62 protein-coding genes, 1 tRNA gene and 2 other RNA genes (2 of these 65 running past the window's edge) are annotated in these 54,467 nt (G+C 65.3%); 22 read left to right on the forward strand and 43 right to left on the reverse strand.

Annotated elements, in window-relative coordinates; translation table 11 throughout:
- The 6 genes from H4W01_RS09290 to H4W01_RS09315 all read left to right on the forward strand — a co-directional run.
- A protein-coding gene (locus H4W01_RS09290) for a hypothetical protein (RefSeq protein ID WP_209610789.1) crosses the window boundary here: on the forward strand, positions 1–257 show its 3' portion. It extends 52 nt beyond the left edge of the window; 257 of the gene's 309 nt are visible here — the last part of the coding sequence; its start codon lies beyond the left edge, outside the window; it ends in the stop codon at positions 255–257.
- A 16-nt stretch (positions 258–273) separates the two neighbouring features.
- Positions 274–552 carry a hypothetical protein gene (locus H4W01_RS09295; RefSeq protein WP_010402909.1) on the forward strand — a complete coding sequence of 93 codons (279 nt, stop codon included), beginning with the start codon at positions 274–276 and terminating at the stop codon, positions 550–552.
- Between the two features lie 28 nt (positions 553–580).
- Positions 581–853: a hypothetical protein gene (locus H4W01_RS09300; protein ID WP_209610790.1), complete on the forward strand. Its 273-nt coding sequence runs from the start codon at positions 581–583 to the stop codon at positions 851–853.
- 197 nt (positions 854–1,050) lie between these two features.
- Positions 1,051–1,320: a hypothetical protein gene (locus H4W01_RS09305; protein ID WP_209610791.1), complete on the forward strand. Its 270-nt coding sequence runs from the start codon at positions 1,051–1,053 to the stop codon at positions 1,318–1,320.
- 26 nt (positions 1,321–1,346) lie between these two features.
- Complete coding sequence (locus H4W01_RS09310) at positions 1,347–1,589, forward strand: hypothetical protein (RefSeq protein ID WP_029622352.1); 243 nt, start codon at positions 1,347–1,349, stop codon at positions 1,587–1,589.
- 165 nt (positions 1,590–1,754) lie between these two features.
- The gene (locus H4W01_RS09315; protein ID WP_209613302.1) at positions 1,755–2,165 is read left to right on the forward strand and encodes a SufE family protein; all 411 of its coding nucleotides are present in this window, start codon (positions 1,755–1,757) and stop codon (positions 2,163–2,165) included.
- Here the strand turns inward: H4W01_RS09315 and H4W01_RS09320 are convergent.
- Complete coding sequence (locus tag H4W01_RS09320) at positions 2,150–2,812, reverse strand: TetR/AcrR family transcriptional regulator (RefSeq protein ID WP_334685213.1); 663 nt, start codon at positions 2,810–2,812, stop codon at positions 2,150–2,152. The genes H4W01_RS09315 and H4W01_RS09320 overlap by 16 nt on opposite strands.
- Before the next feature lie 19 nt (positions 2,813–2,831).
- Between H4W01_RS09320 and H4W01_RS09325 the strand changes: the two genes are divergently transcribed.
- Entirely contained in the window at positions 2,832–3,224 is a 393-nt protein-coding gene (locus H4W01_RS09325; protein WP_209610792.1) for a darcynin family protein, read from the forward strand.
- Between the two features lie 69 nt (positions 3,225–3,293).
- On the opposite strand, the gene H4W01_RS09330 is transcribed toward H4W01_RS09325, so the two are convergent.
- From H4W01_RS09330 to H4W01_RS09385, 12 genes are all read right to left on the reverse strand, one after another.
- Positions 3,294–3,923, reverse strand: a complete 630-nt coding sequence (locus H4W01_RS09330) for a LysE family translocator (protein WP_209610793.1) — start codon at positions 3,921–3,923, stop codon at positions 3,294–3,296.
- A 1-nt stretch (position 3,924) separates the two neighbouring features.
- Positions 3,925–4,233, reverse strand: a complete 309-nt coding sequence (locus tag H4W01_RS09335) for a hypothetical protein (RefSeq protein ID WP_209610794.1) — start codon at positions 4,231–4,233, stop codon at positions 3,925–3,927.
- Positions 4,230–4,775: a J domain-containing protein gene (locus H4W01_RS09340; RefSeq protein WP_209610795.1), complete on the reverse strand. Its 546-nt coding sequence runs from the start codon at positions 4,773–4,775 to the stop codon at positions 4,230–4,232. The genes H4W01_RS09335 and H4W01_RS09340 overlap by 4 nt, the downstream gene beginning before the upstream one ends.
- 82 nt (positions 4,776–4,857) lie before the next feature.
- Positions 4,858–5,233: RNase P RNA component class A (gene rnpB, locus H4W01_RS09345), an RNA gene on the reverse strand.
- An 11-nt stretch (positions 5,234–5,244) separates the two neighbouring features.
- A complete protein-coding gene (locus tag H4W01_RS09350; protein WP_209610796.1) occupies positions 5,245–5,934 on the reverse strand; it encodes an N-acetylmuramoyl-L-alanine amidase in 690 nt (229 codons plus the stop codon).
- 68 nt (positions 5,935–6,002) lie between these two features.
- Entirely contained in the window at positions 6,003–6,797 is a 795-nt protein-coding gene (locus H4W01_RS09355; protein WP_010402922.1) for a CheR family methyltransferase, read from the reverse strand.
- Between the two features lie 65 nt (positions 6,798–6,862).
- Positions 6,863–7,942, reverse strand: coding sequence for a chemotaxis protein CheB (locus H4W01_RS09360; protein ID WP_209610797.1), 1,080 nt, complete (start codon positions 7,940–7,942; stop codon positions 6,863–6,865).
- Positions 7,943–7,954: 12 nt separating this feature from the next.
- Positions 7,955–8,320 (reverse strand): response regulator, encoded by a 366-nt coding sequence (locus tag H4W01_RS09365; RefSeq protein ID WP_010402926.1) that lies wholly within the window; start codon positions 8,318–8,320, stop codon positions 7,955–7,957.
- A gap of 74 nt (positions 8,321–8,394) precedes the next feature.
- Positions 8,395–8,823, reverse strand: coding sequence for a chemotaxis protein CheW (locus tag H4W01_RS09370; RefSeq protein WP_209610798.1), 429 nt, complete (start codon positions 8,821–8,823; stop codon positions 8,395–8,397).
- Positions 8,823–11,111, reverse strand: a complete 2,289-nt coding sequence (locus H4W01_RS09375) for a chemotaxis protein CheA (protein WP_209610799.1) — start codon at positions 11,109–11,111, stop codon at positions 8,823–8,825. The genes H4W01_RS09370 and H4W01_RS09375 overlap by 1 nt, the downstream gene beginning before the upstream one ends.
- 54 nt (positions 11,112–11,165) lie before the next feature.
- Positions 11,166–11,810 carry a histidine phosphotransferase family protein gene (locus H4W01_RS09380; protein WP_010402929.1) on the reverse strand — a complete coding sequence of 215 codons (645 nt, stop codon included), beginning with the start codon at positions 11,808–11,810 and terminating at the stop codon, positions 11,166–11,168.
- A gap of 85 nt (positions 11,811–11,895) precedes the next feature.
- Positions 11,896–12,306, reverse strand: a complete 411-nt coding sequence (locus H4W01_RS09385) for a Mov34/MPN/PAD-1 family protein (RefSeq protein WP_209610800.1) — start codon at positions 12,304–12,306, stop codon at positions 11,896–11,898.
- A 16-nt stretch (positions 12,307–12,322) separates the two neighbouring features.
- Here H4W01_RS09385 and H4W01_RS09390 point away from each other — a divergent pair, with 16 nt between their 5' ends.
- From H4W01_RS09390 to mtgA, 3 genes are all read left to right on the forward strand, one after another.
- Complete coding sequence (locus tag H4W01_RS09390; protein ID WP_209610801.1) at positions 12,323–13,273, forward strand: RluA family pseudouridine synthase; 951 nt, start codon at positions 12,323–12,325, stop codon at positions 13,271–13,273.
- 57 nt (positions 13,274–13,330) lie between these two features.
- Positions 13,331–14,236, forward strand: coding sequence for an RNA polymerase sigma factor RpoH (rpoH, locus tag H4W01_RS09395; protein WP_010402933.1), 906 nt, complete (start codon positions 13,331–13,333; stop codon positions 14,234–14,236).
- 61 nt (positions 14,237–14,297) lie between these two features.
- Positions 14,298–15,059, forward strand: a complete 762-nt coding sequence (gene mtgA, locus H4W01_RS09400) for a monofunctional biosynthetic peptidoglycan transglycosylase (RefSeq protein WP_334685214.1) — start codon at positions 14,298–14,300, stop codon at positions 15,057–15,059.
- A 3-nt stretch (positions 15,060–15,062) separates the two neighbouring features.
- Here mtgA and H4W01_RS09405 read toward each other — a convergent pair whose 3' ends face one another.
- The 4 genes from H4W01_RS09405 to H4W01_RS09420 form a co-directional block, all read right to left on the reverse strand.
- Complete coding sequence (locus tag H4W01_RS09405) at positions 15,063–15,308, reverse strand: hypothetical protein (RefSeq protein ID WP_209610802.1); 246 nt, start codon at positions 15,306–15,308, stop codon at positions 15,063–15,065.
- A gap of 70 nt (positions 15,309–15,378) precedes the next feature.
- Positions 15,379–15,702 (reverse strand): YbaB/EbfC family nucleoid-associated protein, encoded by a 324-nt coding sequence (locus tag H4W01_RS09410; RefSeq protein WP_010402936.1) that lies wholly within the window; start codon positions 15,700–15,702, stop codon positions 15,379–15,381.
- Positions 15,699–17,393, reverse strand: a complete 1,695-nt coding sequence (locus tag H4W01_RS09415) for a DNA polymerase III subunit gamma/tau (protein ID WP_209610803.1) — start codon at positions 17,391–17,393, stop codon at positions 15,699–15,701. Before H4W01_RS09415 ends, H4W01_RS09410 begins: the two co-directional genes overlap by 4 nt.
- 51 nt (positions 17,394–17,444) lie before the next feature.
- Positions 17,445–18,341, reverse strand: coding sequence for a hypothetical protein (locus tag H4W01_RS09420; protein WP_209610804.1), 897 nt, complete (start codon positions 18,339–18,341; stop codon positions 17,445–17,447).
- A 257-nt stretch (positions 18,342–18,598) separates the two neighbouring features.
- Between H4W01_RS09420 and H4W01_RS09425 the strand changes: the two genes are divergently transcribed.
- Together H4W01_RS09425 and H4W01_RS09430 are read left to right on the forward strand one after the other, a co-directional pair.
- Positions 18,599–19,288, forward strand: coding sequence for a helix-turn-helix transcriptional regulator (locus H4W01_RS09425; protein ID WP_209610805.1), 690 nt, complete (start codon positions 18,599–18,601; stop codon positions 19,286–19,288).
- Between the two features lie 115 nt (positions 19,289–19,403).
- On the forward strand, positions 19,404–19,775 hold the full coding sequence (locus tag H4W01_RS09430) for a VOC family protein (RefSeq protein ID WP_209610806.1): 372 nt from the start codon (positions 19,404–19,406) through the stop codon (positions 19,773–19,775).
- Between the two features lie 93 nt (positions 19,776–19,868).
- Here the strand turns inward: H4W01_RS09430 and ffs are convergent.
- The 5 genes from ffs to H4W01_RS09455 all read right to left on the reverse strand — a co-directional run bounded on the left by ffs (position 19,869) and on the right by H4W01_RS09455 (position 22,744).
- An RNA gene (ffs, locus tag H4W01_RS09435) (signal recognition particle sRNA small type) lies at positions 19,869–19,966 on the reverse strand.
- Between the two features lie 61 nt (positions 19,967–20,027).
- A complete protein-coding gene (locus tag H4W01_RS09440; protein WP_102673102.1) occupies positions 20,028–20,249 on the reverse strand; it encodes a hypothetical protein in 222 nt (73 codons plus the stop codon).
- A gap of 46 nt (positions 20,250–20,295) precedes the next feature.
- Positions 20,296–20,628 (reverse strand): 2Fe-2S iron-sulfur cluster-binding protein, encoded by a 333-nt coding sequence (locus H4W01_RS09445; RefSeq protein ID WP_209610807.1) that lies wholly within the window; start codon positions 20,626–20,628, stop codon positions 20,296–20,298.
- On the reverse strand, positions 20,625–21,716 hold the full coding sequence (locus H4W01_RS09450) for a cysteine desulfurase family protein (RefSeq protein ID WP_209610808.1): 1,092 nt from the start codon (positions 21,714–21,716) through the stop codon (positions 20,625–20,627). Before H4W01_RS09450 ends, H4W01_RS09445 begins: the two co-directional genes overlap by 4 nt.
- On the reverse strand, positions 21,713–22,744 hold the full coding sequence (locus tag H4W01_RS09455) for a cysteine desulfurase family protein (protein WP_435804099.1): 1,032 nt from the start codon (positions 22,742–22,744) through the stop codon (positions 21,713–21,715). The genes H4W01_RS09450 and H4W01_RS09455 overlap by 4 nt, the downstream gene beginning before the upstream one ends.
- 173 nt (positions 22,745–22,917) lie before the next feature.
- On the opposite strand from H4W01_RS09455, the gene H4W01_RS09460 reads away from it, so the two are divergent.
- Positions 22,918–23,574 (forward strand): alpha/beta hydrolase, encoded by a 657-nt coding sequence (locus H4W01_RS09460; protein ID WP_010402947.1) that lies wholly within the window; start codon positions 22,918–22,920, stop codon positions 23,572–23,574.
- Positions 23,575–23,616: 42 nt separating this feature from the next.
- On the opposite strand, the gene H4W01_RS09465 is transcribed toward H4W01_RS09460, so the two are convergent.
- On the reverse strand, positions 23,617–23,784 hold the full coding sequence (locus tag H4W01_RS09465) for a hypothetical protein (protein ID WP_209613531.1): 168 nt from the start codon (positions 23,782–23,784) through the stop codon (positions 23,617–23,619).
- Positions 23,785–23,886: 102 nt separating this feature from the next.
- Positions 23,887–24,858 (reverse strand): threonine ammonia-lyase, encoded by a 972-nt coding sequence (locus H4W01_RS09470; RefSeq protein ID WP_334685215.1) that lies wholly within the window; start codon positions 24,856–24,858, stop codon positions 23,887–23,889.
- A 138-nt stretch (positions 24,859–24,996) separates the two neighbouring features.
- Here H4W01_RS09470 and H4W01_RS09475 point away from each other — a divergent pair, with 138 nt between their 5' ends.
- From H4W01_RS09475 to H4W01_RS09490, 4 genes are all read left to right on the forward strand, one after another.
- A complete protein-coding gene (locus tag H4W01_RS09475) occupies positions 24,997–26,217 on the forward strand; it encodes a type III PLP-dependent enzyme (protein WP_209610809.1) in 1,221 nt (406 codons plus the stop codon).
- 141 nt (positions 26,218–26,358) lie between these two features.
- Entirely contained in the window at positions 26,359–27,408 is a 1,050-nt protein-coding gene (locus tag H4W01_RS09480; RefSeq protein ID WP_209610810.1) for a 1,9-bis(guanidino)-5-aza-nonane synthase, read from the forward strand.
- A 38-nt stretch (positions 27,409–27,446) separates the two neighbouring features.
- Positions 27,447–28,430 (forward strand): alpha/beta hydrolase, encoded by a 984-nt coding sequence (locus H4W01_RS09485; RefSeq protein WP_209610811.1) that lies wholly within the window; start codon positions 27,447–27,449, stop codon positions 28,428–28,430.
- A gap of 70 nt (positions 28,431–28,500) precedes the next feature.
- Positions 28,501–28,926: an MAPEG family protein gene (locus H4W01_RS09490; protein ID WP_010402952.1), complete on the forward strand. Its 426-nt coding sequence runs from the start codon at positions 28,501–28,503 to the stop codon at positions 28,924–28,926.
- A 50-nt stretch (positions 28,927–28,976) separates the two neighbouring features.
- On the opposite strand, the gene H4W01_RS09495 is transcribed toward H4W01_RS09490, so the two are convergent.
- The 12 genes from H4W01_RS09495 to H4W01_RS09550 form a co-directional block, all read right to left on the reverse strand.
- On the reverse strand, positions 28,977–30,869 hold the full coding sequence (locus tag H4W01_RS09495) for an XrtA/PEP-CTERM system amidotransferase (RefSeq protein WP_209610812.1): 1,893 nt from the start codon (positions 30,867–30,869) through the stop codon (positions 28,977–28,979).
- Positions 30,869–32,407 (reverse strand): exosortase A, encoded by a 1,539-nt coding sequence (gene xrtA / locus H4W01_RS09500; RefSeq protein WP_435804077.1) that lies wholly within the window; start codon positions 32,405–32,407, stop codon positions 30,869–30,871. The genes H4W01_RS09495 and xrtA overlap by 1 nt, the downstream gene beginning before the upstream one ends.
- 22 nt (positions 32,408–32,429) lie before the next feature.
- On the reverse strand, positions 32,430–33,641 hold the full coding sequence (locus H4W01_RS09505; protein ID WP_209610814.1) for a TIGR03087 family PEP-CTERM/XrtA system glycosyltransferase: 1,212 nt from the start codon (positions 33,639–33,641) through the stop codon (positions 32,430–32,432).
- Entirely contained in the window at positions 33,641–34,714 is a 1,074-nt protein-coding gene (locus H4W01_RS09510) for a FemAB family XrtA/PEP-CTERM system-associated protein (RefSeq protein WP_209610815.1), read from the reverse strand. The genes H4W01_RS09505 and H4W01_RS09510 overlap by 1 nt, the downstream gene beginning before the upstream one ends.
- The gene (locus H4W01_RS09515; RefSeq protein ID WP_209610816.1) at positions 34,711–35,565 is read right to left on the reverse strand and encodes an XrtA system polysaccharide deacetylase; all 855 of its coding nucleotides are present in this window, start codon (positions 35,563–35,565) and stop codon (positions 34,711–34,713) included. The genes H4W01_RS09510 and H4W01_RS09515 overlap by 4 nt, the downstream gene beginning before the upstream one ends.
- 4 nt (positions 35,566–35,569) lie before the next feature.
- Positions 35,570–36,862 (reverse strand): ExeA family protein, encoded by a 1,293-nt coding sequence (locus H4W01_RS09520; RefSeq protein WP_209610817.1) that lies wholly within the window; start codon positions 36,860–36,862, stop codon positions 35,570–35,572.
- 38 nt (positions 36,863–36,900) lie between these two features.
- Entirely contained in the window at positions 36,901–38,517 is a 1,617-nt protein-coding gene (locus tag H4W01_RS09525; protein WP_209610818.1) for a hypothetical protein, read from the reverse strand.
- Positions 38,514–39,467: an AAA family ATPase gene (locus H4W01_RS09530; protein WP_209610819.1), complete on the reverse strand. Its 954-nt coding sequence runs from the start codon at positions 39,465–39,467 to the stop codon at positions 38,514–38,516. Before H4W01_RS09530 ends, H4W01_RS09525 begins: the two co-directional genes overlap by 4 nt.
- The gene (locus tag H4W01_RS09535) at positions 39,464–40,978 is read right to left on the reverse strand and encodes an XrtA system polysaccharide chain length determinant (RefSeq protein ID WP_209610820.1); all 1,515 of its coding nucleotides are present in this window, start codon (positions 40,976–40,978) and stop codon (positions 39,464–39,466) included. Before H4W01_RS09535 ends, H4W01_RS09530 begins: the two co-directional genes overlap by 4 nt.
- A 14-nt stretch (positions 40,979–40,992) precedes the next feature.
- Positions 40,993–41,637 (reverse strand): XrtA/PEP-CTERM system exopolysaccharide export protein, encoded by a 645-nt coding sequence (locus H4W01_RS09540; RefSeq protein ID WP_209610821.1) that lies wholly within the window; start codon positions 41,635–41,637, stop codon positions 40,993–40,995.
- 105 nt (positions 41,638–41,742) lie between these two features.
- A complete protein-coding gene (locus tag H4W01_RS09545; protein ID WP_209610822.1) occupies positions 41,743–42,975 on the reverse strand; it encodes a pyridoxal-dependent decarboxylase, exosortase A system-associated in 1,233 nt (410 codons plus the stop codon).
- Positions 42,972–44,471, reverse strand: coding sequence for an AMP-binding protein (locus tag H4W01_RS09550; RefSeq protein WP_209610823.1), 1,500 nt, complete (start codon positions 44,469–44,471; stop codon positions 42,972–42,974). The genes H4W01_RS09545 and H4W01_RS09550 overlap by 4 nt, the downstream gene beginning before the upstream one ends.
- Positions 44,472–44,585: 114 nt before the next feature.
- Between H4W01_RS09550 and H4W01_RS09555 the strand changes: the two genes are divergently transcribed.
- The 3 genes from H4W01_RS09555 to H4W01_RS09565 are packed head-to-tail and all read left to right on the forward strand — an operon-like array spanning position 44,586 to position 46,393.
- Positions 44,586–44,858 carry an acyl carrier protein gene (locus H4W01_RS09555; protein ID WP_209610824.1) on the forward strand — a complete coding sequence of 91 codons (273 nt, stop codon included), beginning with the start codon at positions 44,586–44,588 and terminating at the stop codon, positions 44,856–44,858.
- 18 nt (positions 44,859–44,876) lie between these two features.
- Positions 44,877–45,611 (forward strand): hypothetical protein, encoded by a 735-nt coding sequence (locus tag H4W01_RS09560; protein ID WP_334685216.1) that lies wholly within the window; start codon positions 44,877–44,879, stop codon positions 45,609–45,611.
- Positions 45,599–46,393, forward strand: a complete 795-nt coding sequence (locus H4W01_RS09565) for a hydrolase 1, exosortase A system-associated (protein ID WP_209610825.1) — start codon at positions 45,599–45,601, stop codon at positions 46,391–46,393. The genes H4W01_RS09560 and H4W01_RS09565 overlap by 13 nt, the downstream gene beginning before the upstream one ends.
- 3 nt (positions 46,394–46,396) lie before the next feature.
- On the opposite strand, the gene trxB is transcribed toward H4W01_RS09565, so the two are convergent.
- The 6 genes from trxB to H4W01_RS09595 form a co-directional block, all read right to left on the reverse strand.
- Complete coding sequence (gene trxB / locus H4W01_RS09570) at positions 46,397–47,362, reverse strand: thioredoxin-disulfide reductase (RefSeq protein ID WP_010402973.1); 966 nt, start codon at positions 47,360–47,362, stop codon at positions 46,397–46,399.
- Positions 47,363–47,465: 103 nt separating this feature from the next.
- Complete coding sequence (locus H4W01_RS09575) at positions 47,466–47,846, reverse strand: VOC family protein (protein ID WP_209610826.1); 381 nt, start codon at positions 47,844–47,846, stop codon at positions 47,466–47,468.
- 110 nt (positions 47,847–47,956) lie between these two features.
- Positions 47,957–48,033 (reverse strand) — tRNA-Met (locus H4W01_RS09580).
- A 57-nt stretch (positions 48,034–48,090) separates the two neighbouring features.
- Positions 48,091–48,600 carry a 2'-5' RNA ligase family protein gene (locus H4W01_RS09585; protein WP_209610827.1) on the reverse strand — a complete coding sequence of 170 codons (510 nt, stop codon included), beginning with the start codon at positions 48,598–48,600 and terminating at the stop codon, positions 48,091–48,093.
- Complete coding sequence (locus H4W01_RS09590; protein ID WP_086010578.1) at positions 48,597–50,519, reverse strand: potassium transporter Kup; 1,923 nt, start codon at positions 50,517–50,519, stop codon at positions 48,597–48,599. The genes H4W01_RS09585 and H4W01_RS09590 overlap by 4 nt, the downstream gene beginning before the upstream one ends.
- 146 nt (positions 50,520–50,665) lie before the next feature.
- A complete protein-coding gene (locus H4W01_RS09595; RefSeq protein WP_209610828.1) occupies positions 50,666–51,106 on the reverse strand; it encodes an Lrp/AsnC family transcriptional regulator in 441 nt (146 codons plus the stop codon).
- Positions 51,107–51,233: 127 nt separating this feature from the next.
- Here H4W01_RS09595 and ald point away from each other — a divergent pair, with 127 nt between their 5' ends.
- Both ald and H4W01_RS09605 read left to right on the forward strand, forming a co-directional pair.
- A complete protein-coding gene (ald, locus tag H4W01_RS09600; RefSeq protein ID WP_209610829.1) occupies positions 51,234–52,340 on the forward strand; it encodes an alanine dehydrogenase in 1,107 nt (368 codons plus the stop codon).
- Positions 52,341–52,381: 41 nt separating this feature from the next.
- The gene (locus H4W01_RS09605) at positions 52,382–53,743 is read left to right on the forward strand and encodes a hypothetical protein (protein ID WP_209610830.1); all 1,362 of its coding nucleotides are present in this window, start codon (positions 52,382–52,384) and stop codon (positions 53,741–53,743) included.
- A gap of 33 nt (positions 53,744–53,776) precedes the next feature.
- On the opposite strand, the gene H4W01_RS09610 is transcribed toward H4W01_RS09605, so the two are convergent.
- On the reverse strand, positions 53,777–54,467 hold the 3' portion of the coding sequence (locus H4W01_RS09610) for a hypothetical protein (protein WP_209610831.1). It continues 467 nt past the right edge of the window; the window shows 691 of its 1,158 coding nt (coding positions 468–1,158); the start codon falls outside the window, past its right edge; the stop codon is at positions 53,777–53,779.

Consider the following 54,467-nt stretch of genomic DNA (forward strand, 5'->3'; position numbering starts at 1 on the left):
ACGCCCTCGTCAAAATGTCGATCCGGGCACGCCACGGCTTTGCACCGGAAAGTCGCTCCACCAGTTGGAACCCGCTCTGCACCAACGCGGGTGCCGACGACCGGCTGACCCCCGACCGCAAGACCGAGTTGCTGATTGCCGAAAACGAGAAGCTGCACGGCCAGATCAGCCGGTTGGAGGAGCGCCTCGCCGTCCTCGAACGCATCGCCACCGATCCCGCCGAGCGTGTCTCGCGCGAAATCGACGCGCTGCGCTGAAAGAAGGAGACGAGCGATGATGCCACCCGAACCCGCTTTCATCATGGGCCTGCTGACCGGCTCTTGCGGCCTGCTGACGATCCAGGCATTCGCCCGGCGCAAAGTCCGCCAGGCACTAATCGCCGCCGACCCGGCGCTGCGCCGCGAAGCCACGCTGCGCCGCGAGGAGGATGAGCGCCGGATGATCGAGGTCGACGCCCTGCGGCAGCGCCTCGCGGTGCTCGAACGGATTACGATCGACCCGGCCGTCCGCACCGCGCGCGAAATCGAACAATTGCGGATCGAAACCAACTGATCCCGCTGCTCCAACGGAGGATACCGCTATGGGCTTCCAGTTTGTCTTTCTCATCCCGATCCTCGGGATCTCCGTTGCCCTCGTCGCCGTCATCGGTGGCACCATCGTCCGCCCCTGGCTCGCCCACAAGGAGCGCCGGATGCAGCTTGAAGCCACGATGGTCGCCGAAAAGGCCGCGCAATATGCCGCGCAGACCGAACGGCTCGAACAGCGCGTCCGCGTGCTGGAACGCATCATCACCGATCGCGGTGTCGATCTCTCGCACGAAATCGAACAGCTCCGCGACACACCGCTCAACTGAACGTCACCCCTTTCCTCCCCCAATCTTCTTACTCGAGGCTATCATGATCATCTTCTTCACCGTGCTCGCCGTCATCACGGCGGGATGTTGCTGGGCGACCGAAAGCATCGACCGCCCGCGCCGCCGCCGCCTTCGCGAAACCGCCACAGACGCGGGCTGAGGCTTCCGCCACCCACGAGAAACAGGGAGTTTCTACCATGAACCCGTTTGAAATGGTCGTCGCGATCATTGTCGTCGTTACCATCGGCCGCGTGCTCCAGGCCCGCTATGGCGTGGTCCGCACCAAGCATGGCGAGGATGTCCACTTCCGCGACGATCCCGCCGCCCAAGCCGAGACGCTGCGGCTGCGCGAAGAACTGAAGGCGATGAAGGACCGCCTCGCCGTCCTCGAACGCCTCGCCACCGACAATAATGACAGCGGTGCCCGCCTCGATCGCGAGATCGAGAAGCTCCGCGACCGCCCATAATGTCCGTCTTTCCAGGAGTAGGGATGATGACCGACCCGACCTTCTACATCACCATGGCCACCGCCGGGCTCGCCGGCATCGCCATCCTCAGCGGCACAGCGCTCACCGGCTGGCGCGGGTGGCTCGCCTTCAAGCAGCAGCAGCTCCACGCCTTTGTCGAGCCCAATGCTGGACCGACGCTGCCCAATGCCAGCGCGCGGATCGAGATCGCCGATCTGAAGGAGCGCATCCGCAAGCTGGAAGCGATCGCGGCGGGCGTGGATCTGTAAAGCCGACTTTCTCTTCCCCGGCGAAGGCCGGGGCCCAGAAGCGACGGTGGAGAGGGCCAAGCGCAGCGTAAGATGGCTCCCGCTCAATACTGGGCCCCGGCCTTCGCCGGGGAAGGGAAGAGGCAACAGGTGACGAACCCGATCGCGCGAGACTATAGCGCGCTTATGCAAAGCCTCGCCGACCTCGAATCCGAATATAGCTTCCTCGAAGCCGATGACCGTTACCGTCTGCTGATCGATCTCGGTCGGGAGCTCGAAGCGATGCCAGGTCCGCTAAAAACCGACGCCACGCTGGTGCGGGGGTGTTCAGCCTCGGTCTGGGTCTATCCGATGGCGCAGGAGGATGGGACGCTCCACTTCCTCGCCGATTCGAACGCCGCGATCACCAAGGGCATCATCGCATTGGTGTTATTGACGGTGCAGGATCAGGCCCCTGCCGCCATCCTGGCAACCGATATCCCGCAGGCACTCGCGCCGTTCGACCTGAGCAAGCAACTCAGCTCCAACCGCACCCAGGGCATCCCCAACATGATCGCGCTGATCCGCGAAACGGCGGCACGCTACGCCGGCGGCTGACCCGCAGACTCTCTCGCGCCATCCAGATACCCATAAACCGCCCTGGAAACGCGCTCGACCAGGCTGGATTGGTCCAGTTCGCCACGCTCCCCGGCGGCGTCCACCATCCCCTTGACGATCGCCAGCACGTCCTGCCCGGCAACGGCTTCGTCGAACGGCAGCGACAGATCGGGGCGGATCAGCACTTCGCGCAGGATCTCGCGCAGCCGCAAGGTAACGCGCTGCGTATCTGCGTCGAACGGCAAGCGCGCTTCTTCGACATCGAGCAGACGGGCCAGCACCGGCCGCCGCAGCTGATGCGCTACCGCCGAGCGAATCAAGCCGGAGAGCGCCGCTCGCCCGGTCGGTGCGGCCAGCGCCATCTCGCAGTTGGCGATTAGCAGCGACGTTTCCCGAACGATCAACGCGCCGACGAGCGCATCCTTGCCGGGGAAATATTGATAGAGCGACCCAATGCTGACCCCGGCCCGCTCGGCCACCGCATTGGTGGTGAAGGCCCCGAGTCCGCCCTCTTCCAAAATGCGAGCCGCAGCCTCGATGATGATGCGAACCGTCTCCGCCGAACGCGCCTGTCCGGGGACTTTTCTGAGCGATGGACGCTGTTGGAGCGGCGATGGGGGCATAAGCGAAACGCGAGTACCAATCATGAGGATTTGCTCACATTTTATGCCCGTCGATCAACGACGCAAGGATGAAATGATGTCACAGCAAACACCGTTCGAACCCACCCTGACCGTGTTCATGTTGGTGAAGACCACCGCCGAATGGCTCGGCTTCACCGTGGATCGCCGCTTCCAGCTCTTGGACGAGCACGTCGCGCCCATCATCAGGAAGCACGCCGAATCCGTCTCGCTCCGCTTCTTCGATGTCGAATTCTATTCGGCCCGGGTGACCGATATCTGGATGTGGGACGCCAAGGATCACCACGCCTATCAATTGCTCGTGGAAAACTTGCGGGAAACCCCGTTCTGGGACCGCTATTTTGAGGTCGTGGAAATTCTCACCGGGGTCGAAAACGCCTACGCAAAAAACAACGATCGGGCGCCCATCTCTGCATGACGCATCACGGGAGCGGGCAGGTGCAACCCTGCCCCGCTTCCCCGCGATTTCTGGAGAGCACCGACCCGATTAAGACGGTTTGGTCTTGAGCAGCGCCAGCCCGAACCCAACGAAGATGACGCCCGTCGCGCGATTGAAGGCGCGCTTGATCGCCGGGCGGCTGAGATAGCGCGCCAGCGAACGCCCGCCGAGCGCGTAAACCGCGTACCAGAACGACTCCACCACCGCGAAGGTCGCCACCAGGATCGCGAATTGCGGCGCCTGCGGCTGGGTCGGCGTCACGAATTGCGGCAGGAACGCCGCTGCAAACAGGATCAGCTTGGGATTGCTGATGCCGATCGCAAAGCCACCGCGAAACAGCGCCGCCAGCGAGACCGCAGGCGGAAGCGCGCCATCGCTCACGTCGAGCGGCGCCACCTCGGTCCGCCACGCCTTGATGCCGAGGTAGATCAGATAGGCGACGCCGGCATAACGCAACAACTCGAACGCCCCCGGCAGCGCCAGCAGCAGCGTGGTCAGCCCCGCCGCCGAGGCCGACAGCACGGCCACCACCGCCACCAGACATCCCAGCATCGCCGCGACGCTACGCGTCATCCCCAGTTCGACACTGCGCGACAGGATATGCAGCATGTTAGGCCCTGGCGTGCCGGACAGCAGAAACACCGCGCCTGCGAACAACCACCAAACATGCCAGGTCATCTCATTCCCCCTCGGGCGTCAGTCCCAATTCCTCAACCACCGCCGTAACCGGCACGCCGCCTCGCACCAGCGCCCATTCGCCGGGTGCAGCGCCATTGACCACCGTCACGCTGCCGCGCGGGCAGACGCCGAGGCATTTCACCTCGAGAATCCCAAGCGCCCCTTTGCGCCCCTTGCGTACGCCAAGCTCCGCGCGCAGCGCCTTGGCCAGCGGCGTCTTGCCCTTGGGGCCAAAGCCGCCACCCAGCTTCTTCGAACATTTCTTGCAGACGAGGATGGCGTTCGCCCAGTCCGAACGGACGGTCTTCAAAGACCCGGCTTCCACGTCCGCGCATCCTCGGCGGCCTTCAGCACATCATAGGCCGCCTGAATCGCGAGGAAGCGCGCAGCGGCTTCCGTGTCGCCGGGGCGGACATCGGGGTGGTTCGACTTGGCGAGGCGTCGCCACGCCACGCGCACCATCTCGAAATCGGCGTCGACCTCCAGCTCAAGCACTTCAAGCGCCCGCATCTCATCGCGCGATCGGCTGCCATCGCCCGATCCCGCCCATTGCTGGTGACGCGATGCGGTATAACCCTCGGCGGTCTGCGTCTCGGCGCGCTCGCGCTCGGCCGCTTCCTCGGCGCTCAAGCCTTCGAAATAATTCCAGCCGCGATTATATTCGCCGGCATGCTCCTGGCAGAAATACCAGCGCTCGGGGCTGTTGGGGGATTTCGGCGCGGGGCAATCGCCCTTTTCGGTGCAGCCATGCCGGTCGCACAGCCGCACGGTCGCCGCTTCCATGCTGGCCTCGCCATAGGCGCGCCAGCGCGGAAAGCCCCAGTCGGCTGATCGGGAGGAGGAACGCGCCATAGCGGGCCATCTAAGCATCGAAGCGCGATAGCGCCATGACGCTTTTGTGAAACCACCATGAAAAAACGGCGACCCGCAAAAAAATGCCAGAGGGTCTGTAAGCCGGGTTCTGTCCCCCTCTTGCGAGGTTAGGCGACCATTCCTCTAGGACGACGTTTGCACGCCGCCTCAAGCAATCAACCCGGATGACGAGCCGGAACGAGGCCCATATGCCATCCCTATTCGATCTTGCTCCCGGTGGGGTTTGCCATGCCGCCCCTGTTACCAGGCGCGCGGTGCGCTCTTGCCGCACCCTTTCACCCTTGCCTGTTCCTTCTTGCGAAGGACATCGGCGGTCTGCTCTCTGTGGCACTGTCCCTGGGGTCACCCCCGCCGGGCGTTACCCGGCACCGTCGTTCCGCGGAGCCCGGACTTTCCTCGCGGTGCTTAACACACCCCGCGGCCGCCCGACCCTCTGGCAACACTGGCCTTAGTCGTCTCCGGTCGGCTTTGGCAACAGCAGCGCAAGCAGGATGCTGCGGCACTCGCCGTCAATCACCCCGTCGAGCAATTCGGGACGAAAGCGGCGCTGGAACGCGACGATGGCGGCGAGCTTGTCGCTGACATCATAGCCGAAGCGTTCGAGCGCGATCAGGAAGCCCGCATCGCTCCACAAAGGGTCCATCAGATTCTTGGTCGGGCGCGGCAAAGCGAGCCGCAATTTGGCGAGGCGGTTCCACGGGAACAGCTCGCCCGGATCCTGCTTGCGCGTCGGTGCAATGTCGGAATGGCCGACCACATTGCCGCGCGTAATGCCGTGGCGCGCGGTGATATCGGCGACCAGCGGAATGAGCGCGTCGATCTGCTCCTCCAGGAACGGGCGATAACCGAATTCATGGCCCGGATTGACGATCTCGATCCCGATGCTGGCCGAATTGACGTCCTCGATGCCGCGCCAGCGCGACTTTCCAGCATGCCAGGCGCGCTTTTCTTCGTCCACCATGCGCAAAATCGTGCCGTCTTCGGCGATCAGATAATGTGCAGAGACCTTCGCGTCCGGGTCGCGCAGCCGGTCAATCGCCGCCTGCGCTGTCTGCATGCCGGTGTAATGCAACACAATCATCGAGACGGGCAGCGTGCGTTCGTCGTAATTGGGCGACGGCGTATCGATGATGGTCATGGTCCCTCCCCGCGAGCCGAAACACCGCTTAAGCACGGACGCGGCGCGTTAGGAAGCCTGGTGGGCGATTACCCCTCCCGCACCGCCGGTTCGTACAGGCCACGATAGCGCGCGCTCGGCCGGAAGGCCTCGGTCTGGCCGATCACCGTTTCGCCCGCGCCCAGCACCAGCACGCCGCCCGGACGCAGGACCGTCGCCAACCGGTCAAGAATCTGCCGGCGCAGTTCAATCGTCAGATACAGCAAGACATTGCGGCACAGGATGACATCGAAGCGGCCGACCGGCGGCGGATCGGTGACCAGGTTGAGCCGTCGGTAGTTGATCCGCCGCACCAGCTCGGTCTTGGCGACCCAGTCCACGCCGTCGCCATCGAACCACCGCACCATGCGCCGTATCGGCAAGCCGCGCTGGATCTCGAATTGCGAATAGCGACCGCTGCGGGCGCGCGCCAGCGCCGCCTCCGACACGTCGGATGCGATGATTTCGGGCGGCAAATCGTGCTGATCGGCCCCACGCTCGGCGAACAACATGGCCAGCGAGAGCGGCTCCTGCCCGAACGAACACCCCGCCGACCAAACACGCGGTCGACGGTTGAGTTTGGTCGCGCGGAGACTGTCGACCGCATCGGCCACCATCTCGAACACGGCCGCGTCCCGGAAAAACGAGCTTTCCTGGTTGAGCAACGCGTCGGCGACCCGGTCACCGATCGCAGTCGAGTGCTGCGCCGCAGTTGCGAGCGCGTCGAGGGTTTCAAGACCAAGGTCGCGCAGCACCGGTTTCAACACCGTCTCCACGCGCCATTCGCGATTGGCGGCAAGCTGCTGCCCGGTCCGCGCCTCCAAAATCGCGGTCAGCACGCCCATCGTGCCTTTTGAGGACGCGCGCGGAAGCAAACCGCGCGCCGGGGCCAAATCAAGGCTGGGCGCGCTCATGCCGGACGCCGCCGCGCCGCGATCAAGCGACCGATCTCCCGGGGTGGCAACACCGCGCTGGCCCCGCCCGTATTGGCGATCGCGCCGGGCATCCCCCACACCACCGAGCTCTCGCGGTCCTGCACCACGACGGTTCCGCCATGGCTTTGTACGCTGCGGGCCCCATCGCTTCCATCGCGGCCCATACCGCTCAACACGACGCCAAGCACACGCGACCCATAGACCTCCGCCAAACTCTCAAACATCGGATCGACCGATGGCATACAGCCGCTTTTCGCGGGATCGGCAGTCAAGCGGATCGCGCCGCCATCGCCGGTGCTGACCACCCGGATATGGGCATTTCCCGGCGCAACGATCACGCGCCCGGGGCGGATCCGCATACAATCGGTCGCGACGTCGCACGGCCGATTGGCCAGCACGGCAATCTGCGCCGCGAAATACGGCATGAACGATTCGGGCAAATGCTGCGTAATCAAAATCGGAACGGTAAAATCCTTGGGAATTTCGCGCAGCAACAGGCTGAGCGCGTGAATACCGCCAGTCGATGCCCCGATCGCGACAACGTCAAAGCCAGGGGCCACCCCCGGCTCTCCGACTCCCGCACCCGAGCGCGGGGGCAACGCCTGGGCATCGTCGGTCGTGAGCAAGCGAGTCAATTTCTCGTTGAGCGCGATCGAGAAGCGCCCGGCAAACTCGCCGATATCGGGCTTCACCAGCGTATCCGCCGCGCCCAGGGCGAGCGCCTCGACCGTGGCCGCAGCCCCCTCGCTGGCTGCCGAGGATACGATCAGGACCTTGGCCCCCTGCCCGGCCGCGATCAGCCCCGGCAAGGCCGCCAAGCCCGAGACTCCCGGCATTTCGAGATCGAGCACGATGCCATCGACACGGGTATGCTTGACGAATTCCAGCGCCACTGCCGCACTGGAGACGGCACCGGCGACAAGGAAACGCCCATCGCTTTCAACCGCGCGCGCAATAACGGCGCGCGCGACCGCCGAATCGTCGACGATCAGGACGAGCGGGCGCGGATCACCAATCCTTGCCGGCTTCGGCTTTGGTGCGGGGCGGGTGCGCATGGGACAGACCCGTCAGGCCATGCCCACGATCTGAAGTTTGCTTTCCAGCGTCTCGCGGTCGAACGGCTTCATGACATATTCGTCCGCCCCCGCCTCGATCGCGGCGCGGATATGCGCCATGCCGTTCTCGGTGGTGCAGAACACCACCTTGGGCCGGGTCGGGATGGCGCTGTCGCGCAGCGCGCGCAGAAAATCCATGCCGCTCATCACGGGCATGTTCCAATCGAGCAGGACCACATCGGGTGCCGACACCAGACAGGCGTCCAGCGCCTCGCGACCGTCCCCCGCTTCGCTCACGCGAAAGTTGAGCGTCTCCAGGATGTGGCGCGCGACCTTGCGGATCACCTTCGAATCGTCGACGACGAGGCACGTCTTCATGAATTCACCCTGTTAAAGTCCGCTTGGGGCAACCCTGCCCGAAATGCGTAAGCGTCGCGTTAATCTGGAGGTTTTTACGCGGCCAGCGCGAGCGCGCCCGGGATCAAGCCGTCGAGCGCGATCGCAAGGATCGGCTCGCCATCGCGCTCGACAATGCCGCGCCCGACCTTCAGCCACCCCTTATCCAACAGGATGCCGGCCGATAGCGGCGTAAGGTCGAAGGGGGCGACGTCATCCAGCGCATCGACGAGAATGGCGTAATAATGGCCTTCGACGATGGTGATGATGGCGCGGCTCGCATCGACCTCTGCCGCTTCCAGCCCCAGCGCCGCACGCGTGTCGATGACGGTGACGACGCGGCTGCGCAAGGCGGCAAGGCCGCGCACCTGACGTTCCGCGCGCGGGACCGGGATGATGCTGCCGATGTCCACGACCGACTCGACCTGGCTGGATTCGATCGCCACGGGCCGCCCGGCGATTTGTGCGATCAGGAACAACGCCATTATCGACCTCCCGTCGAGCGCGCGACCGCCGCCAGCAGCGCTGGCCGGTCATAGCGGAAAATGCTGCCGTCATCGCCGTCGGCGTCGCGGCGCAGGCGCACGACGGGAACCGTCGCGGCGCTCCCGGTCGGATCGTCGCTCATCCGCACCACCACGCGCGGCGTCTCGCCCGGTCGCAGCATGGTCGCCACGCGATACCCAGCGCCTTCCAGCACGGGTTTCAGGAAGGTCGTCATCCAGGCGGTTTCGGGGCCATCGAACAGGCACAGCGGCGCATCGCTGACGGTGCCGGCATCGGCGTGGCTCGCAAACAGCCAGTGCAGGTCGATCACTTCAATCTGATCGCCATCGATCGCCACGACACCCGCGATCGGCCCGGCATCGTGCGCCGGGACAACGGTTTCCGGGAGTTCAACGATATCGATCGCTTCGCCAATCGCGTAACCGATCTCGACCGAGCCATCGCGCAGCCGCACGACCGACACCGTCGATTGCGGGGCCCATTCGCCCAAGGCGACGAGCGGGATGATCCCGCCCTCAACCGACAAGCGCAATCGGCCCGCCGAAAAGCGGATTGCGGAAGCGGAAACGGGCTCGACGCGATCGATCACCGACAGTGGCAGCACCCTGCGCACCCCGTCGAGATCGTCGAACAACAGCGCCTGCACGCCGGGGACCACGGCCTCCGCCTCGATCTCTTCAACCATCGCCTCACGCCCGAACACCAGGCCCGCAACATGCGCGATACCGGCGCAATCGAGCATCAGCATTGGCAGCCCGCTATCGGGCAGCGTCTGTCCGGCATAGACCCCCGTCGCCATGATGGCCGGCGCGGCCGGCTTGATGACCAGTTCCTCATGATCGAGCACCGAATCGACCGCCAGCGCGTAGCTGCCGCCCGATGCGCTGACGATCGCCAGCATCACTGGCGACCGCGGCCCGAAGCCGAGCAAATCGCCAAGGTCGATCAACGGCATGCGCCGGTCGCGCACCGTTGCGCTCAACGTGTCGCCGATGCGATCGATGCGGATCATATCGCCACCGACGCGGACGATTTCCTCGATCACCTGGCGCGAGATGGCAAAGCGCTGGTCGCGTACACCAACGCCGATGGTGGACATGATTGAGAGCGTAAGCGGCACATGGATGGAGATTCGCAGGCCCTTGCCGGGCGCATTGTGCAATTCGATCCGCCCGCCAATCTGCTCCACATTGGCGCGCACCACGTCCATCCCGACGCCGCGGCCGGAAATGGCGGTGGCCATGTCCTTGGTCGAAAGGCCGGGTTCGAAAATCAGATCGAGCTTTGCCTGCTCGCTCATGCCGCGCAATTGCGCGTCGCTGCGCAGCCCTGCGCTCGCGACCTTCGCGACGAGCCGATCGGTATCGACCCCCTGACCATCGTCGCTGATCTCGATGACGATCTGGTTGCCCGATTGCCGCGCCGCCACGTTGAGCCAGCCATTCTCACGCTTGCCCAGCGCGCGGCGCAACGCCGGGGCTTCGATGCCGTGGTCAATCGAATTGCGGATGATGTGAACGAGCGGATCGCGCATCATCTCGATCATCTCGCGGTCAAGCTCGACGTCGCTGCCCTCAATATGCAGCGTCACCGATTTGCCGAGTTCGGTCGCGGTATCGCGCACCATGCGCGGCAGCGCGGAGAACAAAGCGTCGATCTTCTGCATGCGCGTCCGCGTGACCGTGTCGCGCATCTCGGCGACGGTCAGCGAGAGCCGCTCGAGCGCGGCCTCGACGACCGGGTCGGCCCCTCCATCGCGCACGCGCCGCGCCAGTTCGTTGCGCGCCAGCACCATGTCGGACATGCCGCTCATCATCCGGTCGAGCAAATCGACGTTGAGGCGGACACTGCGGCTGGGGGAGCGCGGTGCCGACACCGCCTGGGGCACCGCCATTTCGGCACCCGTATCCAGCGCTGCGATCAGCAGGTCTTCGCCCGAATCGTCAAGGGCATGGCCGGCATCGATCGCCTCGACGATCTCGCCAATCCGGTCGACAATCGCCAACACGGCGTTGACAAGCCGGGTATCGGGCGCGCGCTCGCCCGATCGCACCGCCGCCAGGACGTCTTCGGCGGCATGGCTCAGTCGCGCGAGGCGCGGCAGATCGAGAAAACCGCAGCTGCCTTTCACCGTATGGACGAAGCGAAAGATCGCATCGAGCCGGTCGCGATCGTCCGGCGCGGATTCCCATGCGACGATTTCGCCCGAGAGCGCTTCGAGCGTCTCACGCGTCTCGGCGATGAATTCCTGTAAGAGATCGTCCATGGGCCCCCGCGTAGCGCTGCACGCGGTCATGGCCGAACAGTGGTTAAGGCAGAGTTAGCCTGCCTTGAAGGCCGCGCCGAACAACAGCACCGAATCCTCGGGGTCGGAAACCTGGACGATCCCGCCGCCCTCGGCGACCAACGCCTGCACAAGATACGCGGCGGCCGCCCGCGGGGTGATAACGGCTTCGCCCTGCGTTCCGGTCAAGGCCGCGCGCATTTCGGCATCGAGCACGATGCGCGGGCCATCGGCGCGGACTACGATTTCGACCTGACCATCATTGCTTTCCGCGCCGACATCGAGTTGTCCGCCGCGCACCAGCGCATCGCCCGCGATCAGCGCGAGGTTGAGCAATACCTTGATGGCCGGCTTGGGCAGCGTCGCATCCTCGACCAGCCAGCCGAGCTTGACCTTGTGTCCGTCGCCGAACAGCCCCTCGATCGCCGCGCGCGCTTCGCGCGAATCGACCGATTCGCCGAATCCCCCGGCGGCACCAAAAGCGAGCCGGAAGAATTTCAGCTTGTTGGCGGACGCCTTGGCGCTGTCGCTCAGCAGTTCCAGGCAGCGCGCGCGCATTTCCGGGTCATGCTCATCGGCGAGCAGTTCCAGTCCGTTATTGAGTGCGCCCACCGGGCTCAGCAAATCGTGGCACAGGCGCGAGCACAGCAGGCTTGCGAAATCGGCGGCGCTGATCGTCATTGGTTGTTTGGCTTTCGGATCATGACTTGATCGCTCTTCTGGCGATGCACGGCGGAGGAAGCAACCCACTGCATCCCTATTGGTGTCAGACTTCCTCGATCCGATACGGCACGGCGTCGAACCGCCCGGCATGCGCGCCCTCGCAAACGGCGCGATAACAGGCGACGGTCTGCCCCGCGATGATGATCCACAGCGTCCCATCGGGTGCGGCGGCGGCCGCGTCGCGCGCCGAGGGTGTTGCGACCCCATTGGGGTGCGAGTGATAGTATCCGAGCAACGCAGGACCACCGTCGCGCGCCGCGCGATGCGCCGCGATAAGGGCAGCGGGGTCGATCTCGAAGGCGTGGGCGGGCTCCGCCGCGACGTTGCGACAGGCACGCACCGCTTCCAGCCGCTCCGCCGTGCCGAACAGCAGGCCGCACACCTCCACCTCCGGCGTATTTGCGGCTTCGTTTAGCAGTCCCGCCAACAGAGTGCTTGAAATCTCCAACGTCATGCCCAGATTCTAGTCCATGAACCGGGGGGTGGCCACTCTTGAAGCGCGGGTTTCCGCGACCGCGCAGGGGCTGCGCCTCGACCGCGCGCTGGCCGATGCGCTGCCGGATGTCTCGCGCGAACGGCTGAAGGCGTTGATCGCAAGCGGGGCCGTTACCGATCCGCGCGGGCATGTCGCCAATGATCCATCGGGCAAGGCGATTGCCGGGGGCCTGTATCTGGTCGCCGTCCCCGCCCCCACGCCCTCGCATAACGCCGCGCAGGACATCGCGCTCAACGTCGTGTTCGAGGATAACGAACTGATCGTGATCGACAAACAGGCGGGGTTGGTCGTCCATCCGGCGGCGGGGAATGCCGACGGCACCTTGGTCAACGCGCTGCTCCACCACTGCGCGGGCAATCTCTCGGGGATTGGCGGCGTGGCGCGGCCCGGGATCGTCCACCGTATCGACAAGGACACGTCAGGCCTGATGGTCGCGGCCAAGACCGACCGCGCGCATGAGGGCCTGGCCAAGCAATTTCACGACCACAGCATCGACCGGCGCTATAAGGCGATCGTGTCGGGGCAGCCCGCCCCGCCTGCCGGAACCGTCGACGCACCGCTCGCGCGATCACCCTCCAACCGCAAGAAAATCGCGATTGTCCCCGGCGGCAAACGGGCGGTCACGCATTTCACCACGATCGAACGCTTGCGCGACGCCGCGCTGGTCGAATGTCGGCTGGAAACCGGACGGACGCACCAGGTCCGCGTGCATATGGCCTCGCTCGGTCACCCCTTGCTCGGCGACCCGGTTTACGGTAGAACAAAGCAGGCCCACAAAGCCACTTTGGAAACCTTGGGTTTCCGGCGTCAGGCGTTGCACGCCGCCCGTTTGGGGTTCATTCATCCGGTGACAAGTAACGCTTTGGCGTTCGATAGCGAAATGCCTGCCGACATGCAGGAACTGTTCTATAGACTGTTTGTATAGGTTTCGGCTGGCGTGTGCCTCTGGCACGGTCCAGCTTCGATAAAGGGAGACACGATCATGGCAGCCCGCAGCAACGTCCCCGCGACGATCCCCGCCCTTGGCGGCGAGGCGAGCCTCAATCGCTACCTGTCGGAGATCAAGAAATTTCCGATCCTCGCGCCCGAGCAGGAATATATGCTTGCCAAGCGCTTCGAAGAGCATGGCGACACCGACGCCGCCGCGCAATTGGTCACCTCGCATCTGCGCCTCGTGGCGAAGATTGCGATGGGCTATCGCGGTTATGGCCTGCCCGTGTCGGAGCTGATCTCCGAGGGCAATATCGGCCTGATGCAAGGCGTTAAGAAGTTCGAGGCCGATCGCGGCTTCCGCCTGGCGACCTATGCGATGTGGTGGATCCGTGCCTCGATCCAGGAATTCATCCTGCGCTCGTGGAGCCTGGTGAAAATGGGCACCACCGCCGCGCAGAAGAAGCTGTTCTTCAACCTGCGCCGGATGAAGTCCAAGCTCGACGCGTTCGAGGATGGCGATCTGTCGCCTGAGCATCTCGCCAAGATCGCCAAGGATCTGGGGGTCACCGAGGACGAAGTCACCAGCATGAATCGCCGCATGGCGATGGGCGGCGATACCTCGCTCAACGTGCCGATGCGCGAAGATGGCGAAGGCCAGTGGCAGGATTGGCTCGCCGACGACTCACCCTTGCAGGACAGCGTCGTTGCCGAAGCGCAGGAAGCCGATGTCCGCCACGAAATGCTCACTGCGGCGATGGACGACCTCAACGAGCGCGAAAAGTTCATCCTGACCGAACGCCGCCTGACCGACGAGCCCAAGACGCTCGAGGAACTGAGCCAGGTCTATGGCGTGTCGCGCGAGCGCGTCCGCCAGATCGAGGTGCGCGCGTTCGAGAAGCTGCAAAAGGCGATGATGCGCATCGCGGGCGACAACCGGATGCTGGTCTCCGCCTGATCGCATAGCGTTTCTTCCCTCGACACTGCTCCCGCGCTACGCAAAGCGTTGGGAGCATGTCATGGGACCAGGGAACGCCAATGTCGGAACGCATGTGCAACAGTCCGAACTGAACCCGCGTGCGCGCCCTCGTCCGAAACGCGGCCTGCTCGGACGTGTGGTCGGCTGGGCGCTCCGCGCGGTGATCGCTTTCGTGATCGTGTCGATCTTCATGGTGGTGCTCTACCGCTTCGTGCCGCCGCCGATCACGCTGACCATGGTCGGCGATGCGCTGGGCGGGCACGGCATCGACAAATCCTGGCGGCCGCTATCGAAGATCGACCCCGACATGGCGCGTGCGGCGATTGCGGGCGAGGATTCGCGCTTCTGCCTGCATAACGGGTTTGATCTGCACGCGATCGAAACGGCTTATCTGCGCAATGCAAGCGGTGGGCGCATTCGCGGCGGATCGACCATCAGCCAACAAACCGCCAAGAACGTCTTTCTAATTCAGGGCGGCGGCTATGCGCGCAAAGCGTTGGAGGCGTATTTCACCGTCCTGATTGAAAACATCTGGGGCAAGCGCCGGATTATGGAGGTCTATCTCAATGTCGCCGAGACCGGCATTGGGACGTATGGCGTCGACGCTGCGTCACGGCGCTATTTCGGCCATGACGCAAGCCACCTGACGCCTGACGAAGCTGGCCGGATCGCCGCTGTGCTGCCACTCCCAAAGAAGCGCGCGGCGATCGCGCCACGCGGATTCACCCGCCGCCACGGCAACACTATCACCCGCCGGGTGGGCGTCGTCCGTAACGACGGGCTGGACCGCTGCTTGCGCTAAACCTTATTTGGTCGCGTCGTCCGCCGCCTTCGAAGCGCTGTCGCCGACCTTCTTCGCGCTGTCGCCCACATCCTTTGCCGCACCGGCGATCGCGTCGGTACGCACATTGTCATTCTGGCTCTTGTTGAACAGATAGAACGCGCCAACTGCGACCGCGATCAACAGAACAATGCCAATGAAGATTGCGCCGCCGCCGCTGCGACGTTCGATCACAGTGGTGTGCGGGGTCTCGGTTACTTGCTCGCTCATGCTATCCTCCTGCTTTTATCTGCAGGGTTGAACGGGTTGCACGGGCGATCGTTCCGTTATCGCCCCCCGATCAGAAGGGCAGCTTGAACCCCGGCGGCAGCGGGATGCCGCTGGTCATCTTGGCCATTTCTGCGCCCGATGCCGCATCGGCCTTGGCTTTGGCATCGTTGAACGCGGCGACGACGAGATCCTCGACCATCTGCTTCTCGCTCGGCTGCAGCAGCGATTCGTCGATCTCGATGCCGATAATCCGCCCCTTGGCCGACGCCCGCACCTTGACCAGCCCGCCACCGGCCACGCCTTCGACTTCGATCTTGTCGAGACCGTCCTGCGCCTTGGTCAATTCGGCCTGGACGTTCTGCGCCATGGCCATGATGTCTTCGATACTCTTCATGCCGTCATACTCCGCTTCGCCGCCAGCAGGCGGTCAATTTCACTCTCCGGAACCTCGGCGTCGGGGAACGCCTCCAGCGCCGCCGCGATCACCGGCGTTGCCAGAATCTCGGCCTTGAACGCCTCGCGCTGCGCCGCTTCGGCCTCGCGCACCGTCGGCGCGCCCGGCGTCGGCGCAGTCGTCACTTTCCAGGCACGCCCGGTGACGCGCTTCAGCGTGACCGCCAATTCTGCGACCAGATCGGGCGAAATCGGGCGCGCCGAGCTCAGCACCAGATCGCTGCCGTCAAGGCTGACAATGCTGGCGTGATGCACCACGCGCGACGCCAAAGCGAGTTCGCCCGAAGCCTCGAGCAAGGCGACGATCTGGCTGATCGAGCGTGGTAAGTCTGCCTCCTCCAGCGCGGCCGCCGCGCTCGCCACGGGGGCAGCCGGAGCCGCCGCTGCGGCGGGGGCCGGGGCCGCCGCGTTGAGCGGCACGCCAGTGCTGATCATCCGCGCCAGCTCGCCCGGATCGGGCAAGGTCGAGGCATGGACCAGCCGCAGCAGCGCCATCTCGCACGCTTCGATCGGCATCGCCGCGCGGGCAACTTCGTCATGGCCCTTGAGCAGCAATTGCCACAGCCGGTGCAATGCGGCGAAGGACAGCGAGGACGCCCAGTCCAGCAACGCCTCGCGCTCCTCGGTCGCCTGTCCGGCTTCCTGCGCCGCGCCGAGCTTGACCAAGGTGGTGGCATGAACGGTCTCCAGCAGCCCGCGCAGCACGCCGAGCGGATCGACCCCCAAATCATATTGCCGCCGCAGCGCCGCCAATGCGCCGATCCCGTCGCCCGCGAGCAACAGCGTCATCAAATCGCGGATCGCCCCGCGATCGGACAGGCCGAGCATGTCGCGCACCGCGCCCGCGCTGACCGCGCCGCCATCCATATCGGCATGGGCGATCGCCTGGTCGAGGATCGACAGCCCGTCGCGCGCCGACCCTTCCGCCGCCCGCGCGATCAGCCCGAGCGCCTCGGGCTCGGCCTCAACCCCCTCGGCCGCGACCACGCGCGCGAAATGCTCGGCCAGCAACTCCGCCGGAATGCGCCGCAAATCGAAGCGCTGGCAGCGCGACAGCACCGTCACCGGGACCTTGTTGACCTCGGTCGTCGCCAGCACGAACTTCACGCCCTCGGCCGGTTCCTCCAGCGTCTTCAGCAGCGCGTTGAAGGCGTTCTTCGACAGCATGTGGACTTCGTCGATGATGTAGATTTTGTAGCGCGCGACGAACGCCGTCATCCGCGAGGCATCGATCACCGCGCGCATGTCGTCGACGCCGGTATGGCTGGCGGCGTCCATCTCGATCACGTCGATATGCCGCCCCTCGGCAATGCCGACGCACGGCTCGCACACGCCGCACGGGTTGATCGTCGGCCCACCCTGCCCGTCCGGGCCGATGCAGTTGAGCGCCTTGGCGAGCAGGCGCGCGGTCGAGGTCTTCCCGACCCCGCGCACGCCGGTCAGCAAAAAGGCATGGGCCAGCCGCCCGCGCCGGATCGCATTGCCGAGCGTGGTGACCATCGCATCCTGGCCGATCAGCTCGGCAAAGGTCTGCGGCCGATATTTGCGCGCGAGCACGCGGTACGCGTCGCTCTTCGCCGGAGCGGGCGGTTCGCCCAGGTCGAACGCGGGGAGATCGAGGGAGTCGGACATTATGCGCGGTCTAGCGCGGGCGAGGCGCTGTGTCGAAGGGTTGGTGGCATCTCAGCGCGTTTGCGGCGTGGCCTTGATGATATCGCGCGCGATCCGCTCCACCTTCAGGATGCCGCGCTCATTGGCGGCCCCGGAATACAGCCCACGCAAATAGCCGCGATCAAAATCCGTCAGTTCAGCAGGCGGCGCGGCCGGCCCGGCATCGAACAGCGTCAGGATCGTTGCCGACCCGGCGCGCACCTTCGCTCGCGCGAGCGCCAGCATCCGCATCGCGGCATAATCGGCGATCTGGACAAAGCTCAACCCTTGCACCTTTTCCCGATCGATCAGCATTACCGACGCCACAACATCCCGACGAAAGGGCAGTGCCGCCTGCGACGCGGTCGATACCTCCAAGGTGCCTTCATATAGCGGCTCGCCGTCCCGGCTGCGGATCGCGGTCCGGGTGACGAGGTGAACCGGCCCCGGCTCGGCGAGCACCTTGCGAAAGTCATGCAGGTCAAGATCCCCAAAGAACTGCGGTCGCTTTTTGGCCAGCGCGTCGATCTCAACCTGTCCGTCCGCGACGAACAGCAACACGACATTGGGTCGGCAGTGCTCCCCGGCCAGGGTCAGCCCGGCCTGTTGCGCGTCCTCGAACAAGCGGTCGGCGATCGCGCCGAGTGCCGCGCTCGGCAATCCAGCCGTGGCCAGGCAGATCGGATCGGCAAAGCGCGCCATCGGCTGGCTGAAGGCGATTTCGGGCGTCACATCCTGGGTCAACGCCCGCACCGTCGCGGCATCGGGCGCTTTGCGTCCTGTCACCACGATCGAATCGTCGGGCATGCCAGCGGGCTGCTTTTGTGCGACTGGCGGAATTTGGCGTGGGGATGCTTGCGCAATCGCCATCGCGCTGTGCGCAACCGCGATCGATGCCGCAATCCCGCACACCCACATTCGCCCCATCATCGCCCACCTGCCCCGTCTCGTCCCGATCCCGCCCCTGGGTAGCAGCTTGTCGCTGTTCTACAATGCGTTGGGCCCAAGCGGGGCGGCTATTGATCGAGAGTTTGCCCGGCAAATCCGTCTCGTCGGACCAGCCTTGCCGACCGACCGGACCCTGTCGAGGGGATAGTGTGCCCGAGGACCGTTGCCAAAAACGCGCACCATCGATACTGCCACAATATGGCAGTATTGGTCATGACGACCATATTCGAAGGACCAGCATGTCTCGCGCACAGCGGCTGCTCGACTTGATCCAGCTTTTGCGACGCCATCGGCGCGCTGTGGCGGGGGCGGCGCTGGCCGAGGAGCTCGGTGTCTCGCTGCGTACCGTGTATCGCGACATCGATGCCTTGAAGGCCCAAGGTGCGCAGATCGACGGCGAAGCCGGCGTAGGCTATGTCCTTCGCCCGGGCTTCATGCTGCCGCCGCTCATGTTTTCCGAGGACGAGATCGAGGCATTGGTGCTGGGATCGCGGTGGGTTTCGGAACGCGCGGACGGACTTTTGGGCAAGGCCGCGCGCAACGTGCTTGCCAAGATCGGCGCAGTGTTACCCCCCGATTTGAAGGACGGCATCGATGCCTCAGGATTGTTGATCGGGCCAGGCGCGCCAATCGCCGCCGGGGACGCGGAACTTCCCACGATCCGTCAGGCGATCCGGTCCGAGCGGATGCTCCATATCGCCTATGCCGACGAACATGGCAGCGCCACACAGCGTACCATCTGGCCGTTTGCGCTGGCGTTTTACGATCGCGTGCGCGTCGTCGTTGCGTGGTGCGAATTGCGCGGCGGCTATCGACATTTCCGAACCGACCGAATCACCACGCTAGCCGTGACGGCCGGTCGCTATCCACGCCGACGCGGCGCGATGCTCAAAGAATGGCGCACGCTGCGCGGCATTCCCGAGCAATAGTCCTCGAGGAACAACGCTGTGGGGAATCGACTGCTGACATAAGCTGACAGCATGACGTCGTAAAAGGTCCCTACCGGCACGCAATTGCCGCGCTGCCGATGCGAGGAGACCTTCAATGCCCGATTTCAGCTTTCTGCTGCTACACGTCGCGGACCCTGCTGCCAGCGCAACATTCTACACAACGCTGCTCGGCATCCCGATTATCGACCAGAGACCGGGTTTTTCGATGCTGCCGTTGCGCGATGGCGTCATGTTGGGGCTTTGGGAGCGCGATACGGTCGAACCGCAAAGCAGCGGTCAATCCGGTGCCAATGAAATCGCGTTTGCCGTTGCGGACGCGGCGGCCGTGGAGGCGACGTACGACGCCTGGCAGCGGCGCGGCGTGACCATCCTTCAAACACCGACCGAGATGAGTTTCGGTCTCACCTTCGTTGCGATCGATCCCGATGGGCATCGCCTTCGGGTGTTTGCGCCCGCTATGGCTTGAAGCGCCCCGGCGAAGCCGGGTCGTCGGGCGGGCCTTGCCCGCCGGCCGCGCTGGCGCGTCTTGTGCGCAGCTTTGCTGCGTACATGCGCGCTGCGCGGTGGGAGCCGGAACGACCCGCGGCGAAATCGTTGTGGCTGCTTCCTTCCGGATCTGACCAGGTTGGCGACGACCACGTCCGCCCGACTCCCGCGCTGCCTATGGCGGGGTCGGGCGAAAGGATCAAGCCTGTCTCGACCGAAGTCGAACCCGCGCTTAGCGGCGCACCGTCCGGCAGGTGCGGATACGCTGGTGATGGCGATAGACTGTGCGGCACACTTTGCGGGTGTGCGGACGCCAGCCACGGTTGCGCTCGGTGTGGACGACGGTGCGTTCGACCCGGCGATCATGCTGGCGCTCGACCTGTGCGCTCGCGCTGGCGGGGGCCATGGCGGCAGCGGCGATCAGGCCCGCCGAGATCAGGGCTGCGAATTTCATGGGATCATCTCCTGTATCGTGCCGAGGTGGCACCACAGGCAAATGATCAACGGCCCTGCATGTTCCGCACTTCGCCCGGAATCCGCACGGTGAGCTGCTCCAACCGGTCCCCGAGCAAGATCTGGCAGGCCAGCCGACTGGTGCGCGTCGCCCCCGCCGCCAGGTCCAACATATCCTCTTCATCCTCGCTCGCGGGCGGCAATTTGGCGAAATCGTCCGCCGCGACGATCACATGGCAGGTCGAACATGCCATCTGCCCCTCGCACGTGCCCTCCAGCGGCTGACCGTCGGCCTGCGCCACTTCCAGCAGCCGCGCGCCGCTCTGCGCGGTCACCTCGCGGATCGTGCCGTCGGTGCCGATGAAACGAACCAGGGTCATGCAGCAATCCTTTGCGCGTCGGCGGCCAGCATGATGCGGTCGATCGCGTCGGTCAATTCGGCCTCGCTGGTATAACGCCCGAAGCCGATGCGGAGGCTCGATCGCGCCTGCGCCTCGCTTAGGCCAAGCGCGCGCAGCACATGGCTCGCCCGCCCCGACCCGCTGGCGCAGGCCGATCCCGCCGAGAACGCCACGTCGCGCAAGGTGGACATCAGCCGCGCCACGTCCAGACTATCACGCCGGATGTTGAGATTGCCACGATAGCGCCGGTCGCGCGCGCCATTGATCTGCCAGTCGGGTCCGAGGCGCCGCGTCGCCAGCGTCCACAAATGCTCGATATGCGCCGCGTCCGCCGCGCCGCGCGCCGCCATCAGCGCCGCCGCCGTCCCGAACCCCGCGCACAAGGCCGGGGACAGCGTGCCCGATCGCCCAAGCGCTTCCTGCCCGCCGCCATGCAGCAGCGGCGCGAGCGTAATGCCGCCCCGCACCCACAAAGCGCCGATTCCCTTCGGCCCATAGATCTTGTGCCCCGACACCGCGACCAGATCGCAGGCGGCAGGAATGTCGACCCGCCCATACCCCTGCACTGCATCGCACAGCAAAAGCGCGCCCGCCGTATGCGCGATCTCGGCCAGCGCGGCGATCGGCTGGATCACGCCAATCTCATTATTGACCAGCATTGCCGCGACCAGTTTCGTGCCCGGCACGATCGCGGCGCGCGCCTGATCGAGATCGACCAGCCCGTCGCCCCCGACCCGCAGCACCGTCACCTCTTGTCCGCCCGAGCGCAGCGCCGCGACCGTATCGAGCACGGCGGCATGTTCGCTCGCCAGCGTCACCACCGGGCCGCCCAGCCCCTTGATCGCCCAGTTGAGCGCCTCGGTCGCGCCGCTGGTGAACGCGAGCGTACCGCCCGGCGGCAGCAGCGCCGCCACCTGATCGCGCGCCACTTCCACCAGCGCCTTGGCCTTGCGCCCGGCGGCATGCGCCGAATGCGGATTGGCATGCTGATCGCGCAGCCACGGCAGCATAGCGTCGAGCGCTTCGGGGGCGAGCGGCGTGGTCGCCTGATAATCGAGATAGATCATGCCGCAAACGCACGGGCCGAACGCGCGACAGTGCGCCATTCGGTGATGAAGCGCTCGACATCCGCCGCGCTGGTGTCGCGCCCGAAACTCACGCGGACCACCTCGCGCGACGCCTCCACGTTCCATCCCATCGCGCCCAGCACATGGCTCGGCTTCATGCTGCCCGACGAGCACGCACTCCCCGCCGACACCGCAATCCCCGCCATGTCGAAGCGGATGAGCTGCGTCGCAGCGGCCAGCCCCGGCATCCGGTACGACCCGATCGCCGGATGGCGCGGCGCTCCGGCGGCGACGACATCCCCGCCCGAGCGCGCAATCGCATCGTCCAGCCGCGCCCGCAGCGGCACCAGCCGCGCGACCTCCTCCCGCTCCGCCAAAGCCGCCGCAAAGCCGAGCGCGGCGGGCATATTCTCGGTCCCCGCGCGATACCCGCGTTCCTGCCCGCCCGTTGGCGTCAGCATTGCAAGGTCGCGCACCAGCAACGCGCCAATCCCGATCGGCCCGCCGCGCTTATGCCCCGATATCGCGATGAAATCGGCGTGTTCGATCACCTCTGGGTCAGCCCCGGCGGGCATTTGCGCGGCATCGACCAGCAGCAAGCCGCCCGCCGCGTGGGTCAGTTCGGCAATCGCCGCAATCGGCTGCCGCACGCCTGTTTCGCTATTGCACCACTGCACCGCCACAATTGCGCGCGGCCCCGCCAGTAGCGCCGCCAGCGCATCGAGATCGAGCAGCCCCTGCGCATCCACCGGCAGCACGCCAGCATCAGCCGCGGCGCGAATCACCGCATCATGCTCCACCGCCGAGATCAGCCGCCGCTCCGCGCCGCTCCTCGACAAGGCGATCGCCAGCGACTCGCTCGCGCCGCCGGTCAGGATCGTCTCGCCCGGCCAGCCATAAGCGGCGGCAATCGCCGCGCGCGCCTGCTCCAGCTTTGCGCGCGCCGCGCGGCCCTCGGCATGCGGCGAGGATGGATTGGCCCAGGCCCGCATCCCCGCCTCCACCGCAGCAATCGCGGCAGGCCGCATCGGCGTGGTCGCGGCATGGTCGAGATACAGCCGCTCGCGGATCGAGGATTCGGGCAAAATGATGTCAACCTTCGGCAATGATTGCGCGGTGCGGGTGCGAGCCTATATAGCGCGCAATCCATCCTGCCCAAGCCTTGGGTATGGAACCACCTCCTTTGCCGTCAGCAGGTCCGATGCCAGAAGTCATTTTTCCCGGCCCCGATGGTCGTCTCGAGGGCCGTTTCGCGCCAGCTCCCCGCCCGCGCGCGCCCGTCGCGATGATCCTCCATCCGCATCCGCAAGCCGGCGGCACGATGAACAACCACATCGTGATGGAACTCTACAAGACCTTCCAGCGCCGCGGTTTCGCAACACTGCGCTTCAATTTCCGCGGTGTCGGCAAGAGCCAGGGCACCTTCGACAATGGCGTGGGCGAACTGTCCGATGCCGCGAGCGCGCTCGATTGGGTGCAGAGCTTCCACCCCGAAGCCTCGACCACCTGGATCGCCGGCGTCAGCTTCGGTGCGTGGATCGGCATGCAGTTGCTGATGCGCCGCCCGGAAATTCGCGGCTTCATCTCGGTCGCGCCGCCCGCCAACATGTACGACTTCACCTTCCTCGCGCCGTGCCCGGCGAGCGGCATCATCATCCAGGCCGAGAATGACGAAGTCTCGCCCCCGCTCGCCACGCAGAAGCTGGTCGACAAGCTGCGCACGCAGAAGCACATCACGATCCACCACGACACCATCCCCAAGGCGAACCATTTCTTCGAGCACGAAATGCCGCAGCTGATGGGATCGGTGGACAAGTATCTGGATATGCGGCTCGATCCCAACTCGCCGATCAAGTGATCCTCGCCCCGCGCTGCCGTGTCAGGCGGCGCGGGGTCAGCGTTACAGCGTCCAGATCACGACATTGCCCACCAGCACCGCCGCCATCACCAGCATCAGCACGCCCTTTTGCCGATTCTGGCCTTTGGCGATCAACGCCGCGCCGCCGATGAGGCAGGCAAACGCTGCGAGCATGGCGAGCGCGGGAGCGAGGTTTTCGAGAGAGGTCACAGAGCCTCTATTTCCGTTCGTGCTGAGCTTGTCGAAGCACTGCCATCCACCAGCGCTGCGTGTTTGGCCAGGGCCCTTCGACAGGCTCAGGGCGAACGGATGTTATTGGTCCGCGCCCGCCAGCACCGCCCCATAAGCGGCGAGATCCACATTCCCGCCCGACAGAAGCACCAACAGCCCCGGCTCGACCGGCACCTTGCCCGTCAGCACCGCCGCCAGCGCAACCGCGCCGCCCGGCTCCACCACCAGCCGCAGCTTCTCCGCCGCCCAGCGCTGTGCCGCGCGGATTTCCGCCTCGTTCACCGCCACCCCAGTCGCCCCGCGCCGGGCGAGCACGTCGAAGGTCAGCGGTGAGACGCGCAGCGTCTGCAGCGCATCGCACGCCGTTGGCGGCGGTGCGTCGCCGACCGGCTCAATCCACCCCGCCTCCAACGAGCGGCGCATGTCATCCCAGCCCTCCGGCTCCGCCACCGTGATCGTCGCTTCGGGCAAGGCCAGGGTCAGCCCCGCGGCCAGACCGCCCCCGCCACATGGCACCACCACGCGACTCGGCGCGCCCAAACCCAGCGCCGCCATCTGCGCCGCCGCTTCAATCCCGGCGCTGCCCTGCCCCTCGATCACCCAGGGATCATCGAAGCTCGGCACCAGCACCGCCCCGCGCGCTTCGGCCAGTCGCGCGGCGATCTTCTCGCGGCTCTCGGTTGCCCGATCATAGCTCACCACTTCGGCACCCAGTGCCAGCGTGTTCTCGCGCTTGGCCTTGGGCGCATCGGCCGGCATCACGATCGTCGCGGGCATCCCCAGCCGCCGCGCCGCCCAGGCGACTCCCTGTGCGTGATTCCCCGAGGAGAAAGCGACCACGCCTTTTTCCCGCTGGACGGGCTCGATCGCCGTCAACCGGTGCCACGCCCCGCGCAATTTGAACGCGCCGATCGGTTGCAGGCACTCCGCCTTGAAAGAGACCTTAACCCCATGAATTTCAACCACGAAAAGCGGTGTCGGCGGCACCACGGCGGCCACTTTGGCAGCGGCATCGCGGACCCCGGCGCGGGTCGGCTGTCTTAAAATTGTCACTAATTATCTCCGCACGTTCAAAACCGCTTTACAATGCAAAAACGCGCCCCTATCTCGCCCATCCGCTGCCCCATGGGACTTCCAACCGCAAGGCAGCTTTTTTCACCGTAGGCGCAAGCCACTTGGAGGTCCCTTGAGTTGCACAAGCATCATCGCGCGCTGGGGTTAGCGACCACCCCTTCGATTACCAACACTGGTATCGACATCGCTAAGCAGCGGCCGGTTCAGCCGGTCACGCTGGTTCGTCCGCATGCGGCATCGCGTGCGGCCCGGTTCTTCGCAGAGAAGTTCCCGGGTCGTTCGATGTATGCCGTGAAAGCGAATCCGTCGCCTCAACTCCTGCAGATTCTGTGGGATTCGGGCATCACCCATTTCGACGTCGCGTCGATCGCGGAAGTGCGTCTGGTTGCGGAAACGCTCCCCGAGGCGACCCTGTGCTTCATGCACCCGGTCAAGGCACCCGAAGCGATCCGCTCGGCCTATTTCGACTATGGCGTGAAGACGTTTTCTCTCGACAGCGTGGAAGAGCTGGAGAAGATCGTCGACGCGACCGATCACGCCGAAGACCTGACGTTGTGCGTCCGCCTTCGCGTGTCGTCGGAGCATAGCAAGCTGAGCCTCGCGTCGAAATTCGGCGCGGCACCGGGTGAGACCAAGGAATTGCTGTTCCGCGCTCGCCAGGCAGCGGATGCGCTCGGCATCTGCTTCCATGTCGGCAGCCAGGCGATGACGCCCGAAGCCTATGCCAATGCGATGGAGCGCGTCCGCGCCGCCATCGTCGATGCAGCGGTCACGGTCGACGTGATCGATGTCGGCGGCGGGTTCCCCTCGTCCTATCCGGGCATGGAGCCGCCCCCGCTCGAGCGCTATTTCGAGACGATCCACCGTGCGTTCGAATCGCTGCCGGTCAGCTATTCGTCCGAGCTGTGGTGCGAGCCCGGCCGTGCCTTGTGCGCCGAATATAGCTCGATCGTGGTGCGCGTCGAAAAGCGTCGTGGTGATGAGCTGTACATCAACGACGGCGCCTATGGCGCGTTGTTCGATGCGGCGCATATCGGCTGGCGTTTCCCGGTCGAGCTGCTGCGCGAGCCTGAAAGCCGCTCGAAGGACATGGCATTCAGTTTCTATGGCCCGACCTGCGACGACATGGACCATATGGCAGGCCCCTTCTATCTGCCGGCGGACGTGAAGGCAGGCGATTATCTCGAAATCGGGATGCTCGGCGCTTATGGTTCGGCGATGCGCACCGCCTTCAATGGCTTCGGATCGGACGAGACGGTGATCGTCGCCGACGAACCGATGGTATCGCTTTATGGCGAGGACCTGCCAGAGGTCGCTTCGAACGTCGTCACGCTGTAACACAGCACTATCACTATCGCCTGACCTCCTCCCCTCCCGCTCTGCGGGAGGGGTCGGGGGAGGGCATTTTGCTATCGGGGATGCGGACAGTCGGCCCTCCCCTAACCCCTCCGCCAAGCGGGAGGGCATTTGGAGAAGATCATGACCGAAGTCCTCAACACCAACCGCAAGGCCGAATTGCTCTCGACCACCGTCGAGCATATCGACATCACCAAGTTCGACGCGCGCCCGATCGTCGATGCGATGAAGAAGATGAGCTTCACCAGCCGCGATCTCGGCCGCGCGACCGACATCTACAACCAGATGCTCGCCGACCCCGATTGCTCGATCTTCCTCGTCATCGCCGGGTCGACCTCGGCGGGTGGTTGCATGGATCTCTATGCCGAGCTGCTGCGCAACAACATGATCGACGGCGTGGTCGCGACGGGCGCGTCGATCGTCGACATGGATTTCTTCGAAGGCCTTGGCCACAAGCATTATCAGGCGCTCGAAGTGCCGGATGACGACACGCTGCGCTCGCTGCTGATCGACCGTATCTACGACACGTACATCGACGAAGAGCAGCTTCAGGACTGCGACCACACGATCTATGAGATCGCCAACAGCCTGGAACCCCGGCCCTATTCGAGCCGCGAATTCATCCGCGAGATGGGCAAGTATCTCGTCGCGAACGGCAAGAAGGAAAACAGCCTGGTCAAGCTCGCTTACGAGCATGACGTGCCGATCTTCTGCCCGGCCTTCGTCGATTCGTCGGCAGGCTTCGGTCTGGTCAAGCACCAGGTAGACCGGGCCAAGGAGGGCAAGCCGTACATGGTGCTCGACGCGATCGCCGATTTCCGCGAACTGACCGACATCAAGATCAAGGCCGGCACCACCGGCCTGCTGATGATCGGCGGCGGCGTGCCGAAGAACTTCATCCAGGACACCGTGGTCTGCGCCGAAATCCTCGGCCATGACGACGTGCAGGTGCATAAGTACGCCGTGCAGATCACCGTCGCCGACGTGCGCGACGGCGCCTGCTCGTCCTCGACGCTGCAGGAAGCGGCCTCGTGGGGCAAGGTCAACACCGGCATCGAACAGATGGTGTTCGCCGAAGCCGGTTCGGTCATGCCACTGCTGGCATCGGACGCCTATCATCGCGGCCTGTGGAAGAACCGCACCAAGCGTCGCTGGGGTGCGAGCTTCGACTGAACCCGCTAACGTCGCCGCGAATCCATAGGAGAGCGGCAATGTTGGATAGACGGTTGGTATTGGCAGGTGCCGTTGGGGCGACGCTGGGGATGCCCAGCGTCGCCCTTGCGCAATCAGGGGACACGACGGCCACACCGACATGGCCACCAGCCGAATCCTTTCCGCTGTGGCCCGGCAAAGCGCCGGGTGCCCCCGCTACTTTACCCATCCCCGCCCCGAGCTTTGATGGCTATCAGGGCAAGGAATTGTGGCTGCGCGGCGTCGCCGTGCCCACGGTTGGCGTATTCCGCCCGGAACGGCCGGACGGGCGCGCGGTGTTGTCGATCCCTGGCGGTGGCTACGGCTTCGTATCGGTCAGCAATGAAGGCATCGACGTCGCGCGCGTCCTCAATGCGCGCGGCATTACCGTGTTCGTGCTCGCTTATCGCTTGCCCGGGGAAGGCTGGGCCAAGCGCGAGGATGTGCCGCTGCAGGATGCGCAGCGCGCGATGCGGCTGATCCGCGCCAATGCGACACGCTATGGCATCGACCCGGCGCGGCTGGGTACGATCGGCTTCTCCGCCGGGGGTCACCTCGCCGGAATGCTCGCCGTCGGCCATGCCGACCCCGTCTATACGCCTGTCGACCACGCCGACCACTTGTCCGCGCGGCCCGATTTCGCCGGATTAATATATGCGGTGACGTCGTTTCAGACCGCCGGCTTCGATCCGGCAGCCCCCGTCAACGGCCTGCTGGGGCCCAAGCCGTCGGCCGCGTTGCTCGATCGCTATGATCCGGCGCGCCGCCTCGATTCCAGCGCACCACCGCTGTTCCTCGCCCATGCGATGGATGACGGTGTCGTGCCGATCGCGCAATCGCTGCTGATGCTCGACCGCGCGCGGGTCGAACGGGTGCCGGTGGAGGCCCATCTGTTCCAGCATGGTGGACATGGCTTCGGCGCGCTGCATCTGGCGGCAGGATCACCGGGTCTCGATTGGCCCGAACTGTTCTCGCGCTGGAGTGCGGCCCTGCCGCGACCTTAGGCGTACCGCATGGCCGTCATTGCGAGACCGGACTATTTCGGGCACGCTCCCTTAAAGGGGGATATGACCGATGCATAGCGAGATCCTGAAGCCCGTTGTCGTGCTCATCGCGTGGACGCTGGTGATGCTGGTATGGATGCTGTCGACGCGTCTGCCAGCGATGCGGGCTTCAGGGGTCGATATCACCAAGCTTGTCGGCACAAAGGCGGCAGATGCGGACGGCCGCCTGCCGCCCAAGATCCAGTGGGTTGCGCACAATCACAACCATCTGATGGAGCAGCCGACGCTGTTTTACGCCGTCTGCGGGGTGATTGCGCTGACGGGTACCGGCAACGGGGTCAATGCGTGGATCGCCTGGGCTTATGTGGCGCTGCGCATTGCCCACAGCGTGTGGCAGGCAAAGGTCAACAAGGTGTCGGTGCGTTTCCTGCTCTTCCTCGGCGCGTCCCTGGCGCTGATCGCGTTGACGCTCCACGCGGCGATGGCGGTGTTCTGACGCTCTTCGGATCCTCCCCGGCACGGGGAGGATTGACTGGCGCGGTGGGCTCAGCCGAACAGCCGCGCCATCGCGCGGTCCAGCATCACCAATTGCCACAGCGTGCGGCCATGCTCGGCGCGCCCGGCACGATGGTCAGCCGCCAGTCGGGCGATCACGCCGGGATCGAACCAGCCCGACCCCACCAGCACACGCGACGACGCCAGCGCCGCTGCCTCATCCGCCAGCGCCCCGCGAAACCAGACGCTGATCGGCGTGACAAAGCCCATTTTCGGGCGATACAGAATATCGCGCGGCAGATAGCGTTCCATCGCCTTTTTGAGCAGCCACTTCCCCTGCCCGCCGCGCAACCGCATGTCGGCGGGAAGCCTGGCCGCGAACTCGACCAGGCGGTAATCGAGCAGCGGCTCGCGCGCCTCCAGCCCGACTGCCATACTGGTGCGGTCGGCCTTGGTCAGAATGTCACCGGGCAACCAATGCTGGAAATCGGCATATTGCGCGCGGTCGAGCGCATCGCGCGCCGGCGCATCGCGCATCGAGCGGACATAACGATCCTCGGCGCGATGCCCGCCGAGCGCGGCGCGCGCGTGATCGGTCAACAGCGCCGCGCGCAAGGCAGGCGTGGTCACCCCGACCGAGCGGGCATAGCCCTCCGCCCCATCCTCGGCGAGCGCGAGCAGCGTCGTCTTGGCGCGGAGCGGGCGCGGGGCCCAATCGGCCTTGGGATACCAGCGACCAAGCGTGCCGAACAGGTTCGAGCGGATCGAAGCGGGCACCATCGCGCGCACGCGCTCCTCGGCTGCCTGAAACTTGTAGCGACGGTATCCGGCAAAGGCCTCGTCGGCCCCGTCGCCGGACAGCGCCACCGTCACATCCTCGCGCGCCAGCTCGCACACCCGGTACGTCGCCAGCGCCGACGCATCGGCAAAGGGTTCGTCAAAGGCATGGACCAGCGTGTCGATCAGCGAGAAATCGTCCGCCGCGACCACGCGCTCGCGATGCTGCGTGGCGAAGCGCTCGGCGATCACATCGGCATAGCGGCGTTCATCGAGGCTGTTCTCGTCAAACCCGATCGTGCAGGTGCGCACCGCCCCGCGCGAGGCCTCCGCCATCAGCGCGACCACCGCCGAGCTATCGACCCCGCCCGACAGGAACGCGCCCAGCGGCACATCCGACACCATGCGCGACGTCACCGCATCGCGCAGCAGCGCGACCAACTCTTCCTCAAGCGCCTTGGCCGACCCCGTCGCACGTCGGGAGAAGTCCACATCCCACCAGCGCGACGGCGCGGGCACCGGTTTGCCGCGCTCGATCAGCAGGCTGTGCCCGGCGGGCAGCTTCTTCACGCCCGCGACGAGACAGGTGTCGTCGGGCACATAGCCAAACGCCAGATAATCCTCGACCGCGCGAAGATCGGGCGCGCGCCGCAGCAGCGGATGCGCGAGCAACCCCTTCAATTCAGACGCGAAAGCGACCCCGCCATCGGACAGCTCGACGTAATGCAGCGGCTTCACGCCGAGCCGGTCGCGCGCGAGAAACAGGCATTGCCGCCGCGCATCGTGCAGCGCGAAGGCGAACATGCCGTTCAACCGATCGAGCAGCGCCGGGCCCCAGGCCGCCCAGCCGTGGAGCAGCACCTCGGTATCGCCCGCCGTCACGAACACGGCACCCCGTGCCTGCAACTCCGCGCGCAGGGCCGCGAAATTATAGATCTCGCCATTATAGGTGACGGTCAGCGCGCCATCAGCGCTCGCCATTGGCTGCGGCGATCCGGCGACATCAATGATCGACAGCCGTCGATGCCCCAACCCCACCCCCGGCGCGGTCCACACACCCGATCCGTCGGGCCCGCGATGCGCCTGCGCATCCGCCATCGCCGCGATCCGCGCGGGATCGACGGGCTTTGGCGTCGCGGGATAATAGAGACCAGCAATCCCGCACATCAGTTGATCATTCCCGCGCTGCGATCGGCCAGCCGCTCGATCGGTCCCAGCGCCGCGACAAACGCCGCCATCGCCAAGCGTGGATCATGGCCCGGCACCGCCTCGGCCGAGACATGCACCGCGACCGCGCGCTGCGGGCCGCCAAGCATCTTGGCCTTCAGTGTTTCCAGCTTCACCACGGGCCCCTTGTAGGTCAGCGTATCCCCAACGCGATACCAGGTGACCACGTGCCGCTCGACCGGCCCCGGCGCGGTGATGCGCATCGCCGATCCGCCCGCCAGATCGGGAAGATCGGCCACACGCACCCACACATCATCCTCCCGCAGCGCGCCCACGCCGAACGCGACCACCTCTTTGCCCTCATTCTGGCTGCCATAAACGGCGATCGCGAGGTCAACCTGATCGCCCTTCGCATTGCCGTAGCGACCGAGCAGAAAATGGTCTGCACCCGGATAATTGGGTGCCCACGGCGCACGCGCGCTCAGCGCGACGCGGTGCCAGCCCGGCACCTCCGGCAGGGCAATCCGCTCGGGCAGCGTCTGCGCGCGCCCGGCAATCGCTGCCGACCAGGCCGGGAACAGCGCGGCCAGCGCCAGCACCAGCACCGCTGCCAATGGCGCATCAAGGCGGTAGCGTGGCACCGTTTGCAGCGCGGCCGGGTCGAACAGCGGGGCATCGGGCGCACGGTCAAACCAGCGCCAGCCGAGCGCCAGCACCGCTGCCATCACCACCGCAAAGAACAGCCAGCCATAGACGATATGGTCAAACCCGGTCGCGCGCTCGACCGAGGTGAGATAGGCGGCATAGATCGTCCCGAACGCCCGCACCCCATTGGCCAGTACCGGAACCACCAGCGCCACCACCATGAAAGCCGCGCGCCTGCGCCAGGACACGAAGCAGACATTGGCGACCAGGACGCCATAGGCGATCATCGCGATCACGAACTTCGCGCCGGAGCAGGCCTCGGCCACTTCGAAATAGCCATTGGGGATGGTGATCAGCACGCCATCCACCTCAGCGGGCACGCCGAACAGATGCAATAGCGGCATGGTCAGCGCGACCGTGGCGGTCTGGAGCGGCCCCTCCAGCCCTTCGCCAAACGGCACCAGGAACAGCGCATAGCCAAGCGGAAACAGCAGTGCGCGCGCGACATTGGGCCCGAGCAGGGTCACTACCGCGCCCTGCAGCATCAGCACGATCCCGAGATGCCGGGCAAGCGCCACGCCACCCGCATCGCCCAGCAGCCAGCCAAAGCCGCCAATGGCGACCAGCGCCAAACCCGGTGCCCAGGCGACGGGGGTGAGCTCGGCCAGCCCGGCGCGGCGCTGCCAGACAAGCCATACCACTACGGGCGCAATGAACAGACAATGCCCAAAGGTCGTGCTGGTCCACCACAGCGTCGCGAGCGCACGGACGTCGCTGCCGAACAGCAAGAGGATCGCGACACTGACGATGCCGAGCAGCGCCGTTTGCGGCCGCCACACCTGCCCCGGCGCTGCATGTCCATCACCGGCCAGCAGTCCCGGCTGGATGCGCATCCCAAGGGGCAGCGTCATGCGTTCAGGCCGCGCTGCGGCGCGGGGATGCCTTCACGCTGATCCCCAGGATCGCATCGAGCGGCGCGAGCCGCGCCTCCCAGCTATAGCGCGCCTGCACCTGCGCGCGCGCGTCGCGACCGATCTCCGCGCCCCGCACCGGATCGTTCAGGATGGCGATGACTTCCTCGGCAATCTCGCCAACGGTTTCGCCAATGCGGATCGTTCCGCCATGGTCGATCCCTTCGGCTGCCGCTCTGGACGCGACGACCGGGCGTGCCATTGCCATCGCTTCCAGCACTTTGTTCTGGATGCCGCGCGCGAGCTTCAGCGGCGCGACGACGACCGAGGCGGCGGCGATCCACCCGCGCACATCGGCGACTTCTCCGGTCACGATCACCCCAGGTTGCTTGGCCAGCGCCTTGACCGCATCGCTCGGTGCGCGCCCGACAATGGCGAAGCGGGCCTGCGGAAAGCGCACGCGAATGTGCGGCAGGATCGTCTCGACGAACCAGGTCACCGCTTCGATATTGGGCCGATAGTCCATTTGCCCGGTAAACACGATCAACGCGCCGGTGGTGTCGATGCGCTTGAACGGCGCGGTCGGATCGAAAAATTCAGTGTCGATGCCATTCTCGACAACATGGACCCGCTCCGCACCGGACTTGTCGCGGAACAGTTGCGCCTCGGCCGCGCTGACGAACAGGCTGGCATCTGCCCGCTGCGCGACCGCGCGCTCATGCTGAAACAGCAGCCGCGCTTCGCGCTTCATGAACCAGCGCATGATTCCGCCAGAACCCTTGGCATAGGCACCGAACTTTGCCGAATCCATGTCGACAAAATCCATAATCACTTTCTGGCGCGGCCGGGCCGGAAGATATTGCGCCATCTGGCTGGAAAAAACGTAAATCGTATCGATCGAATGCCGCGAGAGCAGATTGTCGACCGCAGCGCGCAACGAGGCGTTGTCAAACGCCGCCAGCGAGACCGGCTTGCGCCCGATCAACGCCTCAAGCGCAGATGTGAGGCGCGATTTCGACCGCCAGATGATCGAACGATTGCCGGTCAGCTTCGACAGGCCGCTCTTGCGCTTCATATCGCGGGTATCGTCGGCAAAGGCGATCAGATGCACGCGCTTGCGCGCCGCCAGATACTTCAGGATGTGAAAGCCACGGATCTTGTCCCCCCGATCGGGCGGGTACGGCACGCGATGCCCGAGGAAGAGAATGTCACCCATTAACCAAGGCCTTTGGAGATGTGCGGTCCAAGCAGGTTAGCGACCACCAATGGCAGCTTTTTCCACATCGCGACCTTTTGGGCATAGCGTGGGTTCAAGGGATTGATGTCGCGCGATGACTCTCCAATCACCGCGCGTTTACCATACAGCAAGGGCACGCCGTCGAAACCCCAGTTCTTCTTGTAAGCGGCCGGTCCGGTTCCGACCTTGGAGCGACCGAAATCGAAATGCGTGCACCCGCGCGCACGGGCATGGCTCATCAGCGCGAAATACATGCGGTCATTCGCGCGCAAGCCGCGCGCGGCGTGCGTGCCCCCGCCCCAATAGGGATAGACGGTGCCGTTGTAATAGAGGCTGAGCACGCTCGCCACCGCGCGCCCTTCGGACCGGATCGTGACAATGTCGGCGGCGTTTCCAAACTGTTCCAGCACGCAGCGGAACAACCGCGCCGGGAAGACCGGCGTTCCCAGGTTACGGACCGATTCGGCATAGACGGCGTAATGCGCGCGCACGTCACCCGCATCGCGCCCGATCGAGACGGTAAGGTCGTTCTCAAGCGCCTTGCGCACCTCGGCGCGTTGCTTGCGTGGGATGGCGGCGAGCTCGGCCGCGTCGCTGTCCGCCAGCGGTCGCACGAAGCCGAGATAGATGTGATCGTCGAAATCCCATGCCCCCTCGGGCATCGCGCCGCCGCGGAGTTCCAGCGTCGGGCACCCGAATCGCTGTGCGAGTGCCCATCCGCCATCGGCCAGCGCCGCCACCGCCGCAGGCTCATCCGCCAAAATACCGCCGCCAACCGCAAAGCCATTGGACACCAGCGCTTTGCCAAACAACCGCGAGCGCACTTCGGTCAACGGCAGCACGCCCGCGATCGATCCGTCGCCACGCTCGGCGACCAGGGTATGGCTGATCTGGCCGCACCCCTGCGCAACCGCCATGCTCCAGGCTGGCAGATGAAAGGGCGTCCCCTGCTTGTGGCCACGCACGTAGCTTTCCACCCGCTGACGCTCGCCGACATCATGCAAATCGATGGATCGTAGCGCGAGCAAGGGGGCCAGGGGCTGGACCGTCATGCCGCCACCCCAAGCGTTTGCACCGAGGGCAAATCGCGCACGACGGCATCCATCCGCCCCCAGTCGTGCCGACCGATCAATCCGCGCATCTTCCCCGCCATCGCGCCAAGGCGGCTGTAATGGCGCAGTTTTGACTTTAGCGGAGCATTGGTGACGCGCGGCTGGGCAGGATCGATTTCCCACGGGTGAAAGTAGAAGATCGCCGGCTGCCCGTCCGCCGAGACTTGGCGCACTGCATAATCGGTGAGCGCTGCCGGCAGCAGGCGGAAAAAGCCACCGCCGGTCGCCATCCGCCGCGCGCCGAATTGCGCGACGGTCACGGGCACTTCGACCAGATCCGCGTCCGCCAGCGGACGAAAGGCGTAGCGCGGGGCTTTGGGCCAGCCATAATGATCATGGCGCAGCGGTGCCACGCTGGAGGAATACGCATAGCCCTCCTCCGCCAGAATCCGGTGCGCCCACGGCGTGCGCAGATCGATGGAGAAACTCGGCGCGCGATAGCCGGTGACGGCAACGCCGCCCGCATCCTCAAGCGTGCCGCGCGCACGCGCAAGATCGGCGCGGAAGGTTGCGGGTTCCATCGTGAAGACGCGGTCGTGCCCCCAACCGTGGCTCGCCAGTTCATGCCCTGCATCGACGATCCGCCGGATGAGGCGAGGATAGCGCGCGGCAACCCAGCCCAGCGTGAAAAAGGTCGCCTGCACGCCACTCTCGGCGAACAGCGCGAGCACGGCGTCGGTATTGGCCTCCACGCGCGGCAGCAGCGAATCCCAATCGGCCCGGTCGATCACCGATTCAAAAGCGCCGACCTGGAACCAGTCCTCAACATCGACCGAAAGGACATGACGCATCGGCTTAATCCCGCGTGATGGGGAGCGGCGGCGCGGCACTGTGCTCGCCCTCGGCCCAGTCAACCAGGAGCTTCAGAACGCGGCGAAGCGCGATATCCTGCTCATCAACCCGTGCCTCAAGCGCGGCAATACGGGTAGCGACATCCGCAGTAGCGTATGGCGCAGGCACGGGCTCCTCTATCGCCACCGCCATCGGTGCAGGCGCAGGCTCAGGCTCAGGTTCCGGTTTGGGCTCTGGGGGAACAACCACCGGCTGTGCTTCCACAACCGCCACCGCTTCTTCGTGCAGCGCGCGGATCGGGCGCGGCGGGGCCGTCGGGGGCAGAATCGAAATCGGCAGCGGGCCGGGCTCCGGTTCCGGCACCGGCGGTGGTAGCGGACTGGCCAGGGGTTCGTCCGGCGCGGCCACTTCAGAAATCGGCTGCTCAACCGCAGGTGTCGCAGCCACAGCGGGTTCCGGCACGACGATCGGCTTCACGCCCGGCATGTCGCCCGCGATATCTGCCACCACTGCGGCGACCGCCCGCGCATCGATCGTATCGATCCGCTCGATCGCGCCATACAGCATCACGCGGCCCGCCAATTGGTTCAGGCGGCGCGGTACGCCATCGGACCCGCTATAGAGGGCGGTGAACGCATCGGGCGTGAAATGCGGGCGCTCCTGCCAGCCGACCACCGACAGGCGATGCCGCATATAGGGCTCGACCTCTTCGGGCTCCATCGGATCGAGGTGATGCATTGCGATGACGCGCTGGCGCAATTGCTCAAGCCGGTCCGACCCGTGCAGCCGCTCGCGAAATTCGGGTTGGCCGAGCAGGAAGATCTGCAACAGCGCATGCCCGCCGGTCTGGAAGTTCGAGAGCATGCGCAACTCTTCCAGACTCGACACCGGCAGCGCCTGCGCTTCATCGACGATCAGCAGCGTGCGTCGTCCGGCGCGTGCGGTCGCATGCAGCCCGCGTTCGATCGCCACCAGCAATTGTGCCTTGGTCAGCCCCGCGCTGTCGACGTCCAGCCCGGTTGCAACCATGCGCAACAGATCATCGGCTTCGATCTGCGTTGAAACGATCTTGATGACATGCAGCCGGGTCGGATCAATCGTATCCATCAAATGGCCGACAAGCGTGGTCTTGCCCGCGCCGACGTCGCCCGTGATGACGATGAAACCCTCGCCCTGCGCCAAGCCATAGCCGAGATAGGCCATGGCCTTGCGATGCGTCGCCGTATCGAACCAGAAACGCGGATCAGGCGTCAACTGAAACGGTCGGCCGGTCAAACCATAATGATCGTCGTACATAATGTCGTCCTCGCAACCGGCATAGCAACGGATGCGTTTCAGAATTGATACCGCACCCCAACTTGGCCCTGCGCCGACAACTGGTCCTCCGTACCTTTTTGGGTGAAGGAATACAGGCCCGCCGATGCGGTCGTCGCGATACGGCCAAAGTTATGGTAATACAGAGCGGTGGCTCCCGTACTGAAGACACCGGGGGCAGCCGAAATGCCGCTTTCGTAATAATTGGCGAAGACGTTGCCACTCACGCCCGAATTGCGATCGATCGGGGCACTGACATAGGCCTGCGCGTAATAGCTGTCGTCGGTCACGCCGTCGATGCTGAAGCCGGTGCCGCTGGGAGCGTAAAAGCGCCGCTGGGCATAGCCTCCCCCAATCCCGAAGCTGAGCGCGCCGCGCTTCGCGGCAATGACCGCGTCGACACCGCGCGCGCGATAGGCCGAGGTCGAGATCGACTGGAACACACCGTTCAGGCACCCGCCCGCCGCCGCGCTGCTGGTGCCAAAGGTGCAGCCGCTGAATTGCTGCGCAAAGGCATCGCGTTGGTCGATGAAGCTGGTCGGCAAGTTCGAGATGCCCTCGCGCAATTGCCGCCCGAAGGTGTCGACGGCGTCGTACACGCCGACCTGAATGCCGATCGATTTGGACGCGGCATAGCTGAACGAGCCGGTATAGGTCATCCCGCCATAACGCCGCCCTGCCCTTGCCTGCAGCGTGGTGCGCGGGCTTGGCCGCCAGATGACACCAGCATCATAGATCAGCCCGTCGGTCTGATAGGCGATGCGCGTCGGGGATGCGGGGTCGGTCTGGAAGCGGCCGCGGCTGTCGGTGACCGGCACCCCATTCGCGTCCTTCAACGGATCCTTCTGGCTGACCGTGATCTTTTCGTATCCGGCACCGCCCGTCACCGCGAGCGTCGGCAGAACCGGCAGGACGAGATCGCCCCGCGCCACCTTGCTTTCATATTTCTGGTCGAGCTGCCCTGCGGTATCGCGCTCATAGCCCGCCGAAACATTGACGCCGACCGGCAGCACCGCCCCCGCTTTCACGCCGGCGCTCGCGTTGAAGACATGGCTCTGCGAGGTGTCGAACACGTCGAGCTTCGGGCTGCCCGGGGCAACGCCGGTCGTCCCCGGTGCTTCGGCCTTGGTGAAACCGAAGCGATAGCTTGCCGCTACGCCGACCGGGCCGACATGGCTGGCGACCGTCGGGCCGACATAGGCCGAATAGACCTGGCTGATATTGTCGACATTCCCGGCCAGATTGCCCGGAGCCGCACCGCGAATGTCGGAGCGGACTCGTGTGGCAATCGCGCCACCTTCCAGCGTCACGCCGGGGGCGACACGCACGCTCGCCCGTGCCAAGCCGCTATGCACATCGTCGTCGCCGACCTTCTTGCTATACGAAAAGCGCCGTTCGTAGCGGTAACTCACCTGCAGTTGCGTGCGCTGGGTCTGGACCGACGCATCGACCCCTGCGGCGACCGTCGAATAGGTCAGCACATCGTCATTCTTGAGGTCAGCGGTTACGACTTGCCCGATTTCGATATAGGGCGTGATCGAGCGCTTGCGCTCTTCCGCATGCGCGGGCGCGGTCGCAAGCACGGCGATAGCCCCTGCGCCGAGCGCACGGGACAAAGATGAGATCGGGCGCGTCATAGGGCGTCCTCTTCCTGGCCATATCCATAATAATCGCCGAAGCGGCGTCCGCCGGGCGTCAGCGCCACGGCGTTGAGCAGAAGCTGAATATGCTCGCACGAATCGAGCAGGTTTATCGCCTCGCGCAGATCGCTTTCGCTGGTGCGGTCGGCGCGGACGACGAGCATGATCTGCCCGACCTGCGCCGCCAGCACGCTTGCCGGCGATGCCGCGAGCACGGGCGGAGAATCGAAGATCAGCAGGCGTTTTGGGTCGGCGGTGAGCAGTTGCGTGATCAACGTTCCGGTGCGCGCGCTGGCAACAAGTTCGGTATCAGCGGGCGTTCGCGTGCCACATGGCAGCAAGCTCAGATGGGGAATGTCCGTCCGCACGACACAGGCTTCGACATCGATGCTCGGGTCGGCAAGCGCATCCAACAGCCCCGCCTGTTCGGCAAGGCCGAATTGCGCCATCACATCGGGCTTGGCGAAGTCGGCGTCGATCAGCAGCACTTCGAGATCGCGCTCGGCCGCCAGCGAAAGCGCGAGATTGACCGCGCAATAGGTTTTGCCGTCATTCGGTCGCGCCGAGCTGACCAGCAACAGGCGCGAAAGCTCGGCATCGCTCTTGCTCACGCTGCGCGCGGTCGCCAGCAGTTGCCGCTTTACCAGGCGGAACTCCTCCGCCAGCGCCCCGACTGCAGCCCCGGGCACGAGCAACCCGCGCTCGGCCAACATCACGCGGTCGATCGTGGCGGCACCCGCAAGGTACCCCTGCCGGGCAACCGGTCGCGCCGGCTTTGGCTGCGCAGGAGGCAGATCGGCGCGCGGCTGTGCAGCGCCGATCGCCGGGGTCGGATGATCGACCGCTGGCAAAGCATAGGGGGCGCGTGCATCCGCTCCGAAATCATAGGTCTCAGCAGCGCGTTCCAACAGCGACGGGCGACCTTTGCGGGGCGTCAGGTCGCTCATGCCGCCAACCCCCGCTGCAGCATTTCCACGCCCAGCAGCGCCACATAGGCCACGCCAAGCCCGGCAACACCGCCGCCATAATAGAGCAACATCCGCCGCCGCGCGGCCGTCTGCGCGGCGGTGACCATCTCGCCAATCGAGCCGATCACCGGCATTCCGGTTGCCTTTTCGAGCCGGGCGGCGGTGGCGAAGGTGGTCTTCAACTGCCCGAGCACAAACGCCGCCGCCACGCCGCCGCCAAGCGCGGCGATCAGCACGCCGGTCAGCAACAGGGGCCGGTTCGGCGCAGTCGGAACGCGCGGAGCCGTTGGCGGATCGATGACGCTGAACTTGATCGAATCGGTCTGGCTTTGCGCTTGTCCGCGCAGCTTGATCGCTTCGCGATCGGCCAGCAGCTTGGCATAGCCGTCCTTCAGCACCTGATAATCATTGTCGATCTTGGATTGCTGCGCGGCGACGCCGGGATCCCCGGCGAGCTTTGCGGTGATCGTATCGAGATCGCGCTGGAGTTGCGCCCTGCGTGCGTTCAGCGCGGCGACCTGGGCCTGCTTGTCCGCCTGAATCGACCGCAACGAAAGATACGCCGGATTGGTGGCGGACGCGGCCCCAGCCGATACGGGTTCGCCGCGCGCGGCGGCTTGCGCGGCGGCCAATTGGCTGCGCAGCGCGATCACGTCGGGATGGTTTTCGGTATAGCCCCGTGCGCGCACATCGGCGAGCTGACCCTGGATCGCATTGAGCCGCGCCCGCGCCGGGCCGACACCCGCCGCGCTCGTGGCCCCGGCGACGCTGGCGGGAACACCCGCCATCTGGCCGTTTACCGCCGCCAGGCTGGATTGCGCGGCGGCAAGGTCGCTCTCGACTTGCGCCATCGCGGTCCGGGCGGCCCCCATGCGATCGGTCAGCGATCCGCTACCCGGCAAGCTGCCGAGATAGTGGTTCTGGAAATCGGCGCGCTTGGCGTCGGCATCGGCGAGTTGCTTCTGGCGTTGCTCGAGCTGGGCATCGAGGAATTTGAGGCTCGTGCTCGTTTCGTCGCGGTCGCCCGACAGATTCTGTTCGACAAACAGGTCGATCAGCTTCTGCACGACTTGCCGGGTAACCTTGGGGCTGGAGCCGGTCGCGACGATTTCGAACAGATTGTCCTGCTGCGCGGTGATCTTGATCGCCTTGGCCAGGCCCGCGACGCGATCCGCGACATCACGATCGGTCTTTACCGTATTCGCCAGATCCGTGCCGCGCACCACCTTCTCCAGACTGACCGCGCTGGTCAGCGTCTGGCGGATCATGTCCATGTCCTTCTGCTGGTCGGCAGGGGTGATGCCGACCGCGTTGGGCAGGATCGTGTTCATCTGCACTGAGACGCGGGCGCGCGATTCATAGCTGTTGGGAATTTGCGCGACCACCGCCCAGCCGAGCACAGCAATGCCCCAGGCAACCGCCAGCGCGATCCACCGGCGCATCCAGATCGTATGGAGCGCGACCCGTATTTCATCGAGCAAGCCGTTCATCCGCCGGTCCGTGCTCAGAACATGCTCTGCGGGATGATGATCACATCCCCCGGCTCAAGCCGGACGTTGGCGCGGCTGTCGCCATCCTTGAGCAAGCTCGACAGCTTGATGTTATATTCGACCTGTTTGCCGGTTTCGCGATTGTAACGAACCAGCTTCGCGCGGTTGCCCGCCGCATATTCGCTGAGGCCGCCGACCGAGATCATCGCGTCGAGCAGCGTCATATTGGCGCGATAGGGAATCGAAGCGGGCTTGGCGGTCGCGCCGACGATGCGCACTTGCTGGCTGAACGTACCCGAGAAATTCTCGACGATGACCGAGACGATCGGATCCTTGATATATTCGCCGAGCGCGATCTTCATGTCGTCGGCGAGCATCCGCGGCGTCTTGCCGACGGCGGGCATGTCGCTGATCAGCGGCGTGGTGATCCGCCCATCCGGCCGCACCTGGACCTTCGTCGACAGTTCGGGATTGCGCCAGACGAAGATGTTGAGCTGGTCGAGCGGGCCGATGACATATTCCTCGCCCGGCTGCTCCTGCGTCGCCACGAACGATGCCTGCGGCAGTTCCGAACGGCCCCCGCCAACACACGATCCGAGCGTCAACGCCGCGACGCCAACACCCAGCAACCCCCGGAATGATTTGAAAAACCGTGCCATCTCTACCTCCCGCCGCGAGGTACTGCCGATGGCGTCACGTCTGACGCGCAGGGGGCAGGTTCACGGCTATCGTGCCGCTATGAGACGAAAGAGGTGAAAATTGCGTTAGGAATGCTCGCTTTGGCCCACCAGCAGCTCGCGCGGCAGGGCATGGCCCAGAAACGCGGTGGGGCTGGCCGACAGGCCATAAGCGCCCGCCATGAACACCGCGACGAGGTCCCCGACGTCGGCGACCGGCAGCGTGACGCTGTCCGCCAATCGGTCGAGCGGGGTGCATAAGGGCCCGACGACACTGACGGTTTCGGTCGGCGCATCGGGGGCAGCAGTGGCGACCGCGACGGGATAATTGCGCTTCACCACCGTGCCGAGATTCCCGGAGGCGGCAAGCTGGTGGTTCATGCCGCCATCGGTAACGAGGAAGGTTTCGCCCCGGCTTTCCTTGCGATCGACCACGCGCGTCAGATACACGCCCGCCTCGCCTACCAGCCAGCGGCCTAGCTCGATCGCAAACCGCGTATCCGCGAGGATCGGTGCGCGCTCGCCGAGCGCTTCTGCCAGCGCATCACCAATCACCCGCACGTCGAGCGGCGTTTCGCCCGGGAAATACGGAATGCCAAAGCCGCCGCCGAGATTGACCAGCGGCGGCATGACGCCAACCGCGTCGGCCAGCCGCCCCGCGAGCGCCAGCGTTTCGGCCTGTGTTTCGATGATCGCGTGCGGATCGAGCGCCTGCGATCCCGCGAAGATGTGAAAACCGCGCCAGTCCGCTCCGGCGTCGATCACGTGCCTGGCCACAGCGGCGGCACGATCGGCATCGATACCGAAGGGCGAGGCGCGCCCACCCATGCGCATGCCCGATCCCCGCAATTCGATCTCAGGGTTCACCCGGATCGCAAGACGCGGCGTGACGCCATGCCGCTCGCCGATCGCCAGCGCGCGCGCCGCTTCACCGGAAGATTCAAGGTTGATCGTCGCGCCCGAACGGATTGCAAACTCCAGCTCGTCCTCACGCTTGCCCGGCCCGGCAAAGCTGATCCGCGCACCCGGCTTCACCGGCAGCGCCATCGCCAATTCGCCCCCCGACGCGACATCCAGCCCATCGACCAATGGCGCGATCGCAGCGAGCAACGGCGCGAACGGATTGGCCTTGATCGCATAATGCAGGTCGATCGTGGGGAAGGCCGCGCGAAACCGCTGAATGCGGGCCTGCACCACCGCCATGTCGTAGACGAACAAGGGAGTGTCACCCGCGACTGAGGCCCAATGCGCCGCCTCCTGCCCGCCAATCCGCAGCGGCGTGATCTCGAAAACCGTCGGAATCGTGCCCATCGGCTTCATGACTTCATCTCCGCTTTCAGCGCCGCGCGATCAAGCTTGCCATTGGCGTTGCGCGGTAGCTCGGTGCGCCATGCATAGCGTGCAGGCTGCTGGAAACTCGGCAAATCGCGCCGCAGCCGCACGCGCAAAGCGGCCTCTTGCGTGCCGTCCCCGCGCGCGACCACGACGATCGCTTGCCCAAGGCGCGCATCGGGCACGCCAAGCGCCACCGCCTCCGCCGTTTCGCCGCCCGCGACCACGGCTTCCTCGATCTCGGTCGGGCTGATGCGGTTGCCCGCGCTTTTGATCATCTCATCATCGCGCCCGACGAAGCGGAGCAGGCCGTCGCCATCGCGCACCACGGTATCGCCCGACCACACTGCCATGCCGCCCGATCGAGACCAGGCGGGTGCCGGACGGAAGCGCTCAGCGGTCCGCTCGGCGTCCTGCCAATAGCCTTGCGCGACGAGCGGTCCGGCATGGACGAGCTCGCCCGGCTCCCCCGCCGCCGCCGCAGTGCCATCCGGTCGCACGACCATGATCTCGGCAAAGGGAATCGCGCGGCCGATCGAGTCGGGATGGGCCGCGACCAACTCGGGCGCGAGATAGGTCGAGCGGAACGCCTCGGTCAGCCCATACATCGGATACAGATCGGCTTGCGGAAAGCGCGCGCGCAACCCTGCAACGAGCGGGGCAGTCAACGCGCCCCCCGAATTCGTCAAACGTTTCAAACGATTTGCTGTATCTTGTGGCCATTCCGCCTCAAGCACTTGCACCCACAAAGGCGGGACGCCAGCCACTGTGGTGGGCGCGAGGCGATCGATGGCCTTCACCACGTCCTTGGCGGTCAGATAATCGAGCGGCGCATAGCTTGCCCCGGCGGCCCAGGTCGAAAAGAGCTGGTTCTGCCCATAATCGAAACTGAGCGGCAGCACGCCGAGCACCCGGTCCGCAGGCGTAAGCTTCAAATAGTGCGCGACGCTGATCGCGCCCAACCACAGATTGGCATGGCTGAGCATCACGCCCTTGGGTCGCCCGGTTGATCCGGACGTATAGAGGATCGCCGCCAGAGTGTCAGGATCGGCATTGCTGGCAGGCAGCGCCGCCCCCAGGCTCAGATCTTCTTCCAGAAAGAGCGCGCAATTCTCTGAAAGATCGCCCTGTTCCAGCGTCGCACTCCGCGCCGCCTGCGTCACCAGGGCGGCCGCGCCACTGTCCGCCAGGATATGCGCGACCTGCGCGCGTTTGAGCATCGGGTTGATCGGCACATGCACCAGACCGGCGCGCGGGGCCGCCATGGGTAGTACGCAGGCCAACCGCGTCTTGGGCAACCAGCTCGCCACCCGCGCGCGCGGCGGATAGCCCTGCCCGGCCAGCCATGCCGCCACTTGCCCGGTCAACCGCTCCAGCCCGGCGAAATCGAGCGTACCGTGCCGGTCGACCAAGGCCGGATCGGCTGACCGCCCCCGCAGCGGCAGCGTGTCGATGGGGCGTGCTATGGGGTCGAGCGCGATCATGCCTCTTGATAGCCGCCACCGCCCGGCTGTGAAGAGGAGTTGTCGGGCCGCACTTGGCAGCGGACCGCCCAGTCTCTATCGCAGCGCACCATAACCCACAATTTGGGGCTCGCAGTGATTTCTGAAGATTACGATCGTATCGATGCCACGCTCCGTTCAACCCTGCGCGATGTGCTGGGCCTGAGCGAGACCCGTGCGGCGGCCCTGGATGCCGACACGCCGCTGTTCGGGGCGATGCCCGAGCTGGACTCGATGGCGGTGGCCGGGCTGCTGACCGAGATTGAGGAACGCCTCGGCATCCTGATCGAGGATGACGAAGTCGATGGCGAGATGCTGGAGAGTTTCGGCGCGCTCGTCCGGTTCGTCGCCACCAAGACGCGCCGCTAGCCATTCGATGAGCGCCGCTTGATCGCCTCGTATCAGGCAAGCGGCGGTCGGGAGGCCATGCTGCGCTTCGGGCCCGATCAAGGGCCGCTCGTCGCAGTCGCCCTCCCTCTGTTCGAAGACGCCAATCGCGTGCGTGGCTTTGCGGTCGCCATTTGCCGGGCGCTGGCGGCGCGCGGGGTGGCAACGATACTGCCCGATCTTCCCGGTCAAGGGGAGAGCCTGGTGCCGCTGGAGCGCTGCAGCATCCTCGACATTGCCGACGGCTTCGATTGTGCGACCAAGGATGCCTGGAATGCCGATCGGCGATGTTACGGCGTGGCGCTGCGCAGTGGCGCGCTGCTCGACAAGCTCGCCTTGCTCGACGGACGCTGGCATTTCGCGCCGCAGGACGGCCCATCTCTGTTACGCGACTTGAAGCGGATCAAGCAGGCGTCGCAGCCGCATATCAGGCTGTCCGATACGGACTGGTATTTCGATCCCCAGACACCGGCAGATCACCCCGACCCTCCCGTCGAAATCGCCGGGAACCGGATCTCCACCGCGCTGCTGACCGACCTGTCCGTCTATGCCCCGTGGACGCCCGCAGATGGCGGCCCGCTGCGCACCGTGCGGCTCGACAGCGATCCCGCCCCTGCCGACCGCCATGTTCCGGGCACGGCGCTGTGGCGCCGCGCCGAGCCCGGCAATGACGTCACGCTGGCTCGGTTGCTCGCCGACGACATTGCCGACTGGATCGCGACATGCGAACGGTAACCACCTTCGATTGCGCGGGCGAGACGCTGTTCGGCACGCTGGATACAGCGGCCGGCAAGACAGGCTTGTTGATCGTGTCGGGCGGCAATGAAATCCGCATCGGCGCGCATCGCGGCATGGCGCTGCTTGCCCAGCGACTCGCCGCGCACGGGGTGCCGGTGTTCCGCTTCGACCGTCGCGGCATCGGCGATTCGACCGGCGACAATGGAGGGTTCCGCACTTCAGGCCCCGATATCGCCAGCGCCGCCGCCGCCTTCCGCGCCCTATCCGGGATCGAACGGCTCGTCGCATTCGGCAATTGCGATGCGGCGACAGCCTTGGCCCTGTTCGGAGCGGAGGCTGGAATCGAGACGCTGATCCTCGCCAATCCGTGGCTGATGGAACAGGGTGACGCTCTTCCCCCCGCCGCCGCGATCAGCGCGCGCTATGCCGCCAAGCTCAAAAACCCACGCGAGTGGCTCAGGCTGCTCCAAGGGCAGGTCAATTTGAAAAACCTATTCAAGGGCTTGAACAAGGTTTTTCACAATGGGCCGAAGGGAAGCACGCCCCTCGCGACGGAGCTACTCGACGCGTTAGCGACCTGGAGCCGTCGCGCAACGATCCTGCTGGCGCGCCGCGACAACACCGCCCTCGCCTTTGCAGACGCCGCCCGTCCGTACCACGGCACACTGCAAATGCTGTTCTGTGAAACCGACAGTCACAGCTTCGCCCATCCCCAGGATGCCGAGTGGCTCGAACAGCAGATCGTTGCCGCCCTGTCTCGCCTGCCAGAGGCGGGCTGAACCTTACTCCGCCGCCTCGGCCATTTCGAACTCGGCCTCGGCCAGGAAACGCTCGGCGTCCAGCGCCGCCATGCAGCCCGTGCCCGCCGCCGTCACGGCCTGGCGATACACCTTGTCCATCACATCGCCGCAGGCGAACACACCGGGCACGCTGGTGCGCGTCGAGCCGGTCTCGACCCAGATGTAATGATCGGCATCGAGCTTCAAATGCCCGCGGAACAATTCGGTCGCCGGATGATGGCCGATCGCGACGAAACCGCCCTCGGTATCAAGGCGGGACCGTTCGCCGGTGACGGTATCGATCAGTTCGAGCGCCACGAGGCCGCTGGTGCCGCCGCCATCGACGAAGGAATCGACTTCCTTGTTCCACAGCACCGTGATGCCCTTGTGCGCGAACAGCCGCTCCTGAAGGATCTTCTCGGCGCGCAGCGAATCACGACGATGGATCAGCGTCACGTCGGGCGAATGGTTGGTGAGGTATAAAGCTTCCTCAACCGCAGTGTTGCCACCACCGATCACCGCGACCTTCTTGCCGCGATAGAAAAAGCCGTCGCAGGTCGCGCAGGCGCTGACGCCCTTGCCCTTCAACGCCTCTTCGCTGTCGAGCCCAAGCCACTTGGCCTGTGCCCCCGTCGCGATGATGAGCACATCGCCTTCGTAAATGTCGCCGCTATCGCCGACCAGGCGGAACGGGCGCTGGCTGAAATCGACCTCCACCACCGTGTCGTACATCAGCGTGGTGCCGACATGCTCGGCTTGCTTCTGCATCTGCTCCATCAGCCACGGGCCCTGGATGACGTCGGCGAAACCGGGATAATTTTCCACATCGGTGGTGGTCATCAACTGGCCGCCGGGCTGAATGCCCTGAACGAGAATCGGCTTCATCCCGGCCCGCGCGCCATAAATGGCAGCGGAAAGACCGGCCGGGCCGGAGCCCAGAATCAACATGCGTGTCGTGTGGGTGGTCATGGTCGCTTTCGTCCTGTCGGCCCGCCGCCTCTAGGGCAGCGACGGGCCGACTGGCAACATGGTGGGTAGGCGGCGGCGCGCAAGAGGCCCGCCGCCAGATCGATCAGGCCGGAATCCGGTACATGGCGCACAGCTTGTTGCCAGCCGGATCGCGCAGATAGGCCAGATACAGCTTCACCACCCCGCCATCGCGGATGCCGGGGTCCTCCTCGATCGGCGTGCCGCCCGCCGCGATGCCGACCGCGTGCCACGCATCGACTTGCTCGGGCGATTGCGCGGCGAAGCCGATCGTCCCGCCATTGGCGTGGCACGCTGGCTCGCCATTGATGGGCTTGGTGACCAGGAACATGCTGCCGTTGTGCATGTAGAAAATACGACCATTATTGTCGGAACCGTGCCGCGCGCCGAGCGCGCCGAGCGTCGCGTCGTAAAATGTGCGCGAGGCTTCCAGATCATTCGATCCGACCATGACGTGACTGAACATAGCTGCTCCCTCTTCCAGGCTGCGCCGCGCTTGATCGGCGGCGTCACGTCGGCCGCTAGCGCATTCGTTCGGGCTGGGAAACCGTAGATCGGTGCAGATCTGGTCGCGAGTGGTAGCGAAGGAGGGACTTGAACCCCCGACCCCAGGATTATGATTCCCGTGCTCTAACCAACTGAGCTACTTCGCCATGCGCAGGCGCTAATCACTCGCGAGGCGCGGGCTATAGGAATGCGCGGCGAAGCGGTCAAGCGAACATATGCCGCGAAAGCGCTTCCCACGGTCCGCCGCGATACCACCACGTCGCCAAGCCGACGATTTCGACGCGACGCGGCCGAAAATCGCGCTCCAATTCCGCCAGCAAAGCCTTTGCCACGGCGGGTTCGACCTTGTTCTGCACCGTGACGTGCGGTCGCCAGCCCGCGCGATCCTGCGGGGTCAGCACCGCCGAAAAGGCGTCGGCCAGACAATCGCGGATATCTTCCAGCGCGGGGGACTCGATTCGGAAGGCGACGCCACCGCCCAGCGACATCAATCCAGCGACTCGCGCTTCGGGTGCGGGGACTTGCCGCGTTTCCGCCGTCAGCCGCTGCTTCAACTCCCGCTCAAGGCTTGGCGCGAGATGATGGAACATCGTCAGATGCGCCGACAACTGATTGCGTTCGGGCGGAAAGTGTCGCGTACGCAACGCATCGAACCACGCCGCATCGCTGCGCCCGAACAGCGCGGTGACGATAATGGGCGCGGCCTCGCTCAAATCTCGAGCTGGCTGCCCAGTTCGACCACGCGGTTGGTCGGCAAGCGGAAGAACTCCATCGCGCTCTCGGCATTGCGCAACATCCAGGCGAACAGCTTTTCGCGCCAGATCATCATGCCCGGATGCGACGAGGGCAGCAGCGTCTGCCGCGCCAGGAAGAAGCTGGTGTCGATCATCCGGAAATCGGCACCACAGCGATGCACATTGGCAAGCGCCAGCGGCACATCAGGCTCGTCGATAAAGCCGTAGCGCAGGACCATGCGGTGGAACCCTGCCCCCAGATCCTCGAGCGAGCAGCGTTCGCCCTCGGCGATATACGGCACGTCGGCGATCTTGACGGTGAGCAGGATGATGCGCTCGTGCAGCACCTTGTTGTGCTTGAGGTTGTGCAGCAGCGCGTGCGGCACCCCCTCGGGCGAGGCGGTCATGAACACTGCGGTCCCCGGCACGCGTGTGGCGGAGGTGGCGGCGGACTGGATGAAGATTTTGATCGGCATCGCCGATTCGCGCATCCGGTCGATCATCAACTGCCGCCCCTTCGACCAGGTCGTCAGGATGGTGAAGATGATGAAGCCGACCAGCAGCGGGAACCAGCCACCCGACGGCACCTTGGTCAGGTTCGCGGTGAAATAGGCCCCATCGACGATGAAGAACAGCGCGAGCAACGGCACCGAACGGTAAACCGGCCAGTTCCACAGGCGGAACAGCACGATCGTCAGCAGGCAGGTGTCGATCAGCATCGCGCCGGTCACCGCGATGCCATAAGCCGAGGTGAGGTTGGACGAGGTGCGGAAGAAGATAACCAGCAGGATCACCATCACGCCGAGCAGCCAGTTGACCAGCGGGATGTAGATCTGGCCCGCCGTCGCCGCGCTGGTATGCTCGATCCGCAGCCGAGGCACGAAGCCGAGCTGGATCGCCTGCTGCGTCACCGAGAAAGCGCCCGATATCACCGCCTGCGACGCGATCACGGCAGCCGCCGTCGCCAGCGCCACCAGCGGCAGCCGGAAATGCTCCGACGCCAGCAGATAGAATGGACTTTCGAGGGCGGGCGTGCCCAGTCGCGACAAGAGCGCGCCTTGCCCCATATAATTGAGCATCAGCGCCGGCAGCACGACAAACAGCCAGGAGACGCGGATCGGGTTGCGGCCGAAATGCCCCATATCGGCGTAAAGCGCCTCCGCCCCGGTTACCGCCAGCACCACCGAACCCAACGCCAGAAACGCGCGCGCCGGATCGAGCGCAAAGAATTCCAACGCGTAATGCGGCGAGAACGCCCACAGGATTTGCGGGGTATGCACGATGCTGATCAGTCCGAGTGTCGCGATCACCGCAAAATACAGCAGCATGACCGGACCGAAGAACAAACCGACGCGCGCGGTTCCGCTGCGCTGGATCGAGAACAAGGCAATGATGATCGCCATGGCCAGCGGCAGCACCAATTTACCGAGGCCAGGCGAGGCGATCGCGACACCTTCGACCGCCGACAGCACCGACACCGCCGGGGTGATCATCGAATCGCCGTAGAACAGCGCCGTCGCAAACACGCCGAGCAGGACGATCCCGCGTGACCAGCGCTTATTCTTGGTGCGGCCGTTGACCAAAGCGAGCAACGCTAGGCTGCCGCCCTCGCCCTTATTGTCGGCGCGCATGATGATGGTGACATATTTGAAGGTCACCACGATCATCATCGACCAGAAGATCAGGCTGACGACACCCATGATATGCACGGCGTCGAGCGGCAGCTTGTGATGGCCAGCAAAGGTCTCGCGGAAGGCATAGATCGGGCTGGTGCCGATATCGCCGAACACAATGCCGATCGCGCCGAGCGCGAGCTTGGCGACACCGTCTTTCCGGTGGGGATGAAGCCCGACGCCTACCGAGTCGGGTGCAGCAGGCACAGTGCCCGCGCTGGCCAGATCACTGCTCACGCGAAGGCTGTTCTTGCCCGGATGTCATATCGAGAAATCATGGATGACGGCACTTGTTCAAACGCCCCAATGGTGCGGCGCAATAGCACGCGTCCCCGCCCCCCGCAACGGCACGCGCCAAGCGCAAACGCATATCATTGCTCGCTCGCCAATGTACGGATCGTGAACTGCGTCAACAGGCGATGCACACCCGGCAGGGTGGAGAGCACCTCACGATGGATTCGCTCATAACTGTCGTCGTCGCGCACCAGCACCTTGAGCAGATAGTCCGATTCGCCACTCATCAAATGCGCCTCGCTGACCTGGGTCGTCTTGGCGAGCGCCTGTTCGAACGCCAGCATCGTCGCCTGTCGCTGGTCGGTGAGCGTCACCGATACGAACACGGTCGACGGATTGCCGCGTGCGGCGGGCGACAATCGTGCGCGATAGCCCAGGATCATCCCCTGCTGTTCCAGCGCCTTGACCCGGCGATGCGCGGCCGAGGGGGAGAGGCCGACTCTCGCGCCCAATTCTTCGCTCGTCAGGCTTGATTCCTGTCCAAGCTGCGCGACGATGTTGCGGTCGATACTGTCCATCCGGGATGCTATCGCGCAAATCCGCAGCAAATCGCAACCGCATTGCATTTGGCGCGACCGATGCGCGATCTTTGCAAACACAGAATCGCCGCGCTCCTGTACACTGCCCGCATCAAGGAGAAGATCAATGCGCGTCGGCGTTCCCAAGGAAATCAAGAATCACGAATATCGCGTCGGGCTCACCCCGCCCTCGGTCGCTGAACTCGCCGCTGCGGGCCATCAGGTGGTCGTGCAGACCGGTGCCGGTCTCGGCATCGATTTCAGCGATGCGGACTATGTCGCGGCCGGCGCATCGATCCTGCCCGACGCCGCCAGCGTGTTCGCGCAAGCGGACATGATCGTGAAGGTCAAGGAACCGCAGCCGAGCGAAATCGCGCTGCTGGAGCCGCGCCACCTGTTGTTCACCTATCTCCATCTCGCCGCCGACAAGCCGCAGGCCGAAGGCCTGATGCGCTCGGGCGCGACGTGCATCGCCTATGAGACGGTCACCGCCAATGATCGGTCGCTTCCGCTGCTCAAGCCGATGTCCGAAGTGGCAGGCCGCATGGCGGTGCAAGTCGGCGCGCATTATCTCGAAAAGGAACAAGGCGGGCGCGGCATCCTGCTAGGCGGCGTGCCGGGTGTGGCCCCGGCCAAGGTCGCGATTCTGGGCGGCGGCGTGTCGGGCGTCAATGCCGCGCAAATGGCGGTCGGCATGCGCGCCGACGTCACCATCTACGACATTTCGAACGCGCGGCTGGCCGAGCTCGACATGTTCTTCGGCAGCAAGATCAAGACTGCTTATGCCAGCAAGGCGGCGATCGCGGCCGCGGTCAAGAATGCGCATCTGGTGATCGGCGCGGTGCTGGTGCCTGGCGCCGCTGCCCCCAAATTGGTGACGCGCGAGATGGTCAAGACGATGAAGCGCGGCGCGGTGCTGGTCGATATCGCGATCGATCAGGGCGGCTGCTTCGAGACCAGCCACGCGACAACGCATGAGGACCCGGTGTTCGAGGTGGACGGCGTCATTCATTATTGTGTCGCCAACATGCCCGGCGCGGTCGCACGCACCTCGGCCTTCGCGCTCAACAATGCGACGCTGCCGTTCGTGCTGAAGCTCGCGGCGCACGGCGCAGAGGCGGCGATGGCAGCCGACCCGCACCTCGCCAACGGCCTGAACGTGTCGGGCGGCAAGATTCGCCATCAGGCCGTCGCAGAGGCGCTCGCCTTGCCGTTCGAGGCGTGGGCGCACTGAGACCGCTCGCGGCGGCGGGGCAAAGCTGATATCGCGCGCGAGTGCGTATCCTTTTCCTCGTCGCCGCGCTGAGTCTGGCACCGCTCGGCGCGCGTGCGCAGACCGGTCCCCCTTCCCCAAGCCCTGCCGATCGGATCGCGCCAGCGGTGCCGGTGCCAGCGCTCCCGCCACCGCTCGTTGAAACCGCGAGGCTGGAAACGGAGGCGGAAGCGCTGGCTGAGGATGCCGCCGAATATGCGCGGCAGTTCGGTGTCGCTCCACCCGAAGCCCTTGCGCGCCTCACCGCGCAAAATGCCAGCGTCCCCGTAACCGTCGCGATCGCCGAGCAGTATCGCGACCGGCTGGCCGGAATTGCGATCGAACACCGCCCGACCTATCGCATCCTGGTCTCGCTGACGGGCACCGCGCCAGTTCCAGCACAAAGCATCGTCGCTGGTGGGATCACGGTGCCGATCGTCTTCCGCACGGGCGCGCGGGTCACGCGTGACCAGGTAATCTGGGCGATGACCAATCACCAAGCCGCCTTGCGCGCGGCGCTGCGGACACCGCCGGGCATGGGGCTCGATCCGCGCACCGGCGAACTCGCCATCCTGATCGGCAGCGCCGACGCCCCCGCCGGGACCGCCGCGCTGAAGACGCGGCTCGAGGCGATTGCGCGGGTTCCGGTGCAAGTCCGGGTGCTCAACCATGTCGATGTGAATCTCGCGCCAGAGGGCGGGTCACGCGTTGAGGGCATCAGCCCGGCCGATGGCCGCCGCTACCTTTGCACCACCGGTTTCACCGTGACCGACGGCGTGCGCTATGGCGTCACCACCGCCGCGCACTGCGTCGATGATCTGGTCTACCGCGATCCGCAGGCCGGTTCGACGCCACTGCCCTTTGTCGGCCAATGGGGCTGGGGCTATCGCGACGTGCAGATCAATGCCGCCGACACGCCACTACCCCCGACCTTTTATGCAGACACGGCGCGCACCCGCCTTCGCCCCGTTACCGCTCAGCGCAGCCGCGCCAGCACGCGAGCGGGCGACTTCGTCTGTCATCGCGGCGAACGTACCGGCTATAGCTGCGCGCTGGTCCAACTGACCGACTTCGCCCCTGCAGGCGACCTGTGCGGCGGGGCCTGCTTGCCAACCTGGGTCACCGTCTCCGGCCCCACCTGCAAGGGTGGCGACAGTGGGTCCCCCGTGTTCAGCGGCACCACGGCGCTCGGCGTGCTGAAGGGTGCAAGCTATCGCGGCGACGGCACGTGCGTCTTCTATTTCTACATGTCGGTCGACTACCTTCCGCAGGGCTGGCAGCTGCTCCAGGTGCCGCCGCCGGTGGCGATTCCGGGCCTTGACGCTCCAGGGCAGAGCCTCGGCGAACGTCCTCCCGCCCCCACGACCATCGATGGCACGCGATGATTGCCATCGCCAAAGCGTAGCTTTGTCGCCGTTTTACCAGGCTGTCTGTGGCGGAGGCCCTGCCCAATCCAGGCCAAACTGAAGCGCGACGCCCTCAAAAACAAATCCCGGGACCGCGATCTTGCACCATATTGCGAAATCATACCCATCGCTGCCGCTGCCCACGTTCATGGCAATCTCCACCCGCTGATCGAGCGGATCGTACGTCGCGATGTCGACCGGCAAGAAGTAGCTGTTGCCGTGAAACATATCGATCGGCAGGCGACGCGGTGCCACGAGGATCGTTGAAAAACGGCCATATTCGTCATAAATCAAATCAAAGGCGAACTGATAAGCGTCGCTCGCCTGCCACAACAGGGTCTGGCGCATGCCTTGAACGTTGGTCGCCGGCGGGAGCGGCTGGGGATCAAAAATGATGATCTCGCCCGGCCCCTGCGGGTAGAGCCGATCGACCGCGATCGTCTCGGCCGACAGCGCCAGGGCGTCCCCGGAGACCCCCACCCGGACAGTGGGCGCGATCGGATCCGGCGCACCGACCTGCCGCAACACGGTGCCCTGCCCCGCCCCGTCGACATTGAAAACGAACCCGCCCGGCACCGCGACAATGCCCTCGGGCGAAACGCGCGACCCGGCTGACGGGTGCAATTGGATCTGAACCCGCGCCTCACCGGGCAATTGCGGCGCACGAACGATCAAGCCTGTAGACGGATCCTGACACACATCC

Origin of the sequence: Sphingomonas sp. PL20, assembly GCF_017875905.1 — a bacterium.
Lineage (GTDB): Bacteria > Pseudomonadota > Alphaproteobacteria > Sphingomonadales > Sphingomonadaceae > Sphingomonas > Sphingomonas echinoides.

Excerpts from the sequence above, each read along its gene's own strand:
- H4W01_RS09295 (WP_010402909.1), top strand. The coding sequence starts at position 274 with ATGATGCCACCCGAACCCGCTTTCATCATGGGCCTGCTGACCGGCTCT.
- H4W01_RS09300 (WP_209610790.1), top strand. The coding sequence starts at position 581 with ATGGGCTTCCAGTTTGTCTTTCTCATCCCGATCCTCGGGATCTCCGTT.
- H4W01_RS09305 (WP_209610791.1), top strand. The coding sequence starts at position 1,051 with ATGAACCCGTTTGAAATGGTCGTCGCGATCATTGTCGTCGTTACCATC.
- H4W01_RS09310 (WP_029622352.1), top strand. The coding sequence starts at position 1,347 with ATGACCGACCCGACCTTCTACATCACCATGGCCACCGCCGGGCTCGCC.
- H4W01_RS09315 (WP_209613302.1), top strand. The coding sequence starts at position 1,755 with ATGCAAAGCCTCGCCGACCTCGAATCCGAATATAGCTTCCTCGAAGCC.
- H4W01_RS09320 (WP_334685213.1), bottom strand. The coding sequence starts at position 2,812 with ATGATTGGTACTCGCGTTTCGCTTATGCCCCCATCGCCGCTCCAACAG.
- H4W01_RS09325 (WP_209610792.1), top strand. The coding sequence starts at position 2,832 with ATGCCCGTCGATCAACGACGCAAGGATGAAATGATGTCACAGCAAACA.
- H4W01_RS09330 (WP_209610793.1), bottom strand. The coding sequence starts at position 3,923 with ATGACCTGGCATGTTTGGTGGTTGTTCGCAGGCGCGGTGTTTCTGCTG.
- H4W01_RS09340 (WP_209610795.1), bottom strand. The coding sequence starts at position 4,775 with ATGGCGCGTTCCTCCTCCCGATCAGCCGACTGGGGCTTTCCGCGCTGG.
- H4W01_RS09350 (WP_209610796.1), bottom strand. The coding sequence starts at position 5,934 with ATGACCATCATCGATACGCCGTCGCCCAATTACGACGAACGCACGCTG.
- H4W01_RS09355 (WP_010402922.1), bottom strand. The coding sequence starts at position 6,797 with ATGGGCGTGCTGACCGCGATTTTGGAGGCGCGGACCGGGCAGCAGCTT.
- H4W01_RS09360 (WP_209610797.1), bottom strand. The coding sequence starts at position 7,942 with ATGCGCACCCGCCCCGCACCAAAGCCGAAGCCGGCAAGGATTGGTGAT.
- H4W01_RS09365 (WP_010402926.1), bottom strand. The coding sequence starts at position 8,320 with ATGAAGACGTGCCTCGTCGTCGACGATTCGAAGGTGATCCGCAAGGTC.
- H4W01_RS09370 (WP_209610798.1), bottom strand. The coding sequence starts at position 8,823 with ATGGCGTTGTTCCTGATCGCACAAATCGCCGGGCGGCCCGTGGCGATC.
- H4W01_RS09375 (WP_209610799.1), bottom strand. The coding sequence starts at position 11,111 with ATGGACGATCTCTTACAGGAATTCATCGCCGAGACGCGTGAGACGCTC.
- H4W01_RS09380 (WP_010402929.1), bottom strand. The coding sequence starts at position 11,810 with ATGACGATCAGCGCCGCCGATTTCGCAAGCCTGCTGTGCTCGCGCCTG.
- H4W01_RS09385 (WP_209610800.1), bottom strand. The coding sequence starts at position 12,306 with ATGACGTTGGAGATTTCAAGCACTCTGTTGGCGGGACTGCTAAACGAA.
- H4W01_RS09390 (WP_209610801.1), top strand. The coding sequence starts at position 12,323 with ATGAACCGGGGGGTGGCCACTCTTGAAGCGCGGGTTTCCGCGACCGCG.
- rpoH (WP_010402933.1), top strand. The coding sequence starts at position 13,331 with ATGGCAGCCCGCAGCAACGTCCCCGCGACGATCCCCGCCCTTGGCGGC.
- mtgA (WP_334685214.1), top strand. The coding sequence starts at position 14,298 with ATGGGACCAGGGAACGCCAATGTCGGAACGCATGTGCAACAGTCCGAA.
- H4W01_RS09405 (WP_209610802.1), bottom strand. The coding sequence starts at position 15,308 with ATGAGCGAGCAAGTAACCGAGACCCCGCACACCACTGTGATCGAACGT.
- H4W01_RS09410 (WP_010402936.1), bottom strand. The coding sequence starts at position 15,702 with ATGAAGAGTATCGAAGACATCATGGCCATGGCGCAGAACGTCCAGGCC.
- H4W01_RS09415 (WP_209610803.1), bottom strand. The coding sequence starts at position 17,393 with ATGTCCGACTCCCTCGATCTCCCCGCGTTCGACCTGGGCGAACCGCCC.
- H4W01_RS09420 (WP_209610804.1), bottom strand. The coding sequence starts at position 18,341 with ATGATGGGGCGAATGTGGGTGTGCGGGATTGCGGCATCGATCGCGGTT.
- H4W01_RS09425 (WP_209610805.1), top strand. The coding sequence starts at position 18,599 with ATGTCTCGCGCACAGCGGCTGCTCGACTTGATCCAGCTTTTGCGACGC.
- H4W01_RS09430 (WP_209610806.1), top strand. The coding sequence starts at position 19,404 with ATGCCCGATTTCAGCTTTCTGCTGCTACACGTCGCGGACCCTGCTGCC.
- H4W01_RS09440 (WP_102673102.1), bottom strand. The coding sequence starts at position 20,249 with ATGAAATTCGCAGCCCTGATCTCGGCGGGCCTGATCGCCGCTGCCGCC.
- H4W01_RS09445 (WP_209610807.1), bottom strand. The coding sequence starts at position 20,628 with ATGACCCTGGTTCGTTTCATCGGCACCGACGGCACGATCCGCGAGGTG.
- H4W01_RS09450 (WP_209610808.1), bottom strand. The coding sequence starts at position 21,716 with ATGATCTATCTCGATTATCAGGCGACCACGCCGCTCGCCCCCGAAGCG.
- H4W01_RS09455 (WP_435804099.1), bottom strand. The coding sequence starts at position 22,744 with ATGCGGCCTGCCGCGATTGCTGCGGTGGAGGCGGGGATGCGGGCCTGG.
- H4W01_RS09460 (WP_010402947.1), top strand. The coding sequence starts at position 22,918 with ATGCCAGAAGTCATTTTTCCCGGCCCCGATGGTCGTCTCGAGGGCCGT.
- H4W01_RS09480 (WP_209610810.1), top strand. The coding sequence starts at position 26,359 with ATGACCGAAGTCCTCAACACCAACCGCAAGGCCGAATTGCTCTCGACC.
- H4W01_RS09485 (WP_209610811.1), top strand. The coding sequence starts at position 27,447 with ATGTTGGATAGACGGTTGGTATTGGCAGGTGCCGTTGGGGCGACGCTG.
- H4W01_RS09490 (WP_010402952.1), top strand. The coding sequence starts at position 28,501 with ATGCATAGCGAGATCCTGAAGCCCGTTGTCGTGCTCATCGCGTGGACG.
- H4W01_RS09495 (WP_209610812.1), bottom strand. The coding sequence starts at position 30,869 with ATGTGCGGGATTGCTGGTCTCTATTATCCCGCGACGCCAAAGCCCGTC.
- xrtA (WP_435804077.1), bottom strand. The coding sequence starts at position 32,407 with ATGCGCATCCAGCCGGGACTGCTGGCCGGTGATGGACATGCAGCGCCG.
- H4W01_RS09505 (WP_209610814.1), bottom strand. The coding sequence starts at position 33,641 with ATGGGTGACATTCTCTTCCTCGGGCATCGCGTGCCGTACCCGCCCGAT.
- H4W01_RS09510 (WP_209610815.1), bottom strand. The coding sequence starts at position 34,714 with ATGACGGTCCAGCCCCTGGCCCCCTTGCTCGCGCTACGATCCATCGAT.
- H4W01_RS09515 (WP_209610816.1), bottom strand. The coding sequence starts at position 35,565 with ATGCGTCATGTCCTTTCGGTCGATGTTGAGGACTGGTTCCAGGTCGGC.
- H4W01_RS09520 (WP_209610817.1), bottom strand. The coding sequence starts at position 36,862 with ATGTACGACGATCATTATGGTTTGACCGGCCGACCGTTTCAGTTGACG.
- H4W01_RS09525 (WP_209610818.1), bottom strand. The coding sequence starts at position 38,517 with ATGACGCGCCCGATCTCATCTTTGTCCCGTGCGCTCGGCGCAGGGGCT.
- H4W01_RS09530 (WP_209610819.1), bottom strand. The coding sequence starts at position 39,467 with ATGAGCGACCTGACGCCCCGCAAAGGTCGCCCGTCGCTGTTGGAACGC.
- H4W01_RS09535 (WP_209610820.1), bottom strand. The coding sequence starts at position 40,978 with ATGAACGGCTTGCTCGATGAAATACGGGTCGCGCTCCATACGATCTGG.
- H4W01_RS09540 (WP_209610821.1), bottom strand. The coding sequence starts at position 41,637 with ATGGCACGGTTTTTCAAATCATTCCGGGGGTTGCTGGGTGTTGGCGTC.
- H4W01_RS09545 (WP_209610822.1), bottom strand. The coding sequence starts at position 42,975 with ATGAAGCCGATGGGCACGATTCCGACGGTTTTCGAGATCACGCCGCTG.
- H4W01_RS09550 (WP_209610823.1), bottom strand. The coding sequence starts at position 44,471 with ATGATCGCGCTCGACCCCATAGCACGCCCCATCGACACGCTGCCGCTG.
- H4W01_RS09565 (WP_209610825.1), top strand. The coding sequence starts at position 45,599 with ATGCGAACGGTAACCACCTTCGATTGCGCGGGCGAGACGCTGTTCGGC.
- trxB (WP_010402973.1), bottom strand. The coding sequence starts at position 47,362 with ATGACCACCCACACGACACGCATGTTGATTCTGGGCTCCGGCCCGGCC.
- H4W01_RS09575 (WP_209610826.1), bottom strand. The coding sequence starts at position 47,846 with ATGTTCAGTCACGTCATGGTCGGATCGAATGATCTGGAAGCCTCGCGC.
- H4W01_RS09595 (WP_209610828.1), bottom strand. The coding sequence starts at position 51,106 with ATGGACAGTATCGACCGCAACATCGTCGCGCAGCTTGGACAGGAATCA.
- ald (WP_209610829.1), top strand. The coding sequence starts at position 51,234 with ATGCGCGTCGGCGTTCCCAAGGAAATCAAGAATCACGAATATCGCGTC.